The sequence below is a fragment of the Rhodococcus sp. 21391 genome (genome assembly GCF_016772255.1).
Classification (GTDB): Bacteria; Actinomycetota; Actinomycetes; order Mycobacteriales; family Mycobacteriaceae; genus Rhodococcus_F; species Rhodococcus_F opacus.
Window position 1 is genome coordinate 1,658,690 of record NZ_CP063781.1, and the last position, 56,008, is coordinate 1,714,697.

The window sequence follows — 56,008 nt, forward strand, 5'->3', positions numbered from 1 at the left end:
CGCACCTGATCCAGGCCCGCGGCCTCGTGGACGTCGTCATTCCCCGCGGCGGCGCCGGCCTGATCAGCGCCGTGGTGCGCGACGCGACAGTCCCGACCATCGAGACGGGCGTCGGCAATTGCCACGTCTACGTCCACTCGGCGGCCGACCTGGAGATGGCCGAGCGAATCCTGCTCAATTCCAAGACGCGACGACCGAGTGTCTGCAACACCGCGGAGACGGTGCTGATCGACGCCGCGATCGCCGAGACGGCGGTGCCGAAGCTGCTCCAGGCCCTGCAGACGCACAGCGTGACGGTCCACGGGGACCTGCCCGGACTGGTGCCCGCGACCGAGTCGGACTGGTCGGAGGAGTACCTCACCCTGGATGTGGCGCTCAAGGTCGTCGACGACCTGAATGCCGCGGTCGAGCACATCGACCGCTACGGAACCGGCCACACCGAGGCCATCGTGACTTCCGACCTCGCCGCCGCCCGCGAGTTCACCGCCCGGGTCGACGCCGCCGCCGTCATGGTCAACGCGTCCACCGCCTTCACCGACGGTGAGCAGTTCGGATTCGGCGCCGAGATCGGGATCTCCACGCAGAAACTGCACGCGCGCGGCCCGATGGGGCTCCCCGAACTGACCTCCACCAAGTGGATCGTCTGGGGTGACGGGCACACCCGCCCGGTCTAGACCTTCGCCCACCCTTCCCTCCAGCCCCTCTGCCCGTCACCCCTTCTGAAAGGAGCGAGCGTGGACCGCGCACTGCCCACCACGACGCCGTTCTTCGCGAGCGTCGACGACGTCATCGCTCGGCTCGCCGAAACCGGGTACCTGTCCGACAAGGGCACCGCGACCGCGGTGTTCCTCGCGGACAGGCTCGGAAAACCCCTGCTCATCGAGGGTCCCGCCGGAGTCGGTAAGACCGAACTCGCCCGCGCCGTCGCCGAGACCACCGGCGCCGAGCTGGTGCGGTTGCAGTGCTACGAGGGCGTCGACGAGGCACGCGCGCTGTACGAGTGGAACCACGCGAAGCAGATCCTGCGCATCCAGGCGGGCAGCGATCACAGCTGGGACTCCACCAAGGCGGACGTCTTCTCGGAGGAGTTCCTGCTGTCGCGGCCGCTGCTGACCGCGATCCGGCGCGAGGACCCGACGGTGCTGCTGATCGACGAGACCGACAAGGCCGACGTCGAGATCGAGGGCCTGCTCCTCGAGGTGCTCAGCGATTTCGCGGTCACCGTCCCCGAACTGGGCACCATCACGGCTACGCGGAAGCCGTTCGTCGTCCTCACCTCGAACGCCACCCGCGAATTGTCGGAGGCACTCAAGCGCCGCTGCCTGTTCCTGCATCTCGACTTCCCCGACGCCGAACTCGAGCGGCGGATCCTCGCGAGCCGGGTGCCGGAGCTGCCCGAGGCAGTGGCCGAGCAGCTGGTCAGGACCATCCGCGTGCTGCGCGGCATGCAGCTGAAGAAGCTGCCGTCGGTCGCCGAAACCATCGACTGGGGTCGCACACTCCTGGCGCTCGGGCTCGACACCCTCGACGACGACGCCGTCCGCGCCACGATGGGTGTCGTCCTCAAACACCAATCCGACCAGCTACGGGCCGCTGCCGAGCTGCGACTGAACTGAAGGACTCCCCATGGCTGCTGGTGGTCCACTCGCGTCCCGGTCGAAGCCGGGCGGTCCCGCGGCGCCGCACGGGCTGCCGGGGCATCTCGTCGACTTCGTCGAGGCGTTGCGGCGGCGCGGCATCATGGTCGGACCGTCCGAGACTGTCGACGCCGGTCGCGTGATGTCGGTCCTCGACCTGCTCGACCGCGAATCACTGCGCGAGGGTCTCGCGTGCGCGCTGCTGCGGCGACCCACCCACCGGCCCACGTTCGACGCGCTGTTCGAACTCTGGTTCCCGGCGGCTGTCGGAAGCCGGGCGGACGGGGCCATCGACACGAGTCTGCCGCGGAACGCCAAGGGTGAGATCGACTACGATGCGCTGCGCGAGCTGATCGTCGAACTCCTCACCGACGGCTCGCCGGAGGCGATCGAGCTCACCGAACTCCTGACCGCGCAGATGGTCGAGGAACTCGGGCAGTACCAGTCGGCGAACGGCCCGTCGTTCTCCGCGTACCAGGCGCTGCGGGACGTCGCACCGGAAACCCTGCTGAAGAAGATCCTCGACGGACTCCTGGGCAATCAGCAGGACGGCGAAGCCCGAACGACGGAAAGCTACGAATCCGAGGTGGCCAAGCGCACCGCCGCCCAGCGGATCGCCGACTTCCGGAAGATGATCGAGACGGAGACGCGGCGACGGTCGGCCGAGAACCTCGGCAAGGAACGGGTGGCGTCGTACGGCGTGCCCCGGCTGGCCGAGGAAGTCGACTTCCTGCGCGCGTCCGACGCCGAACTGACGGCACTGAAACGCAACGTCACCCCGCTGGCCCGGTTGCTCGCCAGTCGGCTGGCCGTGCGGCGCAGCCGCAACCGGGCCGGTTCGATCGACTTGCGCCGGACCCTGCGCAAGTCGATGTCCACCGGCGGTGTGCCCATCGACCTCGTCCAGCGCAAGCCCCGGCGGGCGCGCCCCGAACTGGTCGTCATGTGCGACGTGTCGGGTTCGGTCGCGGGTTTCAGCCACTTCACCCTGCTGCTCGTCCACGCGCTGCGCGAGCAGTTCTCCCGGGTGCGGGTGTTCGCGTTCATCGACACCACCGACGAGGTCACCCGCTTCTTCGACGCGGGAGCCGACCTCGGCAGCGCCATGTCGCGGATGATCCGGGAAGCCGACCTGGTCGGCTACGACGGGCACTCCGACTACGGCAACGCGTTCGGGGTGTTCGCCGAACGGTTCACCCAGAGCATCACGTCGCGGACGTCGCTGCTGGTGCTCGGCGACGGCCGCAACAACTACCGCGACCCGAATCTGGAGGCCCTTGCCCGGCTCGTGTCGGTGGCGAAGCACGCGCACTGGCTCAACCCGGAGCCCCGCGGTCAGTGGGGAACGGGCGACTCGGCGGCGAAGGTGTACAACGAGGTCATCAGCATGCACGAATGCCGATCCGCTCAGCAGCTGGCGTCGGTGGTCGCCGGGTTGCTGCCGGTGTGAACACGTAAGCTCGTCACTCGTGGAACAGGGAGCAGCGGGCGCGCGTCGGCGCCGCCTGGGAGTCATGGGCGGCACCTTCGACCCCATTCATCACGGTCACCTCGTGGCAGCCAGTGAGGTGGCAGATCGATTCAGCCTCGACGAGGTCGTCTTCGTGCCCACCGGCCGGCCCTGGCAGAAACAGGGCAAGGGCGTCAGCCCGGCCGAGGACCGGTACCTGATGACGGTCATCGCCACCGCGTCGAATCCGCGTTTCTCCGTCAGCCGGGTGGACGTCGACCGGGAGAAGGTCACCTACACCGTCGACACTCTGCGTGATCTGCGCAGCTACCACCCGGACGCCGAGCTGTACTTCATTACCGGTGCGGACGCCCTGGCGAGTATCCTGTCCTGGCAGGACTGGGAGGAACTGTTCTCGCTGGCGAAGTTCGTCGGGGTGTCGCGCCCGGGATTCGATCTCAACACCGAACATCTGGCCGGTCACCTGGACGCGTTGCCGGAGGACGCGGTCACGCTGATCGAGATCCCGGCTCTGGCGATCTCCTCGACGGAATGTCGGCGGCGTGCCAGTCGACACCGTCCTGTGTGGTACCTCGTGCCGGACGGTGTGGTCCAGTACATCTCCAAACGGAACCTGTACCGGCCACCGGACTCCGAGCGCCTCGACGGCGCAACGACGATGTCCGAACCGGCCCCGGACAAGACCAAGAGTTAGTCAGCACTTTTCGAACCGAACTGGGAGAACATCGCGTGAGCGCAACGACCGAAGCCATCGAGATGGCACGCATCGCGGCAGTGGCTGCCGACGAGAAGCTGGCCTCCGATGTGGTGGTGCTCGATGTTTCCGAGCAGCTGGTCATCACCGACTGCTTCGTCATCGCCTCCGCCCCCAACGAGCGACAGGTCAACGCGATCGTCGAGAACATCGAAGATCGACTGCGTGAGGCAGGTCACAAGCCGGTGCGGCGCGAGGGCACCCGCGAAGGCCGTTGGGCACTGCTCGATTTCGTGGACGTCGTGATCCACGTCCAGCACAACGAGGAGCGCAACTTCTACGCACTCGACCGGCTGTGGAAGGACTGCCCGACCGTGCCCGTCGAGGGTCTCGGGCTGCACGGCCCGGCCGACGCGAACGGTGCGGGCACCGCCGCCGAGGCGGAGGAGTCCGAGCTGTGACGGATGCCCCCCGCGCCCCGCGACGTCTGATCCTGCTTCGACACGGGCAGACCGAGTACAACGCCGACAATCGCATGCAGGGTCAGCTCGACACCGAACTGTCGGAGCTGGGGCGGTCGCAGGCCCGCGCCGCCGCCACCGCGCTCGTCGGTCGCAGACCGATCTCCATCGTGTCCTCCGATCTGCGGCGGGCCTACGACACCGCGGTGGAGGTCGGCGACAACGCCGGTCTGCCGGTCCAGATCGACGAGCGCCTCCGCGAGACGCATCTCGGTGACTGGCAGGGGCTCACGCACCTCGACGTCGACGCCCGCGCACCCGGCGCCCGCGCCACGTGGCGCGGCGACGCGACGTGGGCACCGCCCGGCGGGGAGAGTCGCATCGACGTCGCCCGCCGCAGCAAGCCGGTGGTCGCCGAACTCGTCGAGAAGCACGAGGACTGGGCGGAGAAGCCGGTGGTCCTGGTTGCGCACGGCGGTGTGATCGCCGCGCTGACCGCCGCCCTGCTGGATCTGCCCGTCGACCGCTGGCCGGTGCTGGGCGGGCTGGGCAACACCAGCTGGGTGCAGCTGAGTGCGTACGGAAACCCCGATTCGCTCAACTGGCGCCTCGACGTGTGGAACGCTTCTGCGAGTGTGGCCAGTGACGTCCTCTGACGTGGATGCCGGCTCGGGGGAACGCCCCGTCCTGCTCGTGCTCGCCGATTCGCTGTCGTACTACGGACCCAAGGGCGGTCTCCCGTCCGACCACCCCGACATCTGGCCCAATATCGTTGCACGTCAACTCGGTTGGGATGTCGAGTTGGTGGCGCGGATCGGCTGGACCAGCCGCGACGTGTGGTGGGCGCTGACCCAGGACCCACGCGTGTGGTCGGCGGTTCCCCGCGCCGGTGCCGTCGTGTTCGCGGTCGGCGGCATGGACTCCCTTCCGTCCCCGCTCCCGACGGCGCTGCGGGAACAGTTGCGTTACGTCCGCCCGCCCGCGCTGCGCCGCGTCGTGCGGGCCGGCTACCAGTGGCTTCAGCCCAGGCTGTCCCCGCTGGGATGGCCGGTGGCGTTGCCCCCGCGGCTGAGTGTCGAATATCTGGAGAGCTCACGGGCGGCGCTCGAGTACATGCGCCCCGAGTTGCCCGTCATCGGGACCCTGCCGTCCGTGCATCGCAGCGAGGCCTACGGCAAGGTGCATGCGGGCCGCCCCGGTGCCGTTGCCGCCATCACCGCGTGGTCGGAGGAGAAGAACGTGCCCCTCGTCGACCTGGCGGAGGCGGTGCGCGCCAACGTCTTCAGCGATCAGGGTAATCCGGACGGCATCCACTGGGGCTGGGACGGACACACCGAGGTGGCCGCGGCGATGCTGACCGCGCTCCGCGCGGCGGGAGTCGTTCCCGACTCCGCCGAGGGTGCGGTTCCGGCCGACCCGGTGTCGAGCGGAGCCGAGTAGTCCGATGCCCGTCGTCGTCGTCACCGATTCCTCGGCCTCGATCCTGCCCGAACTCGTCGAGCAGTACGGGATCCAGGTGGTCCCACTCCATGTCCTCAGCGGCGGCCAGGATTTCCGGGAGGGAATCGACGCGCTCCCCGAGGATCTTGCCGGCGTCACCACGTCGGGCGCGTCGCCGAGCGAGCTGTCCGAGGCGTACGCGACAGCGCTGGAGCTGAGTGAGGGCGCAGGCGTTCTCGCGGTGCACATCTCCCGGCAGCTGTCCGGAACGTGGGAGGCAGGTCGTCAGGCGGCACAGGAATTCGACGGCCGGGTGCGGATCGTCGACTCCCAGTCCGCCGGAATGGGATTGGGCTACCCGGTCCTCGAGGCCGCGCGGGCCGCGAAGGACGGTGCGAACCTCGAGACGGCGTACCGGCGGGCGGTCGACGTCGCGAGCCGCGGGCGTTGCCTGATCGTCGTGGACAGGCTCGATCAGTTGCGACGCGGAGGACGCATCGGAACCGCCGCCGCACTGCTCGGTACCGCACTGGCGATGAAGCCGGTGCTGCATCTCGTGGACGGCCGGCTAGTTCTGAAGGAGAAGACGCGCACGTCGACCAAGGCGATGGCCAGGATGGTCGACGCCGCGGTGGAGCTGGCAGGTCTGGACAGGACGGCCGTCGCTGTGCATCACATGCACGCCCGGCAGCGCGCCGAAGCGGTGGCGCAGCAGCTGAAGGACCGAATTCCGCAGGTCAGTGACCTCGTCGTCACCGATTTCAGCTCGGTGATCGGCGCCCACGTGGGCGTGGGCGCCATCGGCATCGTGCTGTGCCCGGAACCCGCCCTGCACCACGAAGACCGCGATTCATCCACAACTTCGCACTGATCCACAGGCCGATTCGGAAAGCCTGGTCGTCGCGGCAATTCTGTGGGCGGCGCCCTTTACCGTCGCCTCCATGGGCATCAGGGAAGAACGTTCGAGGGGCCGGACCCGGCTCGCGTTCCTGACGTCGGGGGAACGCGATGCGGTGCCGCCCGACACACCGGCGGCGCCGGAGTGGCTGGCCGAGCCGAGCGGAACCGTCCTCGACGGCGACACGACGTGGTCCGCCGACCGCCGACGGGGCGGATTCTCGCTGCCGGACCGGTGGCGGGACGCACGATTCGATCCCGGGCGGACCGGGGCGTTGGTGCTGATCGTGGTGGGAATCGTCGTCGCGACGGCCACCGTGCTCGGCGTGCGCAGCGATCGTCCGGAGACGCAGGCCGTTCCGTCGTTACCCGCAGCCGGAGTGCATTCCCTGACTCCGGCACCGGCGACGACGACTCCCGCCGCGGCGGCGTCGGCACCCGCCCCGGCGGAGGAGATCGTCGTCAGCGTCGTGGGACTGGTGGCCTCGGCCGGTCTCGTCCGGCTGCCACCGGGCTCCCGGGTCGCGGACGCTCTCGCCGCTGCCGGGGGAGTGCGCGACGGCGGTGACACCCTCGGATTGAATCTGGCTCAACGACTTTCGGACGGCGATCAGGTGCTCGTAGGTGCCGCGACCACCCAGGCGCCACCGAGCGCGGTGGGCGGTGCCTCCGCAGGATCGCCGGGGCCCGCCGGCGCACCGGCCGCCACGGGCGGAGGGCTCGTGAACCTCAACACGGCGACGGAGACGGAACTCGATGCACTTCCCGGTGTCGGACCCGTCACGGCGGCGGCGATCGTCGCGTGGCGCACGACCAACGGCAAATTCACCGACATCTCGCAACTGGGGGAGGTGGACGGGATCGGGCCGGTGCGGCTGGAGAAACTGCGCGGCCAGGTCACCCTGTGATGCGAAACAACGAACCGCGGCTCCTCGACCTGCGGCTTCTTCCGTTCGCCGGGATGTGCTGGGCAGCAACGCTGATCGGTATCCTCGGAGGCTCCCGGGCGGCGTGGGTCCTCGTGGCGATCCTGTCGGGAGCGGCGGTTCTCCTCGCCGCGGGATGCGCCCTGCGGGGGCCGGGACGGTGGACGGCCGGGACGTTGGCGGTACTGCTGTTCGGGTCCTGCTGCGCTGCAGGGGTGGCCTGGCGGGTTCAGGCCGCGGAACGGCACCCGATGACCGAACTCGCCCGGAACGAGACGTGGGTGACGCTCGTCGTCACCCTTGCCGACGATCCCCGGGAGATCGCCGGCTTCGGACGACACGTCCTCGTGAACGCGAACGTCGTCGAGATCCGCCGGGCCACCGAGACGATCCACTCGGGCGGTGCGGTGGTCGTCCTCGCCCCGGCGGACGGGTGGCTCGGACTGCTGCCGGGACAGGCTGTGATCCTGCGCGGGCAGGTGAGCCCTCCGCGGCACCGGGACCTGAGCCTGGCCGCGGTCCGGGTGTCCGGACCGCCCGCGGACGTCGGTCCCGCGCCACCGCATCAGCGGTGGGCAGGCGCCCTGCGTGCGCGGTTCGCCGCTGCCGCCGCCGTCCTGCCTGCCGACGAGGCACGACTGTTGCCGGGGCTGGTGGTCGGAGACACCTCGGCGCTGCCCCGGGAGGTGAAGGACGATTTCACCGCGACCGGACTGACCCATCTCACGGCGGTGTCCGGGGCGAACGTCATCCTGCTGGGCGCGGTGCTGCTCGTGGTCCGAGCGGTGGGACTCGGTCCCCGCGCGGGTGCGGCGCTGGCTGCCGCGGCGCTGATCGCATTCGTGGTGATCGCGCGACCGTCACCCAGCGTGCTGCGCGCCGCGGCGATGGGCTCGGTCGCCCTGCTGGCGCTCGTGACCGGACGGCGGAAACAGGCGATGCCCGCGCTGGCAGCGGGTGTCATCGCCCTGCTGGCGTGGTCACCGGGGTTGGCGGTGGACTTCGGCTTCGTTCTCTCGGCAACCGCCACTGCAGGGCTGATCGTGATCGCGCCGGTGGGGGTCGACGTGCTGGTGGGCCGCGGCTGGCCGCGGGCGGTGGCCGAGACGGTGGCGGTGTCCGTCGCCGCCTTCGCCGTCACCGCTCCGATCGTGGCCGCGATGGCGGGGACGGTGAGCCTGGTGTCCATCTGCGCGAACATCCTGGTCGCCCCCGTGGTCGGCGTGATCACCGTGGCCGGAGCGGTCACCGCGCTGATCGCAGGGGTCAGTGTTCCCGTCGCGGAAGTGGTGGTGCGCGTGACCCAGTGGCCGCTGTGGTGGCTCGTCACCGTGGCCGAGCGGGGCGCGCGGATTCCGGGTGCCTCGATTCCGGTGCCCTCCGGGCCCGCCGGTGCGGCGATCGTCCTCGGTGCCGTGGTGGCGCTCGGTGTCACGCTGCGCAGACGCGGACCCCGGCTGGTGCTGGCGGGAATCGCGATCGGCGTGCTGGTGCTGTGGGCGCCGGTCTGGCCGTCGTCGCTGGGTCGCCTTGTGTGAGCGCGCCCGAATCCGGGAAACCTTCGCAGAACTCGAGGAAAGGGACGACGACATGCAGGTGGGGTTCAAGTTGATGGCCGAGACGTTCGATCCGCGGGAGATCGTGCGGCAGGCGGTGGAAGCCGAACGGGCCGGCTTCGACTTCGTCGAGGTGAGCGATCACTATCACCCCTGGCTCTACAGTCACGGACATTCGGGATTCGTGTGGTCGATGCTCGCGGCCGCCGCGGCACGGACCGACCGGATCGGTCTGGCGACCGGTGTCACCTGCCCGTTCGTCCGATATCACCCCGCGATCATCGCGCAGGCCGCGGCCACGACCGCCGTCCTCAGCGAGGGCCGGTTCACCCTGGGACTCGGTTCGGGGGAACGGCTGAACGAGCATGTCGTCGGTGGCGGCTGGCCGTCGGTGACCACCCGGCACCAGATGCTTCGTGAGGCGATCGACATCATCCGCCTGCTGTGGTCGGGCGGCTACCACTCGTACGAGGGCAAGCACCTCACCCTCGACGACGCACGCGTCTTCGATCTGCCCGACGTGCCGCCCACGATCGCGGTCGCTGCGGGCGGCACGGAGGCAGTCGGGATCGCCGCGGAACTCGGCGACGGCCTGTTCGCCACCGAAGCGGATCCGGACCTCGTGAAGGCCTATGCCGGGGCCGGTGGGTCGGGGCCGAAGTACGGGGAGGTGCCCCTAGCGTGGGCGCGTGACGAGGAATCCGCGGTCGAGTCGGCGCATCGGTTGTTCCGGTTCGGGTTGACCGGATGGAAGGTTCAAGCGGAACTGCCGAATCCGATCAACTTCGAGGCGGCGGCGTCGTCGATCCGCACCGAGGACGTCCGCGACGCCATGGCGTGCGGTCCGGACGTCCGGCGGCACCTCGAGGTGGCAGGCACTTTCGTCGATGCCGGGTTCGATCATCTGGCGCTGATCAACGCGGGGCCGGACGTCGACGGCTTCTTCGAATTCTTCGCCAACGAGTTGAGTGAGCCGCTGCGAGCGCTGGCAACATCCTGATATATGTTGTGCCGCTGTCACTTTCGTCTCCGGAGTGTGCCGCTCGGCACGCTCGGTGCGACGGCGGCGGAACGACGTCTGTATCGTTTCGACTTCGATTCCCGATGTGCGTATGCGACACCGAAACACCGACTACCATCCGGTGGCAGATGTTGAGGTGAACGGTCTTGGAACGCACCCGCATTGGAGGGCGAATGTCGGAATCGGAGCGGACAGATCTCGATGTGGACGACGAGCTCGACGCCGGGCAGGTGTGGAGGGCGCAGCGGGTCGTTGCTGCCCAGTCACTCGACGCCGAAGACTGCCGCATGCTCCTGTCCATGCTCGGCATCGCGGGTAACCCCGATACGCCGGAGGTGGACTGACTGACAGCGGTCAGGTCACCTTCCGGTGATGGTGAGCGACGATTTCCTGCGCCACCTTCGCCAGTTTGAGATTCATGTCCTGCGAGGTGGTGCGGAGAATCTCCATCGCCTGAGTCTCGGGAATGTTGTGGAACGCCATCAGCAGACCCACGGCCTTCCCGATTTCACGGTTGCTGGCCAGGCCGGCCCGCAGTGTCTCGGCCTCGGCGTGCTCGTGGACGGCCGCCAGCGCCACCGCCGCGAACGATGCGAGCATGATGCCCTGCTCGACGGACGTGGTGTTGAGGGCTCCCGCCGTGTCGGAGAACAGATTGAGGGCGCCGACCTTGCGCCCGAGGATGACCATGCGAAATCCGGCCGCACCGCGCACCGGCGTGTGGGCCAGCACCCGCGCCGACAGCCGCGGCCACTGCGACGTGGTGGAGAGGTCCGTCTCGAACTGGGGCGTGTCGCTGACGATGGCATCGACGCACGGTCCCTCGTTCTCGTCGCGCTCGTACTCGTCGACGCGGGCGGCCACGTCGTCGCTGGACGCGGCCGTCACGTAGCGGGATCCCTCCCGGAGCATCAGGCTCGCGTGGTCACAGCCCTCGACGAGTAGTGGCGCGGCGTCGCAGATGGCTTGGTGGACGTGCCCGAAATCCTGACCCGCGTAGAGAAGATCGGCGAGGGTCGCGAACGTCGCGGCCGACCTGCCGACAGCCTGCGAGCGCGTCGTATCGGGCACTGTGTCTCGCATCGGTTCCTCCAGCGTGCGGGCATGCGCCCGGCTCACTGATTCAGTCTGCCAGAGAGGGCGGTCGCTGCAGGTCCGGGCCGGAGGAATTCCCGATCGGACTCCGGGGGCGGTCGTCCCGGGCGAAGATGACGGCATGGTTTCGCGCACCGAGGACCCACAGGTGATCATCGGCCAGGGGACGCTGCGGGGTGTCCGCCTCGACGGCGTCCGGTCATGGAAAGGCATTCCCTACGCCGCGCCGCCGGTCGGCGAGTGGCGGCTCCGCGCCCCGCGCGCGCCCGAACCGTTCACCGGGGTGCGCGACTGTTCCCGGTTCGGTTCGATCGCGCCGCAGAACGAGCACGGCCCGCTGCCCATCGACCCCGGACTGACCATCGACGAGGACTGCCTGACCCTGAACGTCTTCGCCCCCGCGACGGACACGGAGCGACCGTGGCCGGTGATGGTGTGGATCCACGGCGGGGCGTATTACCTCGGTTCGTCCGGACAGCGCATGTTCGATCCGACTCGTCTGGTCGAACGCGGCGACGTCGTGGTCGTCACGTTCAACTACCGGCTCGGTGCGCTGGGATTCCTGGACTTCTCCTCGTTCTCGACCGAGAAGCATCCGTTCGACACGAACCTGGGCCTACGCGATCAGATCGCGGCACTGACCTGGGTCCGCGACAACATCGCGGCATTCGGCGGCGACCCGGGTGACGTGACGCTGTTCGGGGAGTCCGCCGGTGGCGGCGCGGTCACCACGCTGATGACGTCCCCACCGGCGGAGGGACTGTTCCACCGTGCGATCGCCGAGAGTTCGCCCGCGACGTCCGTGTACGGCAGTGACCGCGCCGCGAGCATCGCCGAATCGTTCCTCGAGCTGCTCGACATCGCGCCCGCCGACGCGAGCCGACTCCGCGACCTGCCCGTCGACGTGCTGACCAAGGCCTGCGTCGAACTCGTCCAGCAGGTGCCCGCACGGGTCCCCGGCACCCTGGCGGTTGCCCCGACCGTCGACGGCGACGTGCTCCCGCACTACCCTGTCGCGGCATTCCGCACAGGCCTCGCACACCGGATTCCGCTGCTGATCGGGACGAACAAGGACGAGGCGTCGATGTTCCGGCTCATGAAGTCGCCCCTGATGCCCATCACCCCGGACGCCGTGCATCAGATGTTCGTGGCGATCGCCGCCGATCACCCCGACCTCCAGGCAGACGAGGAGCACGAGGTGGCGGCCGCATATCCCGACTATCCGAAGAAACGCTCGGCCATGGAGATCTCGCGGGACGCCGCGTTCCGAATGCCGACACTGTGGATCGCGGAAGCGCACAGCCGCGTCGCCCCGACCTGGCTGTACCGCTTCGACTACGCGACACCGTTCCTGCGCGCCGCGCGGATCGGCGCCACCCACGGCACCGAGGTGCCGTACGTCTTCGGGAACTTCGGTGTGGTCCCGCACGACCCCACGTTCAAGCTCGGTGGGCACCGAACCGCCGGTCACGTGTCGGAGCGGATCCAGCGACGGTGGCTGTCGTTCGCCACCGAGGGCACCCCGGACGGAACGGGAGAGGAGGTCGGCTGGCCGCGGTACGACGAGGCGGATCGCACGACCCTGCTGATCGGCAAGAACGACGCGGTCGTCGCCGATCCCGACCGGGAACTCCGCCGGGCCTGGGGTGAGGAAGTCATCGGTTTCACCTGAGCGGCGGCCCCGGTTTCGTATCCGCGGAACGGGGGATACCTCCTGAATGAGCGCTGCAGCAACGGAATCGGGTCGCGACCTCAGTGTGGGAGTCGAGGAGGAGTTCTTCCTCGTCGACGAGTCCGGTCACCTCTCCGCCGCGGGACCCGACGTGGTGACCGAGGCCGGCCACGACATTCACGGGCTTCAGCGTGAACTCGCCCGATGCCAGATCGAGACGGCGACGGGTGTGTGCCACACGGGGGAGGAATTGCACGAGGAGCTGCGCAGCCTGCGCCGCCGGCTGGCGAAGGCCGCCGCGGGCCGCGACCTGTTGCTGCTGCCCAGCGGGACGTCCCTGGTCGTCGAGGGATTGCCCCCGGCGATCACCCCGAGCCCGCGGTACGAGGAGATGGCCCGCCACTTCGGGTCGATCGTGGACACGGTGACCACGTGCGGCTGCCACGTGCACGTGGGGATCCCGAGCCGCGACGTCGGTGTGCAGGTGAGCAACCTGGTCCGCAGTTGGCTGCCCGTGCTGCTCGCGCTCGCCGCGAACTCCCCGTTTCACAGTGGGCACGACACGGCCTATCACAGTTGGCGGCACATCATGTGGTCGCGGTGGCCGTCGGCGGGACCGCCGCCGCATTTCGACTCCGCGGACGAGTACGAGGCGACGGTCGGCGCCATGATCGGAACCGGTGCCGCCATGGACCGGGGAATGATCTACTGGCACGTCCGGCTCGCCGACAAGCAGCCGACCATCGAGGTCCGGATCGCGGACGTCGCCATGACCGCGGCGCACGCGGCGCTCTACGCGGTGGTCGTGAAGGGGCTCGTCGGGTGGGCGCTCCAATCGCTGGACGACGGCCTCACCGTGCCGTGGCTGCGCGCGGAGCTGCTGAGGGCGCAGTTGTGGCGCGCGGCCCGTGACGGACTCGACGGGGAATGCACGAGCCCGGCCGCGGATCGGGCCCTGCCGATCCGCCGGCAACTGGAGTTGCTGAACGACTGCGTGGCCCCGGGGCTCGGCGCGAGTGATCGGGCGTTCCTCGAGTCGGGGCTCGACACCGTGTTGCGCGAGGGAACGGGCGCCGAGCGGCAACGGGCCGAGTTCACGCGGGTGGGCACGCTGGCGGCGGTGGTCGACCTCCTGACGCGCGAAGTGGTCAGCTGACCGGGGGTGGCGGAGGCAACTCGGTGACGCCGGCGGTGGTGGAGCCGATGTAGCCGGGATGCAGCAGTCCGGCGGATCCGATGCCCGTGAGCAGGGCACCTGCGCTGGTGTCCGGTCCGGTGCGCAGCGGACCGGGGTCGTCGATCAACGCCTCCACGGTCGCGGTGTCGACCAGGGTGAGGTCGATGCGCTGCCCGACGGGTTGGTAGACGGCGAGGACGACCGGATCGGGGTAGTGGGCGGCGGTGCGGCGCATGACGTGGAACGCGGGGTCGGTGCCCAGGGCGAGCACGGTGACCTCGGCGAACGACGCGAGCCGGTCGGCGAGCGCGCGGCCGGCGGCGTTGCGCCACGTACGCCCGTACAGGGTGAGCGCGTCGGACAGGTGACGCTGCTCGTTCTCACCTCGCGGGCTGCCGCCCGCCGGGTCGAGCAGGGCCCGCCACCGGTGTTCGTAGAAGTCGCACGCCGTGTCGAAGTCGCCGTCGGAGCCGGCCGCCGCAAGGTCGCGGTACGAGGGCGATGCGGGTTCGAGGACGGATCGACCACCCGCGAACAGTGTCTCGGCGTGCCCGGAGGCCGAGCAGCGGGTCACCAGTTGCACCGACCATCGGCGGAGCAGCCCGTCGCGGCAGGTGTACCGGAAACTCAGTTCGTACCGGTGCCCTGCCGCGCGATCGTCGTCGAGGTCGATCATGTGCGCGTAGTCCTCGCGGGTGACGCCGTCCACCTCGGTTTCCGCGGTCATATGATCGAGTGTCCACCGCCGACGCGACCGCTGCGTGGCGATCGCCCGTGTTCGGCCTGCTCGGTCCCGGTTCCGGGGTGTCGGCGACCGTGTCCGCCCCACGTGGCACGATCTTCGCGTGAGCACTCCAACTCAGCTCGAACAGCTCCATCTGGTCCTCGGTGACGAGGAATTCCTCGTCGAACGCGCGGTGGCGCAGGTCATCGGCCACGTCCGCGCGAACGCGGACGTGGCCGCGGGCGCGGAGCTTCCCGTCAACCGGTTGCGGGCGGGTGATGCCGGGGCGGCCGAACTCGCCGAACTGCTCAGCCCCTCGCTGTTCGCCGAAGATCGCGTGGTGGTGCTGGAGGCCGCGGCGGAGGCGGGCAAGGACGCCGTGGCACTGATCCTGGACGCGGCCGGCGACCCGCCACCGGGCGTCGTCCTGGTGGTCCTGCACTCGGGCGGCGGACGTGCGAAAGCGATGACCGGGGCGCTGGAGAAGCTCGGTGCCGTCGTGCACCCCTGCGCCAAACTGAAGTCGGGCGACCTGATCGGGTTCATTCGCGGCGAGTTCCGCACCCTCGGGGTGCGGGTGTCGCCGGAAGTGGTGCAGAGCGTGTTCGAAGGAGTCGGCTCGAATCTGCGCGAACTGGCCGCCGCGTGCTCGCAACTCACGGCCGACACCGGCGGAAAGATCGACGTCGCCGCCGTCCAGCGGTACTACTCGGGCAAGGCCGAGGTGAGCGGATTCGACGTCGCGGACAAGGCCGTCGCCGGCGACACCGCGGGCGCGATCGAGGCGCTGCGCTGGGCGATGCTGCGTGGCGTGCCGCACGTGCTACTGGCGGACGCGCTGGCCGATGCGGTGCACTCGATCGCCCGGGTGGCCCCGGCGGGGCGGGGAGACCCGTTCCGGATGGCGTCGGAACTCGGTATGCCGCCCTGGAAGATCAAGAAGGCGCAGGCCCTCGCGAAGGGCTGGACACCGACGTCGGTGGGGGAGGCGCTGCGCATCGTGGCCGCCCTGAACGCCGACGTCAAGGGCGCGTCGGCCGACGCAGACTACGCCGTCGAGAGTGCCGTGGGCCGCGTCTCCCGACTACGACAGGTCTGACGGAGACACGACAACAGCCGCTCGGTCCGAGGATCGAGCGGCTGTTGGAGAGCCTACGACGGAAGAACCGTCAGATCTTGTTGATCGCCTGCGCGAGAGCAGACTTCTTGTTGGCAGCCTGGTTGGCATGAATGACGCCCTTGCTGGCTGCCTTGTCGAGCTTGCGGCTGGTGGCGACGAGGAGCTCGTTGGCCTTGTCCTTGTCACCGGCCGCCGCAGCCTCGCGGAACGAGCGGATCGCCGTGCGCAGCGAGGACTTCACCGACTGGTTACGGAGTCGGGCCGCCTCGTTGGTACGGATCCGCTTCACCTGGGACTTGATGTTGGCCACGCGTAAAATCCTGTCGTCTTAAGCTGGTTACGGTCGAGAAAGCTCTGGGCGCACACATATGCACCGACAGGCGAGATTACCAGTGATCGGTGTCCGATCTCAAACCGGCGCCGGACGCGCCGACAAATCCTGCGGCTGTGCTGCTGAAGGGGTGTACATGTAGCAGCATGTCTGGGATGACGCCCCCAGCATCGAAGTCGTCAACAGTAACGAAATCGTCGGCAACCTCGAAAGCCCCCGTCCGAAAATCGGGGGGAAGCACGCAGGCGGGTGCGAAGGCATCGGGAACCCAGCCGCGGACGCGGGTGACCGCCCGGCCGCGGGGGCCCGCAGAACCCGCCCACGTGTTCGACGGGTACACCGACATCGGGCGCTACGGGCTGGCGTTCGACGAGATGTTCGACCGCGACGGCACCGTCCGCCCGCCCTACAAAGGCGTCTTCAAGGCGCTCGAGCCCGCGGACCGAGCCGATCTCGCCGCCCGATCCGACGCCCTCGGCAGGGCGTTCATCGACCAGGGCGTGACGTTCTCGCTGTCCGGTCAGGAGCGACCCTTCCCGCTCGATCTGGTTCCTCGGGTCATCGCCGCTGCCGAGTGGACGCGTCTCGAGAAAGGCATCAAGCAGCGCGTGCAGGCGCTCGAGATGTTCCTCGACGACGTGTACGGGGAACAGCGCATCCTGCGTGACCACGTGCTGCCGAAGCGGTTGGTCACCTCGTGCGAGCACTTCCACCGGGCGGCCTCCGGGATCGTCCCGCCGAACGGGGTGCGGATCCACGTCGCCGGAATCGACCTCGTCCGCGACGAGAACGGGGTGTTCCGCGTACTGGAGGACAACCTGCGTTCGCCGTCGGGAGTGTCGTACGTCATGGAGAATCGCCGCACGATGGCGCGGGTGTTCCCCGACCTGTTCATGTCACACCGTGTGCGGTCCGTCGGCGACTACGCCTCCCATCTGTTGCGGGCGCTGCGCGCTTCCGCCGCCCTCAACGAGGCCGACCCGACCGTCGTGGTGCTGACGCCCGGGGTCGCGAACTCCGCGTACTTCGAGCATTCGCTGCTCGCGCGCCAGATGGGTGTCGAACTGGTCGAGGGCCGCGACCTGTTCTGCCGCGACAACATGGTCTACATGCGCACGACCGAGGGCGAACGCCAGGTCGACGTCATCTACCGCCGCATCGACGACGACTACCTCGACCCCATGCACTTCCGCCCGGATTCCGTGCTCGGGGTGGCCGGCGTGCTGAACGCGGCCCGGGCGGGCAACGTCGTCATCTCAAGTGCCGTCGGCAACGGGGTAGGTGACGACAAGCTCGTCTACACCTACGTCCCGCAGATCATCGACTACTACCTCGGTGAGAAGCCGTTGCTCGCGAACGTCGACACATTCCGGTGCTGGCTCGACGAGGAGTGCGAACAGGTCCTGGACCGGGTCGACGAACTGGTGATCAAACCGGTGGAGGGTTCCGGCGGCTACGGCATCGTCTTCGGCCCCGACGCGTCACCCAAGGAACTGAACACGATCGCCCGGAAGATCAAGGCGGACCCGCGCGGGTGGATCGCGCAGCCCGTCGTCCAGCTGTCCACGGTGCCCACCAAGGTCGGGGACGAACTGGTTCCCCGGCACGTCGATCTGCGGCCCTTCGCGGTCAACGACGGTGACGACGTGTGGGTGCTGCCGGGCGGGCTCACCCGCGTGGCCCTGCCCGAGGGGTCCCTCGTCGTGAACTCCAGCCAGGGCGGCGGCAGCAAGGACACGTGGGTGCTCGCGAGCAGGAGCTCCGACGAGGAGCGGGAACTCGCAGGTGAGGAGCTCGTGGCCGAGCCTGCGCAGTCTGCCGAGGCCGAGCAGGGACCCGAACTCAGCACGACTCAACTGCAGCAACAACAGCAACAGCAGCAACAACAGGGCCAGGGAGGTGATCGCTGATGCTCGCGAGGAACGCGGAATCGCTGTACTGGATCGGCCGGTACGTCGAGCGGGCCGACGACATGGCCCGCATTCTCGACGTCGCCGTGCATCAACTGCTCGACGACGCCTCGGTGGACCCGGACCGCACGTCCCGGTTGCTGCTGCGGGTGCTCGGCATCGAAGCGCCCGACACCGAACTCGACGTCCGGTCGGTGACGGAACTGGTGGCGTTCAGCCGCAACCAGGTGGGCTCGATCATCGACTCCCTCGCCAGCGCCCGCGAGAACGCGCGGGGTGCCCGGGAGGTCACGTCCAGCGAGATGTGGGAGTGCCTCAACACCACGTACAACGGCCTCGCCGAACGGGAGCGGGCGTCCAAGCGTCTCGGGCCGCACGAGTTCTTCCGGTACGTGGAGGAACGCGCGGCGATGTTCGCGGGTCTGGCCGATTCGACGATGAGCCGCGACGACGGATACCGCTTCCTGCTGCTCGGCCGCTCGATCGAACGCGTCGACATGCTCGCGCGGATGCTGTTGTCCCGTGCGGGCGACCGCCCGTCCTCGCCGGCGTGGGTGACGGTGCTGCGCTCCGCGGGAGCCCACGACACCTACCTGCGCACATACCGGGGCGCGCTGGACGCCAACCGGGTGGTCGAGTTCATCCTGCTGGACCGGCTGTTTCCGCGGTCGGTGTTCCACGCCATCCGGCAGGCGGAGTTGTGCCTCGCCGAACTCGACCACCAGCCCGACAGCCGCGTCGGACCCAGGGCCGAGGCGCAGCGTCTCCTCGGCAGGGCCCGCAGCGAACTCGAGTTCCTGCCGCCCGGCGTGCTCCTCGAGGATCTCCAGGATCGGCTCGCGGGGTTGCAGGAAACCTGCCGCGAGCTCGGAGAAGCCATCGCGCTGCAGTATTTTCACGCCGCGCCGTGGGTGGCGTGGACCGATGCACGGGCCGTCGGCGGCGAAGCCGTCGTGGAGGGAGAGCTGTGAGCTGGCGTATGAGAGTCGTGCACACCACCGGGTATGCCTACGACGCACCGGTCACGTCCTCGTACAACGAGGCGCGACTCACCCCTCGCGGTGACAGCAGGCAGACGGTGATCCTGAACCGGGTCGAAACGACGCCGGCGACACGGTCGTACCGCTACACCGACTACTGGGGCACCGCCGTCACCGCGTTCGATCTCCATGCGCCGCACAAGGAACTCGAGGTCACCGGGCTGTCCGTGGTCGAGACCGAACCGTTCTGGGAGCCGGAGGAGAAGGTGGACTGGGACGAGCTGGCCAGCGCTCCGCTCACCGACCGGTTCAACGAACAGCTGAGCAACACGACGTTCGTGCCGCGCAGCCGCAAGCTCGACACGATCGCCCGGGACCTCCGCAAGGGCCGCACTCCCGACGAAGCCGTTGTCGCGGCGGCGGACTGGGTGCATCGGGAGATGGATTACGTTCCGGGCACGACAGGCGTCCACACGTCCGCGGTCGACGCCTGGGCCGAGCGGCAGGGCGTGTGCCAGGACTACGCGCACCTGACGCTGGTCCTTCTGCGCAGTATGGGAATTCCGAGTCGCTACGTGTCCGGCTATCTGCACCCGAAACCCGATGCGGCGGTGGACGACACGGTGGCGGGGGAGAGTCACGCGTGGGTCGAGGCGTGGACCGGTGCGTGGTGGGGATACGACCCCACCAACGCCGTCGCGGTGAACGAACAGCACGTGTCGGTGGGTATCGGACGGGACTACGCGGACGTTCCGCCGCTCAAGGGCATCTTCTCCGGTGGCCGGGCGACAGATCTCGAAGTCGTCGTGGAGATCACACGCCTGGCGTAAAGTGCCAGCCAGATCTCTCTGTGGAAAGCAGGACTAACGATCCATTTCGACGAAGGTGGGTTCAATGTCTCCAACCGCACAGGAATACGTAGAAGTCGAACCGATCTCGGATCTCAAGAAATACGTAGCAGAGGCGGTCGGTACGTTCGTACTGGTCTTCGCGGCGGTGGGTACGGCGGTCTTCGCCGGAGCCAAGGTCGGAAACCTCGGTGTGGCACTGGCATTCGGACTGACGCTCCTCTTCCTCGTCTACGCCATCGGCCCGATCTCGGGCTGCCACGTCAACCCGGCCGTCACCGTCGGACACCTCGCGCTCGGCCGGTTGTCCGTCGCGAAGGCGGGGTTGTACGTCGTGGCACAGGTCATCGGCGGTCTCGTCGCCGGAGTGGTGGTGTACGCGATCGCGCAGAGCCTGCCCTCGTACAACCGGGCCGCCGACGGTCTCGGCGCCAACGGCTGGGGAGCCCACAGCCCGTCCGCCATCAAGGGGCCGCTCGGCGGGGTCATCGAGAACGGGTACGGCATCGGTGCGGCGATGATCATCGAAGTCCTGCTCACCGCGCTGCTCGTGTTCGTGGTCCTCGCATCCACCGACCAGATCTCCGACGTCCCCCTCGCCGGTGTCTCCATCGGATTCACGCTCGCCGTGATCCACCTCGTGTCGATCCCGATCGACAACACGTCCGTCAACCCCGCCCGCAGTCTCGCCGTCGCGCCGTACCAGAACGGCGCGCTCGCTCAGGTCTGGCTGTTCATCGTGTTCCCGTTGATCGGTGGCGCGGTGGGAGCGCTGGTGTACCGGTCGCTGTTCGGCCGGTACGACCGACTGCAAAGCTGAGCACCCACCGACCCGTCCCGGACCGGCGCGCCCTGCGAGCCGCAATCCTCACGTGCGTCGTTCTCGCGCTCACCGGGGCGGTCCCGGCGACCGCGACCGCCGAGGACGCGCCGCGGCGGGGACCGACATACGTGGCACTCGGCGATTCCCGGGCGGCCGGGCCGCTCATCGAGTTCTCCGAGCACCGCGACCTGTGCCTGCGATCACCGGACCTGAACTACCCGGCGAAGCTGGCGCGGCTGATCGGCGCGGCCACCGTCATCGACGTCACCTGTTCCGCCGCGAAACCCGCCCACGTGATCAGCACGCCGCAGTTCGTGGGGACAGGATTCGCCCCGCCGCAGATCGACGCGCTCCGCCCGGACACCGACGTCGTGACGCTCAGCATCGGCGGGGGCGGTTCCAATCACCTGCCCGTGTCGGTGCGCTGCGTCGCCGTCGTTCCCGGCGCAGATGCCGGTTGCCGCAACAACCCACAGGCGGAGCAGCTCACGGTCGAGGGGATCGCGCAGATGGCGCCCCAGGTCGACGCCGTGGTGGCTGCGATCGTCGCGAAGGCGCCGAACGCCGAGGTCTACCTGATCGGGCACGGCGGCTCCGTCGGACGACGCGGCTGCTGGCCGAACCTGCCCGTGTCCGACGCGGACGCGGTCTGGCTCGAGCGATACTTCGCACGGTTCAACCAGATCTACGCCCAGGCCGCGGCCAGGTACGGCGTGCACTACGTCGACATTGCGACGGCCGCCGTGGACGGTGGGCACGACGCCTGCGCGCCGGCGGGACAGCGATGGTTCGAGGGCATCCTGCCGCAGTCACCCGCCGAACCGGCACACCCCAACGCGCTCGCGATGACTGCGATCGCCGAGATGATCGCCGAAGATCTAGGCCGGTGACCGCGTCACTGCCAGCTGAAGTCCGCCCGCAGACGGCGTGCCACGATCTCGAACGTGTCCCGGGCCATCACGGCACCCTCCCGGCGGATCCCCGCCTCCGGCACGTCCAGCACCCGGTTCAGGCGGATCCAGCTCGGACGGCCCTCCGCATCCCACGCCCCCGCGCCGACCCCGATCCAGTCCCGGTCGCCGTCGTGCTTGCTCTGCGAGGACAGCATCAACCCCAGCAGGGTGTCGCCGTCGCGTCCGACGACGAGCACCGGGCGGTCCTTGCCCTGGCTCGGATCCTCCTCGTACGCCACCCACGTCCAGACGATCTCGCCGGGATCCGCGCGACCGTCCAGGTCGGGGGAGTACTCCACCCTCCGTGCCCGATGGGCTGTCGGGGCGGAGTTCGCGGTGACCGGACGACCCGGGGCCGGCTTCGGCGCGGCGGCCGTCGACCCGGTCAGGACACCGGCCGCGCGGTCCAGCGCGCCGGACTTCTGCAGCTGCTGGAGAAGCTGCGGGCCCTTGTCCCGTGCAAGTCGGCCCAACGTCTTCCCGATGCTGCTCCACGTGCTCGCCATGGCCGCCGAGCTTAGTGCGTGTATGCCGCGGCAGCCGCAACGCGGTGGCTTGGATATCCTGACAGGTGACAGTGGTCCGGAACCGGGCCGGTGCCGGTCCAGGTAAGGGGTCCCCCATCAGCAGTTTCGCCGACAAGACGTTCACGGATCCTGCCCGGATCCGGAATTTCTGCATCATCGCGCACATCGATCACGGCAAGTCGACGCTGGCCGACCGCATGCTGCAGCTCACCGGTGTGGTCGAGGAGCGGCAGATGCGTGCCCAGTACCTCGACCGCATGGACATCGAACGCGAGCGTGGCATCACGATCAAGGCGCAGAACGTGCGGCTCCCGTGGAAGGTGGGCGACGAGGAGTTCGTCATCCACCTCATCGACACCCCCGGGCACGTCGACTTCACGTACGAGGTCTCGCGCGCACTCGAGGCCTGCGAAGGTGCGGTCCTGCTGGTGGATGCCGCGCAGGGTATCGAGGCCCAGACTCTCGCCAACCTGTACCTGGCGATGGAGAAGGACCTCACCATCATCCCGGTGCTCAACAAGATCGACCTGCCCGCCGCCGACCCAGACCGGTACGCCGAGGAGATCGCGCACATCACCGGGTGCGAACCGGGTGACGTGCTGCGCGTGTCCGGCAAGACCGGCGTGGGTGTGAAGGAACTGCTCGACGAGGTCGTGCGGCAGATCCCCGCCCCCGTCGGCGACCCCGACGGTCCGGCGCGCGCCATGATCTTCGACTCCGTGTACGACGCCTACCGCGGAGTCGTCACCTACGTGCGCGTCGTCGACGGCCGGATCTCGCCGCGCGAGAAGATCACCATGATGTCGACGGGCACCACCCACGATCTGATCGAGGTCGGCATCATCTCGCCCGAACCGAAGGCCAGTATCGGCCTCGGCGTCGGCGAGGTGGGTTACCTCATCACCGGTGTGAAGGACGTCCGGCAGTCGCGGGTCGGCGACACGGTCACCGCCGCGCGCGGCGGTGCGACGGAACCCCTCGTGGGGTACCGCGACCCCAAGCCGATGGTCTACTCCGGCCTCTATCCGCTCGACGGTTCGGATTATCCGGTGCTGCGCGACGCCCTGGACAAGTTGCGGCTCAACGACGCCGCCCTGGCCTACGAGCCGGAGACGTCGGTGGCGCTCGGGTTCGGTTTCCGTTGCGGATTCCTCGGACTGCTGCACATGGAGATCACCCGCGACCGCCTCGAGCGCGAATTCGGGCTCGAACTGATCTCCACCTCGCCGAACGTGGTGTACCGGGTGGTGATGGAGGACGGCTCCGAGCACGTCGTCACCAACCCGTCGTACTGGCCGGAGGGCAAGATCCGCGAGGTCTACGAGCCGATGGTGAAGTGCACCGTCATCGCGCCGAGCGAGTTCATCGGCGCGATCATGGAGCTCTGCCAGAACCGGCGCGGTGAACTCGGCGGCATGGACTACCTGTCCGAGACCCGGGTCGAGCTTCGCTACGAGATGCCCATGGGCGAGATCATGTTCGACTTCTTCGACGCCCTGAAGTCGCGGACCAAGGGGTACGCCAGCCTCGACTACGAGGAGGCCGGCGAGCAGCAGGCCGACCTGGTGAAGGTGGACATCCTGCTGCAGGGTGAGGCGGTCGACGCGTTCTCGTCGATCGTGCACCGCTCCGCGGCCGGCGCGTACGGCGGACGGATGACGTCGAAGCTGCGTGAGCTGATTCCCCGGCAGCAGTTCGAGGTGCCGATCCAGGCGGCGATCGGCTCGAAGATCATCTCGCGTGAGAACATCCGCGCGATCCGCAAGGACGTGCTCGCCAAGTGCTACGGCGGCGACATCAGCCGTAAGCGCAAGCTGCTCGAGAAGCAGAAGGAAGGCAAGAAGCGGATGAAGACCATCGGCCGGGTCGAGGTTCCGCAGGAGGCCTTCGTGGCCGCGTTGTCGTCCGAATCGGTCGGGGACAAGCCGAAGAAGTAGCGCGATCGCTCGGTTGGTTCTCCTCCGTCGACGTCTGATCGAAAGTAGGTGCGGCACGTGGCCCTCGAAACCTGGCTCACCCGGACACTGGGAATCGAGGTACCGATCTTCGGCGCCCCGATGGGCGGACGGGCCGGCGGGGCCCTCGTCGGCGAGGTGTCGAAGGCGGGTGGGCTCGGCCTGCTCGGCGCGGCGCGCTACGCCACCCCGGAGTGGGTGGCGAAGGAGACGGCGGTCGCGCGGAGCATCGGCGGCGACGCCTTCGGTATCGGGTTGATGACCTGGGCGCTCGACGACGACGACGCTCTGCTCGACGCCGCGCTGGCGGAGAACCCGCGGGTCGTGTCGCTGTCGTTCGGTGATCCCGCGCCCTACGTGGAGCGGGTGCACGCCACCGGGGCGCTCGTGATGTCGCAGGTGAACACGGTCGACGATCTGCGGGTCGTAGAGGCGGCGGGCGTCGACTTCGTCATCGCCCAGGGCGCCGAGGCGGGCGGCCACACCGGCCGGATCGGGACGTTGCCGCTGCTGCAGGAGATCCTGGACGCCACCGCGCTGCCCGTGCTCGCGGCCGGCGGCATCGCGACCGGCCGCGGTCTCGCCGCTGTTCTCGCCGCAGGCGCGGAAGGCGCGATGATCGGGACCGCGTTGCTGGCCAGCCCCGAAACCATCGGACCGGAGTACGCCCGCGACAAGCTGATCGCGGCGGGCAGCGCCGACACCGTGTACACGTCGGTGTTCGACCAGGCGCGCAGCCAGCCGTGGCCGGCCCGATGGGGTGGGCGGGCCCTGAGCAACGAGTTCACGTCCCGCTGGCACGGCGCACACGCCCCCGACACCGAACTCGCCGCCGCCTACGACCCCGCGAATCCCGACCTCGGTGTCGTGTACGCCGGGGAGGCGGCTGGTCTCGTCACGTCGGAGCGGCCGGCCGGTGTCGTGGTGCGGCAGATCGCGGCCGACGCGGAGCGGTTGCTACACCGTTTCGCGGAGTAACCGCAGTCGCAGGTCCTCGGCCTGATCACACCGCGTAGTGGGCAGGGTGGAAGCCGCTCGCCGCGGCCTCCTCGGCGCGGATGACGTGAACGACCGCGTTGATCAACGCCAGATGGGTGAACGCCTGCGGGAAATTGCCCAGGTGCCGTCCCGACCCGGGATCGATCTCCTCCGCGTACAACTCGAGGGGGCTGGCGAACCCGAGGAGCCGCTCGCACAGGCGCTTCGCGCGGTCGAGCTCACCGATCTCCACGAGCGCCGACACGAGCCAGAACGAACAGATCGTGAACGTGCCCTCCTTGCCCGTCAGCCCGTCGTCCGTGGTCTCCACCCGGTAGCGCAGCACCAGCCCGCCCTCGGTCAGCTCGTCCGCGATGGCGAGCACGGTCGCGCGGATACGCGGGTCGTCGGCGGGCAGGAACCGCAGGAGCGGAGCGAGGAGGAGTGAGGCGTCGAGTTCGTCGCTGCCGTACCGCTGGGTGAGGACTCCGCGTGCGTCGACGCCGTGCTCGAGAATGTCGGCCTTGATCTCGTCGGCCAGTTCGGCCCACTGGTCCGCGTAACTCGTCTCGCCCTGCTGCTCGGCGAGTTTCGCGCCCCGGTCGAGCGCCACCCAGCACATGATCTTCGACGACGTGAAGTGCTGTGGTTCGCCGCGCACCTCCCAGATGCCGCGGTCGGGGAGCTGCCAGTGCTCGATCGCCTCCTCGACCTGACGTTTGAGCATCGGCCACAGCGTTTCCGGCACCCGCTCGCGCGATCGCACGTGCAGGTACACGGAATCGAGGATCGTTCCCCAGATGTCGTGCTGATCCTGGTCGTACGCGCCGTTTCCGACCCGGACCGGACGCGCGCCGTCGTAGCCGGACAGATGCGGCAGCTCCTCCTCGACGAGGGTCCGCTCGCCGCCGACGCCGTACATCACCTGCAGCGGCCGGTACTTGCCGTCGTCGGCACTGGACACGTCGTAGAGGAACGCGAAGAAATCGTCGGCCTCCCGGTCGAGTCCGAGGCTGTACAGACCCCACAGCGCGAACGTCGAATCGCGGACCCACGCGTAGCGGTAGTCCCAGTTCCGTTCACCCCCGGGGGTTTCCGGAAGCGACGTGGTCGACGCGGCGAGCAGCGCGCCGGTGGGGGCGTACGTCAACCCCTTCAGGGCCAGGGCGCTGCGCTGCAGGTAGCCACGCCACTTGTGGTCGGGGAAGCGGCCGGTCGTGATCCATTCCCGCCAGAACTTCGCCGTCTGCCACATCTTCTCGGCAGCCTCGTCGTACGTCTGCGGCGCAGGCAGGTGCGACCAGGACAGTGCCACGAACACGTTGTCGTCCTCGACCATCCGGGTCCGGGCGCGGGCCTCGCGCCCTTCCAGCCCGAGCTTCATGTTGCTGGTCAGCCGGAGTGTCGGGTGGTCGCCCGGACCGCTCGACGTGCAGGTGGCGGTGGCTTCCTCGTAGACCTTGCCGGTGTACTCCCACACTGCGTCGCCGCGGTGGTAGTCGAACGCGGGCTCGCAGCTCATCTCGAGGTCCACGGTGCCGTTCACGCATTTGACGGTCCGCAGCAGGATGTGTTCGGCATCCCAGTCCGTGGGGGTGCGGCGGCGGGAGCGAGACCGCTGCTCCACGTTGTGCCACGGGCCGAGCACGAGTGCGTCGCGGACGATGAGCCACCCTGTCGGGGTCTGCCACGTCGTCTCGACGATCAGTCCCCCGGGCAGGTAGCGGCGGGCGGCGGGCACGTTCTGCCCGTACGGTGCGATCCGGAAGTGGCCGGCGCTGCGGTCGAGGACGGCGCCGAAGACGCTGGGGGAGTCGGGCCGGGGGATACACATCCACTCGACCGCGCCGTTCCGTGCGATCAGGCACGTGTTCTCGCAGTCCGACAGGAATGCGTAATCGTCGATCGGCGGAAACGCGCGACGGTGACGATGCGCGGCGGAGCGGGGCTGGTCGTCCGAGTGCGCATCGAGAGACACCATCTGCCTATCATCGGCTGTCGTCGGCGCGGCGTCCACCTGTGCGCCGACTCGGTGCCGGCGAACGATAGGGTGGCACCGTGGACCGGATGGCGAGTTGGTGGGACGGCTTCGAGCTGTGGATCGCCGGGCTCCCGTTCGTTCCGCAGGTCGCTCTCGTGCTGCTGGTGATGGTGCCGGTGTGCCGAGGACTGGCGTGGCTGCTCGATCGTGGCCTGGCCGCAGTCTTCGTCCTGCTCAGGCGGGACGTCTCGAAGGTGGAGGAACCCTGATGCCGCGCTCACGCGTCACACTCGCGCTGCTCGCGCTGCTCGTCCTCGTCGTCGTCGCATGGCTGGTCACCCGGTAGATCCCGTTCGATGTGGGCGGTTGGTTCAGCCTCTGCTACAGTCCACGGCGTGTCTGAAGCCGCTGTACACCAGGTCCGCCATGAATTGGCGTTGATCGCTGTCGGCATGCTCGCAGTCGCCGACATCGACTGTTGTTGATTTCTCCTCGCACACAGCAATGCGTACGGGTGACACGGCACCCGTTCGATCGGTCTCGCGCTGCTGATTTTCGTTCGCATTCCTGATGCCCGCTCGGGCGATCCCTGCGTTCCTCCTCTCGAACCCCCTCCCACGTTTGTGCACCACCCCTCTGTGACAGATCCCCAGGAAGGTTTCTCCCATGAAACGCCGTTCTCGTAGTCTTCTCACGGCCCTCGTGACGCTCGGAGCTGTGGCGCTGACCGCGTGCAGCGGCGGCGCCAGCGACACCGTCGGCAGCGACTCGGCCGGTGCCGACGGCAGTGCGGGCACCATCAACCTGTACGCGTACGCCGTGCCGAAGCCGGGCTTCGACAAGCTGATCCCCGCGTTCAACGCCACCGACGAGGGCAAGGGCGTGGCCTTCCAGCCGTCGTACGGTGCCTCCGGTGACCAGTCCCGCAAGGTCAAGGACGGCGCCGAGGCCGACTTCGTCAACTTCTCCGTCGAACCCGACATCACCCGCCTCGTCGACGCCGGCCTGGTGGACAAGAGCTGGAACCAGGACGCCTACAACGGAATTCCCTTCGGGTCGGTCGTCACCATCGTCGTGCGTGAGGGCAACCCGAAGAACATCCGCGACTGGGACGACCTGTTGCGTCCCGACGTCGAGGTCGTGACCCCCAACCCGTTCAGCTCCGGATCCGCGAAGTGGAACCTGCTCGCACCGTACGCGGCGAAGAGCAACGGCGGTCAGGACCCGGAGGCGGGTCTGGCCTACATCACCTCGCTGGTGAACGACCACGTGAAGATTCAGCCGAAGTCGGGCCGCGAGGCGTCGGAGGCGTTCCTGCAGGGCACCGGCGACGTGCTGCTCAGCTACGAGAACGAGGCGCTGTTCATCGAGGGCAACGGCGACCCCGTCGAGCACGTGACCCCGCCGACCACGTTCAAGATCGAGAACCCGGTCGCGGTGCTGTCGAACAGCAAGAACCTGGAGAAGGCCAACGCGTTCAAGGACTTCCTCTACACCCCCGAGGGGCAGAAGCTGTGGGGCGAGGCCGGATTCCGCCCGGTCGATCCCGCGGTGGCCACGGAGTTCGCCGACAAGTTCCCGGAGCCGGCCAAGCTGTGGACCATCGCCGATCTCGGCGGCTGGTCCAAGGTCGACTCCGAGGTGTTCGCCAAGGACACCGGGTCCATCGCAGTGATCTACGACAACGCAACCAAGTAAGACCGACATGAGCGACACGACGACGGCGACGGGCGGACGCGGCACCACGGTGCCGTCTCCGCCCGTTCCGCCTACGCGCAAGAAGGTCGCCCGGGTCACCGGTGCGGTGGGACCCCTCGGCATCGGCATCGCGACGCTCTGGCTGAGCATCATCGTGGTCCTGCCCCTCGCCGCGCTCACCGTCGCCTCGTTCGGCGACGGAATCGGCGGCTTCGTGGACGCGATCACCTCGCCCGTGGCGGTGGCGTCCCTGCGCGTCACCGTCGTGGTGTCGGTGGTGGTGGCCGTGATCAACGTGATCATGGGCACGCTCATCGCATGGGTTCTGGTGCGCGACGAGTTTCCCGGCAAGCGGGCCGTCAACGCGCTGATCGACCTGCCGTTCGCGCTGCCGACCATCGTGGCCAGCATCGTGCTGCTGTCGCTGTACGGCCCGGAGAGCCCGATCGGCGTCCACCTCAACGCGACGCAGCCCGGTCTGATCGTGGCACTGGCGTTCGTGACGCTGCCGTTCGTCGTCCGCTCGGTGCAGCCGGTGCTCATCGAGGTGGACCGGGAAGTCGAGGAGGCCGCGGCCTCACTCGGCGCGGACAACGTGACGATCTTCCGGAGAGTCGTGCTGCCCACCCTGACCCCGGCGATCATCAGCGGCGCGGGGCTCGCGTTCGCCCGCGCGATCGGCGAGTACGGATCCGTCGTCCTGATCGGCGGAAACATTCCCCGAGAGACACAGGTCGCTTCCCAGTACATTCAACAGCAGATCGAAATCGATCGGCCGGCCGCCGCGGCGGCCGTGTCGGTGGCTCTCCTGGCCATCGCGTTCGTGACGTTGTTCGCCCTCCGGGTCTTCGCCAGCCGGGGGCAGCGTCGTGAGGAGCAGGCGGAATGAAGCTCTCTGGGTCCACCCGGATCACCTTGCGCGCAGTCGCGCTGCTCTACCTGTTCGGCCTGCTGGTGGTGCCGATCGTCATCATCCTGTTCCGCACGTTCGAGAACGGGATCGGTGCCTTCATCCAGTCGATCAGCACCCCCGCCGCGATCTCCGCGCTCAACCTGTCCCTGCTGATCGTAGCCATCGTCGTCCCGGTCAACGTGGTGTTCGGGATCGTCACGGCACTCGCGCTGGTGAGGGGCCGCTTCCCCGGCCGCGGCCTGGTGCAGGCGGTGGTCGACCTGCCGTTCGCCGTCTCACCCATCGTGGTCGGTGTGTCGCTGATCCTGCTGTGGGGTGCCAACGGCTGGTTCGGCGGGCTCGAATCGCTGGGGTTCAAGGTGATCTTCGGGCTTCCCGGCATGGTCATCGCCACCCTCTTCGTGACACTGCCGTTCGTGGTGCGGGAGGTGGAACCCGTCCTGCACGAGATCGGCGAGGAACAGGAACAGGCCGCCGCGACGCTCGGCGCGAGCCGCTGGCAGACGTTCTGGCTGATCACACTGCCCGCCATCCGCTGGGGCCTGACCTACGGTGTGGTCCTCACCGTCGCCCGCTCGCTGGGCGAGTTCGGTGCGGTGATCATGGTGTCCTCGGGCTTCCCCGGGGTGTCGCAGACCCTGACCCTGCTCGTGCATTCGCGCTACATCGACGACCACAACACGTTCGGTGCGTACTCCGCAGCCACCCTGCTGATGGGCATTGCGCTGATCACCCTGCTTCTGATGACTCTGCTCGACCGCAAGAGGAGCACCACATGATTACCGTGACCGGCGCCCGGAAGAACTACGGGTCCTTTGCTGCTCTCGACGACGTCACCATCGACATCCCCTCGGGTTCGCTGACCGCGCTCCTCGGGCCCAGTGGTTCGGGCAAGTCGACGCTGCTCCGGTCCATCGCCGGACTGGAGTCCCTCGACTCCGGCACCGTCGTGATCGGCGGGAACGACGTCACCGACGTCTCCCCGCAGAAGCGGGACATCGGCTTCGTGTTCCAGCACTACGCGGCGTTCAAGCACATGACGGTGCGCGACAACGTCGCGTTCGGTCTGAAGATCCGCAAGCGGCCCAAGCCGGAGATCGACAGGAAGGTCAACGAGCTTCTCGAGATCGTCGGCCTCGACGGGTTCCAGCACCGCTATCCGGCGCAACTGTCGGGCGGTCAGCGTCAGCGGATGGCGCTCGCGCGGGCCCTGGCCGTGGACCCGAAGGTGCTTCTCCTCGACGAGCCGTTCGGCGCACTCGACGCGAAGGTCCGCGCGGACCTTCGCACGTGGCTGCGCCGGTTGCACGACGAGGTGCACGTGACCACCGTGCTGGTCACCCACGACCAGGAGGAGGCGCTCGACGTCGCCGACCGGATCGCGGTCCTCAACAAGGGCCGGATCGAGCAGATCGGCGAACCGGAGGACCTCTACGACCGTCCGCGCAACGACTTCGTGATGTCGTTCCTCGGGTCGGTGGCCAAGCTCAACGGTCAGCTGGTCCGACCGCACGACATCCGTCTCGGCCGCGATCCCGACCTGGCCCTCGCGCAGGAGGCCGGCACGGCCGAATCGCTCGGCGTCACCCGGGCCACCGTCGAGCGCGTGGTGCACCTGGGATTCGAGGTGCGGGTGGATCTGCGTAACGAGGCGACCGGTGAACCGTTCTCCGCGCAGGTGACTCGCGGCGACAGCGCGGCGCTCGGCTTGCAGGAAGGCGAGACCGTGTACGCGCGGGCGACGCGGGCACCCGAACTCCCGGAGGCCGAAGTTCCGGTCTCCCTGTAACTCCCCGCCGATGTAGGAGGCGACTGTGGCGACCCCGGTGAATCCCGTCCGTGACAACGTTCTGATCGTGCATTGGCACGACCTGGGCCGTCACCTCGGGTGTTACGGCGCGTCGGGGGTGCGGAGTCCGAACCTGGACCGGCTCGCCGCGGAGGGTGTGCTGCTGACGGACGCGCATGCGGCGGCGCCGCTGTGCTCGCCTTCGCGTGGCGCCCTGTTCTCGGGCCGGTACCCGCACAGCAACGGTCTGATCGGCCTCGCACACCACGGCTGGCAGTACCACGACGACGTCCGAACGCTGCCGTCCCTGCTGGCGGAGGCGGGCTGGTACACGGCTCTGATCGGGATGCAGCACGAGACCGCGTACCCCAAGCGGCTCGGCTTCCACGAGTACGACGTGACGAACTCGTACTGCGAATACGTCACCGATCGGGCGTCGCAGTGGCTGGCGCGGTTCCCTCCGCAACCGTTCCTGCTGACCGCGGGTTTCTTCGAGACCCACCGCCCGTACCCGGTCGACCGGTATGTCCCCGCCGATCCCGAGGGTTTCGACGTTCCGTCGTACCTGCCCGACCGGCCGGAGGTCCGTGCGGATCTGGCCGGATTCCACGGGTCGATCGAGGTGGCCGACGCGGCCGTCGGCAGGTTGTTGCAGACGCTGGACGACGAGGGGCTCGACGACAGCACGTGGGTCGTGTTCCTTACCGACCACGGCGAGGCGTTCCCCGGTGCGAAGTCGACACTGTATGCGCCGGGCACGGGAATTGCGACGATCATCCGGCCACCGCGAAGGCTGCGGGCGGCGCCCCGCGTCTACGACGACCTGTTCAGCGGGGTGGATCTGGTTCCCACCCTCCTCGATCTGCTCGGGATCCCGATCCCCGCGGCGGTGGAGGGCGTCTCCCACGCCGGGCAGTTGCTGGGCCGGTCGGAGTCGACGGCGCGCGACGTCCTGTTCACGGAGAAGACCTTCCACGACAGCTTCGATCCCATTCGCGCGGTGCGCACCAAGCAGTTCAGCTACATCGAGAACTACGCACCCCGGCCCAAGCTCGATCTGCCCCTCGACATTGAGAACAGTCTGTCCGGTGCGGCGCTGGGCACCGAGCATCTCGGGCCACGTCCGAGCCGGGAACTTTACGACCTGGTCGCCGATCCCGGCGAGCGCGACAACCTGGCCGACACCGAGGACCTCGCCGGGACACAGGCCGAGTTGGCGCTGGAACTCGCGACGTGGCGGCGGGCGACGGGCGACTCGATTCCGAGCGAGGCGGAGGGAACGGCCTACGCCCGGAAGGCGATGGAGGAATACCTCGCCACACTCGGCCGGGTGCCGGACGTGCGTTCGGCCTACAGTTCGGCACGCGGAATCCTCGACGAGCCGCGGAGCGACGTAACCGCCGGTTAGCGGCCGGATGATGCGGTTCCGTCACCGCGACCTGAACGGCAGTGGTGCACTGGAAGCGTGAGCGTCGACTGCCCGCGGTGTACCCCGCCGAAGCTGCTGCGCGAGATGGTGCGCCGCCTCGGCCGCTCGGCGACGCTCCGCGGGTCCGGCGAGGCAGCGGTGACGGGTATCAGCCAGGACTCTCGGCTCGTCCGGGCCGGCGACGTGTATGCGGCGCTGCCGGGGCGGCACCGGCACGGGATCGAGTTCGCGGTCGAGGCCGCGGCGCGCGGTGCTGTCGCGATGCTCAGCGACCGCGGGTCGGACGTCCTGCCGACGGCTCGCGGTGTGGACCTCGACTCGGCGGTCGGCGGGCTCGAGAACCTCGACACGGTGCCCGGACGCCTGGAGGCGGTGGACGCGGGCCAGCCGTTCTCGCGTTCGTCGACTACATGCACAACACGGCCGGTCAGCGACGTCTGTTTCCGTACCTCCGCTCCCTGACACGGGGCCGGGTCATCGCCGTCGTCGGGGCAACCGGTGAGCGCGATCCCGGCAAGTGGGTCCCGCTCGGTGCGACCGCAGCCCGTTTCGCCGACACGGTCATCGTCACCGACGAGAGTCCGTACTCCGACGACGCGCAGCGCCTGCGCGAGGACGTGGCGCGAGGAGCACGCAGTGGTGGCGGCGCCGACGTGCTCGTCCTAGCCGACCGCGCCGAGGCGATCGTCGCCGCCATCACTCTCGCCGCGCCGGGCGACGTCGTGGTGGTCGCAGGCCGTGGGCACGATCGGGTTCAGGCGTACGGACCGCGCCGGCGTGTGTTCGACGACCGGATTGCGCTCCACGAGGCACTCCTCCGGCTCGTCGCAGGCTAGGTCGGCAGCGTCTCGTGCCGGGCGAGTTCGGCGAGAATCCGCGCGACGAGGTCGTCGAGATCGGCGCCGGTGGTGTCGAACGCGAGATCCGGGTTCTCGGGGGCCTCGTACGGCGCGTCGATCCCGGTGAGGCCGCGGAGTTCGCCTGCCCGCGCCCGGGCGTAGAGCCCCTTGGGGTCACGCCGTTCGCACTCGTGGACCGGCGTGCTCACGTGGATCTCGAGAAACGGCAGTCCCGCGGCCTCGTTGAGCGCCCGCGCGATCGCGCGGTCCGAGCGCAGCGGCGACACCATGGACGCGATGGCGACCATCCCGGCGTCCGCGAACAACCGGGTGAGGTGACCGACGCGGCGGATATTCTCGGCCCGGTCGCCGGGGGAGAACCCGAGGTCGTCCGAGATGCCGTGCCGCACGTTGTCGCCGTCGAGCAGGTAGGCGGTGCGTCCGGCGTCGACGAGGGTCCGTTCGAGCGCGACCGCCACCGTCGACTTCCCGGACGCAGGCAGCCCGGTGAGCCAGATGGTGGCGCCCCGCTGCCCGGTCGCGGACCAGCGCCGATCCCGCTCCAACGACGACGGGTGCCACTTGATGTCGTGCCGGGTCTGCTCGCCGGGCACGACTTCCCGGGCTTCGCTGACGGTGCCGGCGCCGACGGTGTCGTTGCTCTGCTCGTCGATGAGGATGAAAGCGCCGGCGTCGCGATTGGTGGCGTAGGGGTCGGGGAGAACCACCGTGCTCGTCCGGAGCGTGATCCGGCCGATGTCGTTGAGGGCGAGTTCGCTGGGGGAGTCGTGTTCTTCGAGGGTTTCCGGATCGAGCCGGGTGTGCAATTCCTGAACCGTGGCGCGCACGGTGCGGCTGGTGTGCTTGAGCGCCACCCGGTCACCTGCCCGCAGCGATGTCTCGCTCAGCCAGCACACCGTCGCGTCGATCTCGCGGGCCGGGGCGGGGGCGGTCGCGTCGGCGGCAGCGCTCACGACGAGGTCGCCGCGGGCGACGTCGAGGTCGTCCGCGAGTTCGAACGACACCGACAGCGGGGCCACTGCGACGGACCGGTTCGGATCGAGGGTGTCGAGGGCGGTGACCGTGCTGCGGGAACCCCCAGGCAGGACCACCACCTCGTCCCCGACGGACAGGGTGCCCGCGGACAGCCGGCCGGTGTAGCGGCGTCGCCGGTCGTCCGTGGGACGCGCCACCCACTGGATCGGCAGTCGCAGCTCGGACGCGACCGCGGACGCGCGGCGAGTTCCACCGCCTCGAGATACTCGAGGATCGTGGGCCCGTCGTACCAGGGTGTCGAATCCGACCGCGTGACGACGTTGTCGCCGCGGGTGGCGGACACCGGGATCACCGTGAGGTCGCGGCCGCCGAGGCGGTGTGCGAGCAGACCGAGTTCGGATTCGACTTCCTTGAACCGGGTTTCGTCGAAGTCGACGAGGTCGATCTTGTTGACCACGGCAACCAGGTGCGGCACACCGAGAAGGTCGGCGATCCGGGCGTGGCGGCGGGTCTGCCGGAGCACCCCGGCGCGGGCGTCCACGAGCAGCACGGCCACGTGGGCGTTCGACGCACCGGTGAACATGTTGCGGGTGTACCGTTCGTGCCCCGGCGTGTCCGCGAGCACGAAACTGCGGGTCGGTGTGGAGAAGAACCGGTACGCCACATCGATGGTGATGCCCTGTTCGCGTTCGGCGCGCAGCCCGTCGGACAGGGCGGCGAGGTCCGCCTCGCCGTCGGCGTTCGTCACCGCCTCGAGGTGGTCGGTGGGCAGACTGCCGGTGTCGTGGAGGAGTCGTCCGATCAGGGTGCTCTTGCCGTCGTCGACGCTGCCCGCGGTGGCGAGCCGCAGCAACTGGCGGGGCCGGCTGGTGGTGGTCATCAGAAGTACCCCTCGCGCTTGCGGTCTTCCATCGCGGCAACGGAAGTTCTGTCGTCGGCCCGGGTCGCGCCGCGTTCGGAGACCGTGGCCGCGGCGATCTCCTCGATCACGCCGGCGACGTCGCCGGCGTCGGAACGCACCGCGCCGGTGATGGTCAGGTCCCCGACCGTGCGGTACCGCACCCGGAGCCGTTGCACCAATTCGTCTTTGGTGGGCAGCGTGTACTCGGACAACCCCAGTAGGATGCCGTCGCGCTCGAACACCTGACGCTCGTGGGCGAAGTAGATCGACGGCAGCGCCAGGTTCTCGAGTTCGATGTAGCGCCAGATGTCGAGTTCGGTCCAATTGCTGAGCGGGAACACTCGGACCTGCTCACCGCGGCGAATCCGCCCGTTGTACAGAGACCACGGCTCGGGCCGCTGCGAACGCGGATCCCACTGCCCGAATTCATCGCGGAAGCTGAGTACCCGCTCCTTCGCGCGGGCCCGTTCCTCGTCGCGGCGCGCGCCGCCGAACGCGGCGTCGAAGCGGTGCTCCTCCAGGGCGTCGAGCAGGGTGCGGGTCTGCAGCCGGTTCCGGGACGTGCCGGGGCCGCCCGATTCGGTGACGCGGCCCCTGTCGATCGACTCCTGCACCGACGCGACGATCAACCGGTGACCGTCCTCCGCGAGCCGGCGATCGCGGAACTCGATCACCTCGGGGAAGTTGTGCCCGGTGTCGACGTGCAGGACGGGGAACGGCAACGGGGACGGCCGGAACGCCTTCTCCGCCAGCCGCAGCAACACGATCGAGTCCTTGCCCGCCGAGAACAGTAGAACCGGCCGCTCGAGTTCCGCGACCACCTCGCGGATGATGTGCACGGCCTCCGCCTCCAGCGCGCGGAGTTCGTCCACCCGTGCCGTGGCGGTGTCGGTGGCACTGTCGCGCGGCGCCGCGGCGCCAAGGGCGGTCACAGCGGAAGTCCGTTCGCGGCGGCCTCGGACCGGTAGCGCTCGACCCACTCCTTGGAGCGGCCGTCGCTCTGCCGCTTCAGCGGCGGCGGTGGCGCGAGATCGGCGTCGAGTCCCAGTTCGACGAGCACTTTCGCCGCCGTCGCCTGCGGCGCCGCGACGAGATCGTCGAAACCGATGTCGATGTGGTCGAGTCCCTCGGCCTCGAACCAGGCGCGCCACTGCTCATCTTGATCGCGCAGAATGCGGACGAGGTGCGCGATGCCGCCCGCGTGGTACTCGGCGCCGTCGTGCGGGGCGGGCGGCGTGGCGTCGTCGCGCCACACCTGAGTCTGCACCGCCCGCCACATCGACACCGCCTGCGCGACGACGTCACGCCGGTAGACATGGATGAAGGCGAGGTCGCGGCCCAGGATGTCGTCGAGGGCGGACCGCAGGTCGTCGCCGGACCGGTCCGTCAGTCCGGCGGCGCGGTCGAGGACGAGCGGCACCTGGTTCCACATCAGCTTTCCGCCCCACACCCCGTTGGGCGTGCGACCGAGGCTGAGCAGTTGATCGCGCCACTGCTCCGCGGTGCGGGTGTCGGCGGTCCCCGGTTCGAGCGGGGCGAGCAGTGCGAGCACCGTCTCGTCGGTGACGCCCTCGAACCACTGCCGCGGCTGCGGTGATCGGCTGGTGGACGGCAGGTACTGGAAGAACTCCTCGGGGTTGCCGGCCACGGTCGTGGCGCGAAGGGATTCGACGAGCAGAGTGCTGCCGCTGCGCTGTGACGCGCACACGAGATATGGGCGTGGCTCCGACATGCCGGAAACTATAAACGCGAAACTCGGTGCCGAAATCTGGAGAAAATCGAATTGGTGTGATTGCAACACTTGGCATTTTCTGCTGCGTGTGAGTGTCCGATATCAACGCCGTGACGTTCTGCATTTCAGCAGGTCAGGGCAGTGTTCTGGCACAGAAATTCGGGTCGCGCCCCGCCGGGGAAATGGCGCCGCGAAGCGTGAATATGAATCAGGCTGATCGAAAAGGGGAGAAACGGATCCTGCCGGTGTTCAGCCTTTTCGGCAGATGAGCACCGGGCACCGGGCGTGGTGGATGAGGCTCTGGCTCGTCGAGCCCACGATCGACGCGGTGAACGGATTTCGCCCGTGACTGCCGACCGCGATCAACTGTGCACCGAACGAGTACTCGAGGAGTACCTTCATCGGCCCACCGCGCTCGAGGCAGCGCGTGACCTCGACATCGGGATATTTCTCGCGCCACCCGGCGAGGCTCTCGGCGAGCCACGCCTCCTCGTGCTGGACCAGATCGGACCAGTCGGTGAAGCGTCTTTCCTCCGAGTACCACGCACCAAGGGTGGAGTGCTCGGCCCAGGTGTGCACCGCGACGAGGGGAGCGCCGAAGAACGCCGCGAACTCGAACGCGTGGGCCACCGCCAGGTCGCTCAGTTCGCTGCCGTCCACCCCCACCACGACGGGCCGGGTTTCGCTGACCTCGTGGCCTTGGATGCCGCGCCAGACGACGACCGGGCATTCGGCTCGATTCGACACCCGCACGACATCGGAACCGGCAACCACCGATTTCATCTCGCTCGTGGCCGCGGGCCCGAGAACCAGCATCCGGGCCGTCTTGGACAGTTCCACCAACGCGTGGGCGGGCGGGCCGGGGTGGGTACTGCGCTCCACGTCCAGGTCCCGCTGCCCGTCCAGGACGGTGCGTTCGGCGGCGTCGAGGAACTCGTCCCCTTCGGGGTGACCGTCCGCGGAATTCGGATGCTTGGGTAACACGTGGACTAGGCGCAGCGGCTCCTCGAAGCGCCTCGCCGCGGATGCCGCCCACGCCGCCGCCTCCAGCGCGCCGTCCGATCCGTCGATGCCTGCCACGATGCCGCGTCGAATCCGTGCTGTGCTCATGGGGCTGCTCCTCACCTCCATTCCAGTTTGGTCCAGGACGGCGTCGACGCGCCAGAGGCAAATCGGTCGGTAGCCGATCCCGGCACGATGTGCGATGGATACTCGAGTGACGGCGAGTGACGACAGCCAGAAGGAGAGCGACGGTCCACCATGAAGAAGCGGACGAGCGGCTCGGACGAGGGAGGCGGAGGCGACTCTCCCTCGCAGTTGATAGATGCGCGCATCGAGGAGCTGGGTGACTGGCGGGGCGAGGCGCTCGCCCGGATCCGCGCCCTCGTCACGAAGGCCGACCCCGACGTCGTCGAGGAGTGGAAGTGGCGAGGAGTTCCGGTGTGGTCGCACGCCGGAATGATCTGCACCGGTGAGACGTACAAGAATGCGGTGAAGGTGACGTTCGCCAAGGGTGCTTCGCTGGACGACCCGTCCGGACTCTTCAACTCCAGCCTCGAAGGCAACACCCGGCGTGCCATCGATTTCCACGAGGGCGACACGATCGACGAGGAGGCGTTCCAGGCGCTCGTCCACGCCGCCGTGGCACTGAACACCTCCTAATCTACGGGCCAAGGGTTTTCGGCCGCTGCGATCCGGCTCACTTGGGGTTTCCCTGTGTTTCGGTGGCGCGGTGAACCGGAGGCGCGGTTGAACCGTGTGTACTGCTGGGAGGTGGTGACCGATGCCGGATGCCCAGACCGAGCTGATGCACGCCCTGTACGAGGAGCACGCCCCCGCAGTGTGGCGATATGCCCTACGGCTGACCGGCGACCGCGCCCGCGCCGAGGACATCGTGCAGGAGGTACTGCTGCGAGCCTGGAAGCATCCGAACGTGCTCGACCAGTCGGAGTCGTCGGCTCGGGCGTGGTTGTTCACGGTCGCCCGCAACCTCGTGTTCGACGAGCACCGCAGCGCCCGCTCCCAGCGTGAGATCGGGATGAGCTCCACACCCGAACGCGCCGCCCCGGACAGCTCGGACGGCGCTCTCGACGCCTGGATGATGGGTGATGCGCTGGCCCGGCTCAGCGCCGACCATCGTGCGGTCCTCGTGCTCGGCTACTACCGGGGAATGTCGACCAACCAGATCGCCGACGAACTCGGAATACCGGAGGGAACGGTGAAATCCCGCATGCATTACGGATTGCGGGCCCTTCGATTGGCTCTGCAGGAAATGGGGGTGACCCGATGACGTTCGACGACTTCGAGTCGCACGAGGATCCCTACGTCCGCTGGGACGCCGCATACGTGCTCGGCGCGATGTCCCCGAGCGATCGGCGCGAATACGAGGCCCACCTCGCCCACTGCGCACAGTGCTCGCAGGCCGTGTCCGAACTGGCGGGCATGCCCGGGTTGCTGGCCCTGATCACACCGGACGAGGCGTTCGGCACGTTGCCCGGGAACGCTGCGCCCGAGGACGAGGAGTCGCCCGCACCGCGTGTGCTGACCCAGTTGGTGGGCACGGTGCAGCGGCGCAGACGCTACCGGCGAGCGGCGACGGCCCTCGCAGCGGCGGCCGCCGTGGTCGCCGTCGCCGTCCCCGTCGGGGTGCTGGTGACGCAGGACCACCGACCGGCCGCCCCGGTGACGGCCATGCCCGTCCCGGACCGCGCGAACACCATCGAGACGGTGTTCACGCCCGTGGTCCCGACGACGATCACCGCGAGCGCATCCGTCGCGTCGACGTCCTGGGGCACGGTCATCTTCGTCGAGTGCTCCTACGAGGACACGTGGCCCGGCGACGGTCGCTACGGCGCCGACACCGAGGGGTACGCGCTGACCGTCACCGACCGCTCCGGAGTGGTCACCACACTGGCCACCTGGACCGGTGAGGCGGGCAGGACGGTGCGGCCCACAGCCACCACCAGCCTGCCCGTCGACGCGATCGCGAGCATCGACGTCCGATCCGACGACGACCATCAGGTATTGCTGACCACGGCGTTGTGAGCGGGCCGCCAGGGAGTCGGGTCGGTTTTCATACCTCCTGCTCGCTCCACCGCCGTGTTTCGTTCATCACGAACGTTTTCCGGAAAAATGTTCTGCCACCGGTGAACCCGACCCTTTCGTGGTTCGTGTGTACATCCAGTGGGTGACCGCAGGTCGCCCCGTCCGATCCACGACACGGGGGTCTGCCGATGAATCTCACGGATCACGAGCCACGGAACACCGGTCGCACCATGCGCGTCGCCGACTACATCGTCGCGGTGCTGGCCGCGGAGGGGGTCGAGCACGTCTTCGGTGTGGGAGGCGCGAACATCGAGGACCTGTACGACGCGCTGCATCGCTCCCGCGACGTCGAGGGCGTCGTCGCCAAACACGAGTTCTCGGCGACGACGATGGCCGACGGGTATGCCCGGACCTCGAACCGGATCGGGGTGGTCGCGGCGACGTCGGGCGGGGGCGCGCTCAATGTGATCGCCGGACTCGGTGAGGCATTCGCGTCCCATATACCGCTTCTGGCGTTGGTCGGGCAACCGCCGACGACGCTCGAAGGGATGGGCGCATTCCAGGACACGAGTGGACTGGCGGGGTCGATCGATGCGACCCGGTTGTTCGGCGAGGTGTCCGTGTACTGTGCGCGTGTCGAGTCGCCGCTCGACCTCGAACGCCAGCTCGCCGAGGCGCTGGCCGCCGCGCGCCGCGGCGGACCGGCGGTTCTCCTGCTGCCGAAGGACATTCAGCAGGCGATCGGCGAGTTCCCGGAACCGCCTCGAACGGTCTCGACGGCACCCCGCACCACCACGACGGACGTCACGCGGCTCGCCGAAGCCCTGCGCGACGACTACGGCCGAATCACCGTCATCGCCGGCGACGAGGTCGCGCGAGCCGGCGCGCGAACGGAACTCGCGGAACTAGCGCACGTGCTCGGTGCCCGGGTCGCCGTCACGCCCGACGCGAGGGACGTGCTCGATCCCGGGGCGCCCGGGCGGCTCGGGATCACCGGCGCGATGGGGAATCCGGATGTGGTCGATGCACTGCAGGATTCCGACGTCTGCCTGCTCATCGGCACACGACTGCCGGTGATGGCACGGGGAGGTCTGGATGCCGTGCTCGAGAAGACGCTGGTCTACAGCGTCGGCTCGGCGAAGCCGTATCTGCAGGCCTGTCACGTGCCGACGCGGGATCTGCGGGCGACACTGCGTGGGCTCGTCACCGAAATCGGACCGGCGGCCTCGCGCGCGCCTGTCGCCCAGGGCGATCCGACCCCGATCGACGTGCCTTCGTCCGGCACGTCGGGCCTGCGCTACACGGACGCGGTGAAGGCGCTCTCCGCGGTGATGCCTGTCGGTGCCGACGTGTTCGCGGACGCCGGAAACACGGGTGCCGCCGTCGTGCATCACCTTCCGGTTACTGCCGGAGGCCGGTTCGTGGTGGCGCTGGGAATGGGCGGGATGGGCTACACGTTCGGCGCCGCGATCGGTTCCGCGTTCTCGCGCGGCCGCCGCACGTTCGTGATCGCCGGCGACGGTGCGTTCTACGCGCACGGGCTCGAGATCCACACGGCGGTCGAGTACGACGTGCCGGTGACGTTCGTCGTGTTCAACAACAACGCCCACGCGATGTGCCTGACCCGCGAGCAGGTGTACTTCGAGGGCGCTTACACCTACAGCCGGTTTCGTCCCGCCCACATCGCGGCGGGAGTCGGCGCACTGTTCCCCGGCTTGCCGTCCCACACGGTCGACACGCACGCCGGCCTGGCCGACTCTCTCCGCGCCACGACCGACTCGGCGGGGCCCGCTGTCATCGAAGTCGCCTGCGACGCCGACGAGTTGCCGCCGTTCCTGCCGTTCCTGCCCGCCCGACGCCCGACCGAGAGATCCGAATCCCGAGAAGGAGCCCGCCGATGACCGCCCGAGAGATTGCCCCGCTGCCCGACCTTCCCGCCGACCTGCCCGGCCTCGTCCGCATCGAGACCTCCGACCGTCAGGCGACGACACCGATCATCATGGACATGCTGAGGTCGGTGTATCCGCACGACCAGGTGTTCGGAAAGTACTGCACTGTCAACGAATACATCGACTGCCCGCCGGACGAGGTGTTCCGCTACCTCTCCCACACCCGCAGCCTCGAGGAATGGACGTACAGCCTCCGGGGATTCACCCCGGCCGGGGAACCCGGGCTGTGGCTCGCGTACGACCGCCTGGGCGACACCACCGAGATCTACACGCGCACCGTGGCACACCCGGCCGCGATGACCGTCGACTATCACTGCGCCTGGGACCAGGGCAAACACCTGTGGATGGTGTATCTGATGCGGGTGGTGGACGCGCGCACGGTCCTGGACGTCGACGGATCCGTCGTGTTGTGGACCAACTGCCACCATCCGTTCTACGACGACAATCCCTACCCCGAGACCGCCCCCGCGGACCGGGTTCCGTGGGTGGGCGACTTCTGGGACATGTTCGCCGCCGGACACCAACTGGAGATGAGCAATCTCAAGGCGATCTGCGAATACCGGTGGGCGAACGACCTGCCCGTGACCCCGACCTGGATGAGTGAGTGAGACATGGACACCGTCAGCCTGATCGACATTGCCGGCTACCTACCCGAGAACCGGGTGGGAGCAGACTATTTCGCCCAGTTCGCCGCCTCCGACCGGCTCGCCGAGATCATCATGTTCCGGGCGCCGAAATTCCGCCACCACATCGCGAGCGACGAGAACGCCGTCGACATGGCGGAACGTGCGATCGCCCCGCTGGTCGAGCGGAACGGCTCCGAACTCGTCGCCAACGTGGACATTCTCATCACCCACACCCAGCTGCCCGACGTCCCGATCCTGGGCACCGGCGGAGAACTCGCGCGCCGGATGGGAATCACCCCGGACTGGGTGGTGGACCTGCACAACGGCGGCTGCGCGTCGTTCGTGTACATGATCAAACTGGCACGTCAGATCATGCAGACCGGCAACGCGTCGACCGCCCTGATCGTGTCGGTGCAGAACAGCGCCGGCCAGATCTTCACGCAATCGGACGTGCGCGCGCTGGCACAGTCGGCGGTGCCCGGTGACGGCGCGGGCGCATGCCTGCTGGTGAAGTCGGAGGCCGCGCCGGTGCTCGGGCTCGAGTGCCGGACCTACCCCGAGTTCGCCGGGGACATGACGGCCGCCGTCGATCCGCCCCGCAAGTACTGGGAGGCGGGCACCGGCCAACTGCACATCGGGTTCACCGAATCGAGGATCGCGAAGGTCTTCGCCCGCGGGAACCGGCTCGTCCCCGAGGTGGCGCTCGCGGTGTGCAAGCGGATCGGCATCACCCCGGACGCGATCGACACCCTGGTCACCAACCAGCCCAACCGGCTGTTCCTCCGCAACTGGCGGGACGCACTCGAGCTACCGGCGGAACGACACCCCGACACGTTCGACGAATGCGGGAACCTGTTCGGCGCCGCGATCCCCGTCACCCTCGACATCGAGAACCGGGCAGGCCGCATCCCCAACGGTTCGCTGGTGATGATGTCCGCGTTCGCGCACGCGGGCGACTTCGCCGGGGCCGGGGCGATTCGATGGGGCGCCGCCCCGGCGGGGGTGTGAGATGACGACGCCGACCATCGCGGGACCCGGTGTGAGATTTGATCTCGCGCTGAGCGAGAACCCGTTCGCCCCGTTGCCCTCGGTGCTCGACGCGCTCGACGGTGTGATGCGCCGGGCGCATCGGTATCCGGAGTTCCTGCCCGAGCGGCTGATCGAGGTCATCGCGGATCACGAAGGGCTCGACGCCGATCAGGTGGTGGTGGGCGCCGGTGCCACCGGCGTCGCACTGCAGATCATGCGCTCGGTCGCCGGGCCGGGGGAGCGGATCGTGTTCACCGCCCCGACGTTCGACGGGTACCCGATCATGGCGCGCATCGCGGCACTCGACGCGGTGCCGGTACCGATTCTCCCGGATGGCGGGCAGGATCTGGCCGCGATGGCGGCCGCGATCGACGACCGCACCCGGCTCGTCGTCGTCTGCCGTCCGCACAACCCCACCGGGACGCTCGTCGACACCGCCGAGCTGGCGGAATTCCTCCGTCGTGTGCCGGACCGGGTGATAGTCGTCCTCGACGAGGCCTACGTGGAGTTCGTCGACAGCCGACTGGTCCTGGACGTGCATCGCATCATCGCCGAACATCAGAACGTCGTGTTCCTGCGAACGTTCTCCAAGGCGTACGGTCTGGCGGGGTTGCGTATCGGATTCGGCTTCGCGAATGCGGCTCTGGCGCGGACGATTCGAACGCTGCAATTGCCGTTCGGGATGGGCAGCGCCGCCGTTCCCGCGGTCACGGCGTCGTACGCCGCCGAGCACGAGCTCCGTGCCCGGGTGGCTGCCATCGTCGCCGAACGGGAGGAACTGTGGCGCACGGTGCGGGCGATGGGAATTCCCGTCCCGCGCAGTCGGGCCAACTTCCTGTACATCCCCGGAGAGGAAGTCGGTGACGCTCTCGCCCGTGCCGGCATCCACGCGCGCACCTACCCCAATGGCGACGCGCGGATAGCGGTCGGGAGCCGGGGCGCCGGGCGTGCGGTGATCGACGCGCTCAGGCCGACAGTGCCCGGTACCGCTGCAGCTCCGTGTGTGTCTGCGAGTACCGGTCGAGCATGACGTCGAGCAGTCGGGGGTGCGGTCCGATGGTGGCCGCGTAGGTGATGCCCGGTCCGCAGGATTCCGCCGCACGGCTCAACCGGTCCGTGAGCAGTCCCGGAGCAAGGAACCACGGAGCGATCACGATGCGCGCGGCACCGGCCTGCCGCAGCGTCGAGATCGCCTGCTGCACCGTCGGTTCCGCCGACGTCGCGAAACACGTCACCGCCCCCGACCATCGGGTGCCCGCGGCGACCGATTCGGCCAGCTCGCGGGTTCGGTCGTTCGCGGCCGGGTCGGACGAACCGACTGCGGCGAGGACGATCCCGAGACCGGACTCGTCGACGGAACCGCCGGCCTCGCCGATGCGATGACGGACCGCCTCGACCAGCCGCGCATCGTGCCCGAGAACGTCCGCCTGCCGGACGTGCAGGTGGGGGTGACGGAGGCGGGCGGCGTCGAGGAGCGCCGGAAGGTCGACGCGTGCGTGGAACGCGCTACCCAGAAGCATCGGCACGACCACGGCGGAGGAATGCCCCTCGGCGGCGACCGCGTCGAGCACCTGGTCCACGGACGGCGCGTTGAGGTCGAGGAAGCACAACCGCACGTCGAGGTCCGGTCGCACCGCCCGGAGCGCCGACACGGCAGCCGCCACCACCCACGCACTGCGGGGGTCGCGACTGCCGTGGGCGACAGCGATCAGCGGGGTCATCGCACTAGACGCGCTCGCCGAGCTCCACCGCTGCGATGGCATCTCCGACGAGGCCGGCCGCGAGCGTGTTGCCGCCGGCCGGGTCGATCAGCAGGAAGCTGCCGGTGTGGCGGTTCACGGTGTAGTCGTCCGCCACGATCGGCTCGGCGACCCGCACCGAGATCTTGCCGATCTCGTTGAGTTCCAACGACTCCGGGCTGGGCTCCGAGGTGAGCTCCTGCTCGTTGAAACGCTCGACGAGTGTGCCGACGATGGCCTGCGTGGTGCGGGTGCCGTGCTTGAGCAGCAGGCGCGCGCCGGGACGCAGTGGCTTCTCGGCCAGCCAGCAGACGGTCGCGTCGAACTCGCCGAGCGGTTCGGGGGCGTCGGCGGGGGAGGCAATGACGTCGCCGCGGGAGACGTCGACGTCGTCGGCCAGCACGAGAGTGACGCTGCGGCCGGCGTGGGCGCTGTCGAGTTCGCCGTCCGCGGTGTCGATGCGGGTGACCGTGGTGCGAACACCAGACGGCAGGATCACCACCTCGTCGCCCGGGGTCACCTCACCTGCGGCGACCTGCCCGGCGTACCCGCGGTAGTCCGGGAACTCCGCCGTTCGCGGACGGATCACGTACTGGACGGGGAAACGGAGACCGACCCGGTGGGGTTCGGCGTCGACGGGCACAGACTCGAGGTGCTCGATGAGCGTGGGGCCGTCGTAGTACGGGGTGTTCTCCGAACGCACCGCGACGTTGTCGCCGTGCAGAGCAGACACCGGGATCTCGACGACGTCCTCGGACGCCCAGCCGAGCGAACTGGTCAGCGAGTTGAACTCCGCCGAGATGTTCGCGAACACGGTGGCCGGATCCTCGACGAGGTCGATCTTGTTGACGGCCAGCACCAGCTTGGGGACGCCGAGCAGCGCGAGAACGGCGGCGTGCTTGCGGGTCTGCGAAATGACACCCTTGCGGGCGTCGACCAGCAGGATGACCATCTGCGCGGTGGACGCGCCCGACACCGTGTTCCGGGTGTACTGCACGTGCCCGGGAGTGTCGGCGAGGACGAACGAGCGGCGGGGTGTCGCGAAGTACCGGTACGCCACGTCGATCGTGATGCCCTGTTCACGCTCCGCGCGCAGGCCGTCGACCAGCAGGGACAGGTCGGGAGTGGACAGCCCCTTGTCGACCGACGCCCGGGTGACGGCGTCGATCTGGTCTGCGAGAACCGATTTCGTGTCGTACAGCAGACGGCCGACGAGGGTCGACTTGCCGTCGTCGACACTGCCGGCGGTGGCAAGCCGAAGCAACTGGGTGCTTCGCGGGCTACGCACGTGGAGGTCGCTCATGATCAGAAATAGCCCTCTCGCTTGCGGTCTTCCATAGCCGCTTCGGAAACTCGGTCGTCGCCGCGGGTCGCGCCGCGCTCGGTCAGCCGGGACGCTGCGACCTCGGCGAGGATCGCCTCGTTGTCGCCGGCCTCGGAAAGTACTGCGCCGGTGGTGGACCCGTCGCCGACGGTGCGGTACCGCACCGACAGCGTCTGCAGGTCCTCACCCTCGGACGGTCCGCCCCACACACCGGGCGTCATCCACATGCCGTCGCGCTGGTACACCTCGCGCTGGTGCGCGTAGTAGATGCTGGCCAGTTCGACGTTGTCACGGGCGATGTACCGCCAGATGTCGAGTTCGGTGAAGTTGCTGAGCGGGAAGACGCGGACCTGCTCACCGGGGGAGTGCTTGCCGTTGTACAGGTTCCACAGTTCGGGGCGCTGCTTCTTCGGGTCCCACTGGCCGAAACTGTTGCGCAGCGAGAAGATGCGCTCCTTGGCCCGGGCACGCTCCTCGTCGCGCCGGGCGCCACCGAAGACCGCGTCGAAACGGTTCTCGGCGATGGCGTCGAGCAGGGGAACGGTCTGGAGGGGGTTGCGAATCCCGTCAGGGCGTTCGGTGAGCCGGCCGTCGGCCAGGTAGTCCTCGACCTTCGCCACGTGCAGGCGCAGGTTGTACTTGGACACGACGTGATCGCGGAAGTCGAGGACCTCCTGCAGGTTGTGTCCGGTGTCGACGTGCAGCAGCGCGAACGGCAGCGGTGCAGGCCAGAACGCCTTGATCGCCAGGTGCAGCAGCACCGTGGAGTCCTTGCCGCCCGAGAACAGGATCACCGGGCGTTCGAACTCGCCCGCGACCTCACGGAAGATGTGGATGGCTTCCGACTCGAGCGCGTCGAGCGTGTCGAACTGCGACCCGTCCAACTGCGGCCGGACGGCGGATTCGGCGAGGGAAGTGGAGATGTCGATGGTCATGAGGCGTGCAACCCGCATTCTGTCTTGGCCTGACCGGCCCAGCGGCCGCTGCGCGGATCGCTGCCGGGGGCTGGCTTGCTGGTGCACGGAGCGCACCCGATGGACGGATATCCCTCGTCGACGAGCGGATTCACCAGAATCGAGTGCTCGTCGATGTAGGACTGCATGTCTTCGTCGGACCACGCGGCGATCGGGTTGATCTTCACCAGACCGAACGCGTCGTCGAACGAGATCAGGGGGGCGTTCGCGCGGGTGGGCGCCTCGACGCGCCGGATGCCGGTCACCCACGCCTTGTAGCCGGAGAGGGTCTTCTTCAACGGGGCGACCTTCCGCAGTGCGCAGCACCGGTTGGGTTCGCGGGCGAACAGGTCCTTGCCCTCCGCCGCATCCTGTTCGACGACACTCGCCTCGGCCCGCGCGTTGATCACGTTGACGCCGTACACCTGCTCGACGGCGTCGCGGGTGCCGATGGTCTCCGCGAAGTGGTAACCGGTGTCGAGGAACAGCACGTCCACACCGGGATGGACCTGGGCGGCGAGGTGGACCAGAACGCCGTCCTGCATGTTCGACGCGACGATGTAGCTGTTCCGGTACCCCGTCGCTTCGCTCGCCCCGGCCCCGAACGTCTCTTCGGTCCACCGCAGCAGTTCGTGCGCGGAGGCACCCTCGAGACTTGCCGCCCCCTGTGCGGCAAGGAGCCGAAGGTCGTCCTGTGTGGCTGTGGCGAGATTCAACGCAAGTCTCCTTCGTCTGCGCGCACGACCCATTCCGCGAAGCGTTCACTCTCGTTGCGGTGCTTCACGAACTGGCGGACGACGCGATCGATGTAGTCACCGAGTTCGGTGCTGGTGACCTTGTGCTGGCGAAGCTTCCGGCCGAAGGCCGAATCGAATCCGAGGCTGCCGCCGAGGTGGACCTGGAAGCCCTCCACCTGGTTGCCCTCGCCGTCGTCGACGAGCATCCCCTTGAACCCGATGTCGGCGACCTGTGAGCGGGCGCAGGAGTTCGGGCAGCCGTTGATGTTGATCGTGATCGGCACGTCGAGCTGCGCGTTGATGTCGGCGAGCCGCTGCTCGAGTTCGGGGACGAGCACCTGCGAGCGCTTCCGCGTCTCCGCGAACGACAGCTTGCAGAACTCGATGCCCGAGCACGCCATCAGGTTCTTGCGCCAGTGCGACGGACGCGCGGGCAGGCCCACCTCGTCCAGGTCGGCGATCAGCTGCTCGAGCTTGTCGTCGGCGACGTCGAGAATGATCAGCTTCTGGTACGGCGTGAAGCGGATCTTGTCGCTGCCGGCCCGCTCCGCGGCGTCCGCGACCTTGGCCAGGATCGTGCCCGACACGCGACCCGCGATGGGGGCGACGCCGACGGCGTTGAGACCGTTGCGGGTCTTCTGCACACCGACGTGGTCGATCGGCCGGGTGGGCTTCTCCGGCGCGGGGCCGTCGATGAGCTTGCGCTTCAGGTACTCGGTTTCGAGGACCTCGCGGAACCGCTCGATGCCCCAGTCCTTGACCAGGAACTTCAGGCGGGCCTTGTTCCGCAGCCGGCGGTAGCCGTAGTCGCGGAAGATCGACACGACGGCCTCCCACACGTCGGGAACCTCGTCGAGCGGCACCCAGACGCCGACCCGCTGCGCCAGCATCGGGTTGGTGGACAGCCCGCCGCCGACCCACAGGTCCAGGCCGGGACCGTGCTCGGGGTGGTTGACCCCGACGAACGCGACGTCGTTGATCTCGTGCACCACGTCCTGCTGACCGGAGATCGCGGTCTTGAACTTGCGCGGCAGATTCGAGTACTCGGGCTTGCCGATGTAGCGGCGGACGATCTCGTCGATCGCGGGAGTGGGGTCGAGGACCTCGGTCAGCGACTCGCCTGCCAGCGGTGAACCCAGGACGACGCGGGGGCAGTCACCGCACGCCTCGGTGGTCTTGAGGCCGACGGACTCGAGCCGCTTCCAGATCTCGGGGACGTTCTCGACCTCGATCCAGTGGTACTGGACGTTTTCGCGGTCCGACAGGTCGGCGGTGTCACGCGCGAACTCGGTGGATATGCCGGCGATGGTGCGCAGCTGCTCGACGTTGAGGGCGCCGGCGTCGCAGCGGACCCGCATCATGAAGTACCTGGCCTCGAGCAGGTCGATGTTCTCGTCACCGGTGAAGGTGCCGTCGTAACCCTGCTCGCGCTGGGTGTAGAGACCCCACCAGCGCATACGGCCACGCAGGTCACCCTTGTCGATGCTGTCGAAGCCCTGCTTCGAGTAGATGTTCTCGATGCGGGCCCGGACGTTGAGCGGATTGTCGTCCTTCTTGGCCTGCTCGTTGGCGTTGAGGGGCTCGCGGTAGCCGAGGGCCCACTGGCCTTCGGCGCGTCGCCGGGCCGGCTTCGCCGTGCGCGTACGCGCGGGTGCTGCCTCGACGGCAGCGGGGGAGGCGTCGGTGGTCGACGTCATGGAGCACTCCTGAATCTCAAGATGCACCGGCTGAGGCCGAGGAGGAGGGCTAGTCCTCGCTCAGGGCATTCGAATCCGGCCGGAAGTCGAGAAGAATGATGAACGGGCTGACAGGCTGAATTACTGCGCGATACAGGGCAGACAACAACAGCTGCAGACACGCTTGAGATCGACGTGACGACGCGCCACAAGTCGCACTCCGGGTCCGGTCATGCCGACCATTGTGCCACGTCAGATCGCTCACGCAGAGCCGGGCACCGATTTCCACCATTTTTGCGGGAAATATCACGAGGAGGGGCCCGCGACGGTCGGGTGGACACCGGAGGTGAGCCGACCATGGAGACTGTAAGGATGAACGGAACGAGCACTCCCACGGTCGGACGCGACGAGGCCGCGGCATTCGCGCTGCCAGGAAGTGCGCTGACGGGGGTGGGGAGCCGCCCGTTCGGGATCTACGTGCACGTGCCTTTCTGCGCCACACGCTGCGGATACTGCGATTTCAACACATACACGGCAGGCGAACTGGGGACGTCGGCGTCGCCGCAGTCGTGGATGGAGGGGTTGCGCCGCGAACTCGACCTCGCCGCGCAGATGACGGGCGCCCCGGCCGTCGACACGGTGTTCGTCGGCGGTGGCACACCGTCACTCCTCGGCGGCGACGGACTGGCGGACGTTCTCGGTGCGGTCCGCTCGAGCTTCGGCCTCGCGAAGGGCGCCGAAGTGACCACCGAGTCGAACCCGGAGTCCACGTCGCCGGAGTTCTTCGAGCGGTTGCTCGCCGGCGGATTCACGCGGATCTCGCTGGGCATGCAGTCGGCGGCGCAGCACGTGCTGAAGGTGCTCGACCGCACCCACACACCCGGACGTGCGGTGGCGGCGGCGCAGGAGGCCCGGGCCGCCGGATTCAAGCACGTCAATCTCGACCTCATCTACGGAACGCCGGGGGAGCGCGACGAGGACCTCGACCTCTCGCTGGACGCCGTGCTGTCCGCCGGGGTGGACCACGTATCCGCCTACGCGCTGATCGTCGAGGACGGCACCGCGCTGGCGAGGAAGGTGCGCCGCGGGGAACTGCCCGCGCCCGACGACGACGTCCTGGCGTCGCGGTACGAGCGCATCGACGCGCGGCTCGCCGACGCGGGCCTGACCTGGTACGAGGTGTCGAACTGGGCATCGGCTGACGCCGCGACGGGGGAATCACGCTGCCGGCACAACCTGGGGTACTGGGACGGCGGGGACTGGTGGGGCGCCGGGCCGGGCGCGCACAGCCACGTCGGCGGTGTGCGCTGGTGGAACGTCAAGCACCCGGCGCGCTACGCGGACCAGCTGGCGGCGGGAAGTCTGCCCGTCGGTGGGAGCGAACAGCTGACCACGGAGGACGTCCACGTCGAGCGGGTGATGCTCACGGCGCGGCTGCGGACGGGACTCCCGGTGGCGGAGCTGGATGCCGCGGAGCAGCGCGCGGCCGAGACCGTGGTGGCCGACGGACTGCTGGTGCGCGAGGGCGAGCACCTGGTGCTGACCGACCGTGGGCGGCTCCTCGCCGACGCCGTGGTCCGGACGGTGCTGCGCTGACGCTCAGCCCTCGACCGCTCAGCCCTCGACCGCTCAGCCCTCGACCGCTCAGCCCTCGACCGCTCACCTTCGAATCCTCAGGCCGTGACGATGCCGGGCATCTCGTCGTAGTCGAAGACGCGGGCGTGCAGCACGACGCGGTTTCGCAGTGCCGAGCGCACGGCCCGGTGCAGTCCGTCCTCGAGGTAGAGCACCCCGTGCCACTGGACCGCGTGCGGGAACAGGTCGCCGTAGAACGTCGAGTCCTCCGACAGCAGCCGGTCGAGCTCGAGAACCTTCGTCGTGGTGACGATCTCGTCCAGCCGCACCTGCCGGGGTGGGATCTTGGACCAGTCGCGCAGCGACAACCCGTGGTCCGGGTACGGCTTGCCGTCCATGACACCTTTGAAAATCATCGCCTCGTCATCCGCCCGTGGTCGTTGCCTCTGCTCGTCTCCGGTCACCACAGTAAGGCCTGAACCGGTATCGGCGGCGCGACGATTAGACTGGACCGAGCCGAGATGCACGTGCATCTGCACGTAGCTCAGGGGATGTGGCGGCCGATCCGAACGAAGGTTCGGTGACGCCGCTGCTCGTGATGATCGAGAACTGGAGGTGGACGGCGATGTCGAGTACGGACGACAGACGGTTCGAGGTTCTCCGCGCCATCGTCGCCGACTACGTCTCGACCCAGGAGCCGGTGGGATCGAAGGCGCTGGTCGAGCGGCACAATCTGGGTGTGTCCAGTGCGACGGTCCGCAACGACATGGCGTTCCTCGAGAGCGAGGGCTACATCGCCCAGCCGCACACGAGTTCCGGCCGTGTTCCCACGGACAAGGGCTACCGGCAGTTCGTCGACCGCATCGCCGACGTGAAGCCGCTGTCGACGGCGGAGCGGCGCGCGATCCTCGATTTCCTCGAGTCCGGGGTCGACCTGGACGACGTTCTCCGGCGCGGTGTGCGCCTGCTCGCGCAACTCACACGCCAGGTCGCGGTTGTGCAATATCCCACACTCTCGGCGTCGTCGGTCCGGCACCTCGAGGTGGTCGCGCTGACGCCCGCCCGCCTGCTGCTGGTGCTCATCACCGATTCGGGTCGAGTCGATCAGCGCATCGTCGAACTCGGCGACGTGCTCGACGACCAGGACCTGGCGCGGCTGCGCGGACTGCTCGGGGGCGCCCTCGACGGCAAGCGGCTGGCGGCGGCGTCCATCGCGGTCTCGGAACTCGCCGACGAGGCCCCGGAGGATCTGCGCGACGCCGTGATCCGTTCGGCCACCGTGCTGGTGGAAACGCTCGTCGAGCATCCCGAGGAGCGGCTGGTCCTCGGCGGCACCGCGAACCTGACCCGCAACGCCGCCGACTTCTCGGGAATCAGCGGGTTCCCCGGTTCGCTGCGCGCGGTCCTCGAGGCGCTGGAGGAGCAGGTGGTGGTGCTCAAACTGCTGGCCGCCACGCAGGACGCGGGCACCGTGACGGTGCGGATCGGTGAGGAAACCCAGGTGGAGCAGATGCGCGGCACCTCCGTCATCTCGACCGGCTACGGTGCGGCAGGCACCGTGCTCGGCGGAATGGGCGTGCTCGGACCCACCCGAATGGACTATCCGGGAACAATCGCGTCGGTGGCAGCCGTTGCGAGATACATCGGCCAGGTGCTCGCCGAGCGGTGACGGCCGGCCCCGGCGACAGCCCGCCGCGGGGCGAGCACAGGTACCGGTAGCGAGATAACGAAGCAGAGAAGGACGAGAGACTCAACGTGGCACGGGATTACTACGCAACGCTCGGCGTCGATCAGAAGGCGACCGATCAGGAGCTCAAGCGCGCGTACCGCAAGCTTGCGAGGGAACTGCATCCCGACGTGAACCCCGACGAGGCGGCGCAGGCCCGGTTCCGGGACATCTCGACGGCCTACGAGGTGCTGTCCGATCCGGAGAAGCGTCGCATCGTCGACCTCGGCGGCGACCCCCTCTCCTCGGGTGGCGGCGGAGGCGGTGCCGGCTTCGGCGGCGGTTTCGGTGGCGGCCTCGGCGACGTGTTCGAAGCGTTCTTCGGCGGCGGAGGCGGTGCAGGCCGCGGACCGCGCGGCCGCGTCCAGCCGGGCGCCGATTCCCTCCTGCGCACCAGGCTGACGTTGGCGGAATGCGCGACCGGCGTGAGCAAGCAGGTCACCGTCGAAACGGCGATCCTGTGCGACAGCTGCACCGGTGCGGGCACCAACGGCGATTCCAAGCCGGTGCGCTGTGAGACCTGTGGCGGCGCGGGCGAGGTCCAGTCGGTGCAGCGTTCGTTCCTCGGCCAGGTCATGACGTCGCGGCCGTGCCCCACCTGCCGCGGCGCCGGCGAGACGATCCCCGACCCCTGCCACAAGTGTGGCGGCGACGGCCGGGTGCGTGCCCGCCGCGACATCACGGTGAAGGTGCCCGCAGGCGTGGCCGGCGGAATGCGTATCCGGCTCGCCGCGCAGGGCGAGGTCGGCCCCGGCGGCGGACCCGCAGGCGACCTGTACGTCGAGGTGGTCGAGCAGGCGCACGAGGTGTTCGTGCGCGACGGCGAAGACCTGCACTGCACGGTCCGGGTACCGATGATCGACGCCGCCCTCGGCACGACCGTGACGATCGACACGATCATCGACGGACCCAAGGAGATCACCATCGAGCCGGGAACTCAGCCGGGATCGGTGACGGTCCTGCGCGGGCACGGCATGCCGAAGCTGCGTTCCGGCATCCGCGGCGACGTGCACGCCCACCTCGAGGTCGTGGTTCCGTCGCGCCTCGACCACAAGGAGACGAAGCTTCTCCGCGAACTCAAGGACCTGCGCGACCGCGACGTCGCCGAGGTGGTCTCCACGCAGTCGCAGCACAGCGGCGGATTGTTCTCACGCCTGCGTGAAGCGTTCAGCGGTCGCTGACCGTGGCGGCGACGGTCTTCTTCCTCGACCCGCTGCCCGAGGTGGGGAGCACCGCGGTTCTGGACGGCCCGGAGGGCAGGCATGCCGCGACGGTGCGCCGGATCGGTGTCGGGGAGCGGATCGTGCTGGCCGACGGCCGGGGTGGTCTCGCCGACACCGAGGTGACGGGGGCCGGTAAGGACCGGCTCGAACTCACCGTTCACGAGCGTCGTCAGGTGTCGGCGCCGTCGCCGAGTGTGACTGTGGTGCAAGCGCTTCCGAAGGCGGAGCGGTCCGAGTTGGCGGTCGAGCTGGCCACCGAGGCCGGAGTCGACGCGATCGTGCCGTGGCAGTCGTCGCGTTGCGTGGCCCGGTGGGAGGGCCCCAAGGTCGCGAAGGGTGTCGCTCGCTGGCGTAGCGCGGCTCTCGCCGCCGCCAAGCAGTCCCGGCGGGCGATCGTCCCCGAGGTGTCGGAACTGCACCGCACCGCCGGGATGCTCGCCGTCGTCCGTGAGGTGGTCGGCCGGGGCGGCGTCGTCGCCGTGCTGCACGAGGCGGCCGCCCAGGGCCTCGCCGAGCTTCCACTGCGCTCGGCGTCCGAGATCGTGCTCGTCGTCGGCCCGGAGGGCGGTATCTCCGAGGAGGAGATCGCCGCGCTGACGGACGCCGGTGCCGTCCCGGTGCTGCTCGGTCCGCACGTTCTGCGGACCTCGACCGCCGCGGCCGTCGCGCTGGGCGCCATCGGTGTCCTCACGGACCGCTGGGGCGCGGCCCCGCTAGCCTGACTGTCCGTGGACCGCATTCGCATCGCCTACGGAACCGAACCGCAGCAGTTCGGGCACTTCTACCCGCCCGAGGAGCCCGTGGCCGCCGCGGTCCCGGTGGTGATGGTCGTCCACGGCGGTTTCTGGAGCGGGAAGTACCACCTGAACCTGGGCACGAGCTTCGCGGTCGACCTCGCCCGCCACGGCGTCGCCGTCTGGAACATCGAATAC

At 68.7% G+C, this 56,008-nt stretch carries 58 protein-coding genes and 1 pseudogene (2 of these 59 cut by a window edge); 43 read left to right on the top strand and 16 right to left on the bottom strand.

What is annotated here, in order from left to right; all coding sequences use genetic code 11:
• The 12 genes from GO592_RS07815 to GO592_RS07870 form a co-directional block, all read left to right on the top strand.
• Window positions 1–674, top strand: the 3' portion of a protein-coding gene (locus tag GO592_RS07815; RefSeq protein ID WP_005261287.1) for a glutamate-5-semialdehyde dehydrogenase. 607 nt of this gene lie to the left of the window's left edge; the window shows 674 of its 1,281 coding nt (coding positions 608–1,281); the start codon falls outside the window, past its left edge; it ends in the stop codon at window positions 672–674.
• Window positions 675–734: 60 nt separating this feature from the next.
• Window positions 735–1,616 (top strand): AAA family ATPase, encoded by an 882-nt coding sequence (locus GO592_RS07820; protein ID WP_005261286.1) that lies wholly within the window; start codon window positions 735–737, stop codon window positions 1,614–1,616.
• Between the two features lie 10 nt (window positions 1,617–1,626).
• The gene (locus GO592_RS07825; RefSeq protein ID WP_007299468.1) at window positions 1,627–3,087 is read left to right on the top strand and encodes a vWA domain-containing protein; all 1,461 of its coding nucleotides are present in this window, start codon (window positions 1,627–1,629) and stop codon (window positions 3,085–3,087) included.
• Window positions 3,088–3,151: 64 nt separating this feature from the next.
• Window positions 3,152–3,802 (top strand): nicotinate-nucleotide adenylyltransferase, encoded by a 651-nt coding sequence (gene nadD, locus GO592_RS07830; protein WP_005261284.1) that lies wholly within the window; start codon window positions 3,152–3,154, stop codon window positions 3,800–3,802.
• A gap of 35 nt (window positions 3,803–3,837) precedes the next feature.
• The gene (gene rsfS, locus GO592_RS07835; RefSeq protein WP_005248044.1) at window positions 3,838–4,263 is read left to right on the top strand and encodes a ribosome silencing factor; all 426 of its coding nucleotides are present in this window, start codon (window positions 3,838–3,840) and stop codon (window positions 4,261–4,263) included.
• Window positions 4,260–4,919, top strand: coding sequence for a histidine phosphatase family protein (locus GO592_RS07840; protein WP_005261283.1), 660 nt, complete (start codon window positions 4,260–4,262; stop codon window positions 4,917–4,919). The genes rsfS and GO592_RS07840 overlap by 4 nt, the downstream gene beginning before the upstream one ends.
• On the top strand, window positions 4,906–5,703 hold the full coding sequence (octT, locus tag GO592_RS07845) for a diglucosylglycerate octanoyltransferase (protein ID WP_007299469.1): 798 nt from the start codon (window positions 4,906–4,908) through the stop codon (window positions 5,701–5,703). The genes GO592_RS07840 and octT overlap by 14 nt, the downstream gene beginning before the upstream one ends.
• Window positions 5,704–5,707: 4 nt before the next feature.
• On the top strand, window positions 5,708–6,574 hold the full coding sequence (locus GO592_RS07850; protein WP_005563505.1) for a DegV family protein: 867 nt from the start codon (window positions 5,708–5,710) through the stop codon (window positions 6,572–6,574).
• A 70-nt stretch (window positions 6,575–6,644) separates the two neighbouring features.
• Window positions 6,645–7,508, top strand: coding sequence for a ComEA family DNA-binding protein (locus GO592_RS07855; RefSeq protein WP_007299470.1), 864 nt, complete (start codon window positions 6,645–6,647; stop codon window positions 7,506–7,508).
• Window positions 7,508–9,064: a ComEC/Rec2 family competence protein gene (locus tag GO592_RS07860; protein ID WP_039952358.1), complete on the top strand. Its 1,557-nt coding sequence runs from the start codon at window positions 7,508–7,510 to the stop codon at window positions 9,062–9,064. Before GO592_RS07855 ends, GO592_RS07860 begins: the two co-directional genes overlap by 1 nt.
• A gap of 52 nt (window positions 9,065–9,116) precedes the next feature.
• A complete protein-coding gene (locus GO592_RS07865; RefSeq protein ID WP_005560615.1) occupies window positions 9,117–10,082 on the top strand; it encodes an LLM class F420-dependent oxidoreductase in 966 nt (321 codons plus the stop codon).
• A gap of 194 nt (window positions 10,083–10,276) precedes the next feature.
• Window positions 10,277–10,447 carry a hypothetical protein gene (locus GO592_RS07870; protein ID WP_007299472.1) on the top strand — a complete coding sequence of 57 codons (171 nt, stop codon included), beginning with the start codon at window positions 10,277–10,279 and terminating at the stop codon, window positions 10,445–10,447.
• 10 nt (window positions 10,448–10,457) lie between these two features.
• Here the strand turns inward: GO592_RS07870 and GO592_RS07875 are convergent, their stop codons facing one another.
• On the bottom strand, window positions 10,458–11,186 hold the full coding sequence (locus tag GO592_RS07875; RefSeq protein WP_007299473.1) for a GAF and ANTAR domain-containing protein: 729 nt from the start codon (window positions 11,184–11,186) through the stop codon (window positions 10,458–10,460).
• Window positions 11,187–11,319: 133 nt separating this feature from the next.
• On the opposite strand from GO592_RS07875, the gene GO592_RS07880 reads away from it, so the two are divergent.
• Both GO592_RS07880 and GO592_RS07885 read left to right on the top strand, forming a co-directional pair.
• Complete coding sequence (locus GO592_RS07880; protein WP_007299474.1) at window positions 11,320–12,870, top strand: carboxylesterase/lipase family protein; 1,551 nt, start codon at window positions 11,320–11,322, stop codon at window positions 12,868–12,870.
• 46 nt (window positions 12,871–12,916) lie between these two features.
• Window positions 12,917–14,026, top strand: a complete 1,110-nt coding sequence (locus GO592_RS07885; RefSeq protein ID WP_039952360.1) for a carboxylate-amine ligase — start codon at window positions 12,917–12,919, stop codon at window positions 14,024–14,026.
• Here GO592_RS07885 and GO592_RS07890 read toward each other — a convergent pair.
• Window positions 14,019–14,774, bottom strand: a complete 756-nt coding sequence (locus GO592_RS07890; RefSeq protein ID WP_007299476.1) for a hypothetical protein — start codon at window positions 14,772–14,774, stop codon at window positions 14,019–14,021. The genes GO592_RS07885 and GO592_RS07890 overlap by 8 nt on opposite strands.
• A 118-nt stretch (window positions 14,775–14,892) precedes the next feature.
• Here GO592_RS07890 and holA point away from each other — a divergent pair, with 118 nt between their 5' ends.
• Window positions 14,893–15,870 (top strand): DNA polymerase III subunit delta, encoded by a 978-nt coding sequence (gene holA, locus GO592_RS07895; protein ID WP_005261272.1) that lies wholly within the window; start codon window positions 14,893–14,895, stop codon window positions 15,868–15,870.
• A gap of 70 nt (window positions 15,871–15,940) precedes the next feature.
• On the opposite strand, the gene rpsT is transcribed toward holA, so the two are convergent.
• Window positions 15,941–16,201 carry a 30S ribosomal protein S20 gene (gene rpsT / locus GO592_RS07900; protein WP_005248015.1) on the bottom strand — a complete coding sequence of 87 codons (261 nt, stop codon included), beginning with the start codon at window positions 16,199–16,201 and terminating at the stop codon, window positions 15,941–15,943.
• A 305-nt stretch (window positions 16,202–16,506) separates the two neighbouring features.
• Between rpsT and GO592_RS07905 the strand changes: the two genes are divergently transcribed.
• The 5 genes from GO592_RS07905 to GO592_RS07925 all read left to right on the top strand — a co-directional run bounded on the left by GO592_RS07905 (window position 16,507) and on the right by GO592_RS07925 (window position 21,673).
• The gene (locus GO592_RS07905; protein WP_039952362.1) at window positions 16,507–18,132 is read left to right on the top strand and encodes a circularly permuted type 2 ATP-grasp protein; all 1,626 of its coding nucleotides are present in this window, start codon (window positions 16,507–16,509) and stop codon (window positions 18,130–18,132) included.
• The gene (locus tag GO592_RS07910) at window positions 18,132–19,103 is read left to right on the top strand and encodes an alpha-E domain-containing protein (protein WP_005248011.1); all 972 of its coding nucleotides are present in this window, start codon (window positions 18,132–18,134) and stop codon (window positions 19,101–19,103) included. Before GO592_RS07905 ends, GO592_RS07910 begins: the two co-directional genes overlap by 1 nt.
• An 8-nt stretch (window positions 19,104–19,111) precedes the next feature.
• Window positions 19,112–19,942 carry a transglutaminase family protein gene (locus GO592_RS07915; protein WP_007299477.1) on the top strand — a complete coding sequence of 277 codons (831 nt, stop codon included), beginning with the start codon at window positions 19,112–19,114 and terminating at the stop codon, window positions 19,940–19,942.
• A gap of 64 nt (window positions 19,943–20,006) precedes the next feature.
• Window positions 20,007–20,780 (top strand): aquaporin, encoded by a 774-nt coding sequence (locus GO592_RS07920; protein WP_005575140.1) that lies wholly within the window; start codon window positions 20,007–20,009, stop codon window positions 20,778–20,780.
• 131 nt (window positions 20,781–20,911) lie between these two features.
• Window positions 20,912–21,673: an SGNH/GDSL hydrolase family protein gene (locus GO592_RS07925; RefSeq protein ID WP_007299478.1), complete on the top strand. Its 762-nt coding sequence runs from the start codon at window positions 20,912–20,914 to the stop codon at window positions 21,671–21,673.
• A 5-nt stretch (window positions 21,674–21,678) separates the two neighbouring features.
• Here the strand turns inward: GO592_RS07925 and GO592_RS07930 are convergent, their stop codons facing one another.
• On the bottom strand, window positions 21,679–22,242 hold the full coding sequence (locus GO592_RS07930; protein ID WP_007299479.1) for a type II toxin-antitoxin system PemK/MazF family toxin: 564 nt from the start codon (window positions 22,240–22,242) through the stop codon (window positions 21,679–21,681).
• A 65-nt stretch (window positions 22,243–22,307) separates the two neighbouring features.
• Between GO592_RS07930 and lepA the strand changes: the two genes are divergently transcribed.
• The gene (gene lepA / locus GO592_RS07935) at window positions 22,308–24,200 is read left to right on the top strand and encodes a translation elongation factor 4 (RefSeq protein ID WP_005575144.1); all 1,893 of its coding nucleotides are present in this window, start codon (window positions 22,308–22,310) and stop codon (window positions 24,198–24,200) included.
• A gap of 57 nt (window positions 24,201–24,257) precedes the next feature.
• Window positions 24,258–25,196, top strand: a complete 939-nt coding sequence (locus GO592_RS07940; RefSeq protein ID WP_005575146.1) for an NAD(P)H-dependent flavin oxidoreductase — start codon at window positions 24,258–24,260, stop codon at window positions 25,194–25,196.
• Between the two features lie 25 nt (window positions 25,197–25,221).
• Here GO592_RS07940 and GO592_RS07945 read toward each other — a convergent pair whose 3' ends face one another.
• Window positions 25,222–27,177, bottom strand: a complete 1,956-nt coding sequence (locus GO592_RS07945) for a glycoside hydrolase family 15 protein (RefSeq protein WP_005261264.1) — start codon at window positions 27,175–27,177, stop codon at window positions 25,222–25,224.
• A gap of 86 nt (window positions 27,178–27,263) precedes the next feature.
• On the opposite strand from GO592_RS07945, the gene GO592_RS07950 reads away from it, so the two are divergent.
• The 9 genes from GO592_RS07950 (at window position 27,264) to GO592_RS44135 (ending at window position 33,842) form a co-directional block, all read left to right on the top strand.
• Entirely contained in the window at window positions 27,264–27,446 is a 183-nt protein-coding gene (locus GO592_RS07950) for a hypothetical protein (protein ID WP_005247996.1), read from the top strand.
• Between the two features lie 87 nt (window positions 27,447–27,533).
• Window positions 27,534–27,662, top strand: coding sequence for an Ms4533A family Cys-rich leader peptide (locus tag GO592_RS46475; protein ID WP_368681004.1), 129 nt, complete (start codon window positions 27,534–27,536; stop codon window positions 27,660–27,662).
• Window positions 27,663–27,843: 181 nt separating this feature from the next.
• Entirely contained in the window at window positions 27,844–28,875 is a 1,032-nt protein-coding gene (locus GO592_RS07955) for a sulfate ABC transporter substrate-binding protein (protein ID WP_005261261.1), read from the top strand.
• A gap of 7 nt (window positions 28,876–28,882) precedes the next feature.
• Window positions 28,883–29,764, top strand: coding sequence for a sulfate ABC transporter permease subunit CysT (cysT, locus tag GO592_RS07960; RefSeq protein WP_005247989.1), 882 nt, complete (start codon window positions 28,883–28,885; stop codon window positions 29,762–29,764).
• Window positions 29,761–30,567 carry a sulfate ABC transporter permease subunit CysW gene (gene cysW / locus GO592_RS07965; protein WP_005247987.1) on the top strand — a complete coding sequence of 269 codons (807 nt, stop codon included), beginning with the start codon at window positions 29,761–29,763 and terminating at the stop codon, window positions 30,565–30,567. The genes cysT and cysW overlap by 4 nt, the downstream gene beginning before the upstream one ends.
• Window positions 30,564–31,577, top strand: coding sequence for a sulfate/molybdate ABC transporter ATP-binding protein (locus GO592_RS07970; protein ID WP_007299481.1), 1,014 nt, complete (start codon window positions 30,564–30,566; stop codon window positions 31,575–31,577). The genes cysW and GO592_RS07970 overlap by 4 nt, the downstream gene beginning before the upstream one ends.
• A gap of 25 nt (window positions 31,578–31,602) precedes the next feature.
• Window positions 31,603–32,985: a sulfatase family protein gene (locus tag GO592_RS07975; protein ID WP_007299482.1), complete on the top strand. Its 1,383-nt coding sequence runs from the start codon at window positions 31,603–31,605 to the stop codon at window positions 32,983–32,985.
• Window positions 32,986–33,042: 57 nt separating this feature from the next.
• On the top strand, window positions 33,043–33,468 hold the full coding sequence (locus tag GO592_RS44130) for a Mur ligase domain-containing protein (protein ID WP_237720550.1): 426 nt from the start codon (window positions 33,043–33,045) through the stop codon (window positions 33,466–33,468).
• On the top strand, window positions 33,417–33,842 hold the full coding sequence (locus tag GO592_RS44135; RefSeq protein WP_237720551.1) for a glutamate ligase domain-containing protein: 426 nt from the start codon (window positions 33,417–33,419) through the stop codon (window positions 33,840–33,842). The genes GO592_RS44130 and GO592_RS44135 overlap by 52 nt, the downstream gene beginning before the upstream one ends.
• On the opposite strand, the pseudogene cysC reads toward GO592_RS44135, so the two are convergent.
• From cysC to GO592_RS08000, 4 genes and pseudogenes are all read right to left on the bottom strand, one after another.
• Window positions 33,839–35,721, bottom strand: a pseudogene (gene cysC, locus GO592_RS07985) (adenylyl-sulfate kinase). The gene GO592_RS44135 and the pseudogene cysC sit on opposite strands and share 4 nt — an antisense overlap.
• Window positions 35,721–36,674 (bottom strand): sulfate adenylyltransferase subunit CysD, encoded by a 954-nt coding sequence (gene cysD, locus GO592_RS07990; protein ID WP_007299483.1) that lies wholly within the window; start codon window positions 36,672–36,674, stop codon window positions 35,721–35,723. The pseudogene cysC and the gene cysD (GO592_RS07990) overlap by 1 nt, the downstream one beginning before the upstream one ends.
• Window positions 36,671–37,474, bottom strand: a complete 804-nt coding sequence (stf0, locus tag GO592_RS07995) for a trehalose 2-sulfotransferase (protein ID WP_039952364.1) — start codon at window positions 37,472–37,474, stop codon at window positions 36,671–36,673. Before stf0 ends, cysD (GO592_RS07990) begins: the two co-directional genes overlap by 4 nt.
• A gap of 249 nt (window positions 37,475–37,723) precedes the next feature.
• Entirely contained in the window at window positions 37,724–38,584 is an 861-nt protein-coding gene (locus tag GO592_RS08000) for a universal stress protein (RefSeq protein ID WP_007299485.1), read from the bottom strand.
• 150 nt (window positions 38,585–38,734) lie between these two features.
• Between GO592_RS08000 and GO592_RS08005 the strand changes: the two genes are divergently transcribed.
• The 7 genes from GO592_RS08005 (at window position 38,735) to GO592_RS08035 (ending at window position 45,153) form a co-directional block, all read left to right on the top strand.
• Entirely contained in the window at window positions 38,735–39,136 is a 402-nt protein-coding gene (locus tag GO592_RS08005; RefSeq protein ID WP_005261254.1) for a DUF1801 domain-containing protein, read from the top strand.
• Window positions 39,137–39,257: 121 nt separating this feature from the next.
• Window positions 39,258–39,764, top strand: coding sequence for a sigma-70 family RNA polymerase sigma factor (locus tag GO592_RS08010; RefSeq protein WP_005261253.1), 507 nt, complete (start codon window positions 39,258–39,260; stop codon window positions 39,762–39,764).
• Window positions 39,761–40,519 carry an anti-sigma factor family protein gene (locus GO592_RS08015; RefSeq protein ID WP_007299486.1) on the top strand — a complete coding sequence of 253 codons (759 nt, stop codon included), beginning with the start codon at window positions 39,761–39,763 and terminating at the stop codon, window positions 40,517–40,519. The genes GO592_RS08010 and GO592_RS08015 overlap by 4 nt, the downstream gene beginning before the upstream one ends.
• Window positions 40,520–40,707: 188 nt before the next feature.
• Window positions 40,708–42,420 (top strand): thiamine pyrophosphate-binding protein, encoded by a 1,713-nt coding sequence (locus tag GO592_RS08020; protein WP_007299487.1) that lies wholly within the window; start codon window positions 40,708–40,710, stop codon window positions 42,418–42,420.
• Entirely contained in the window at window positions 42,417–43,076 is a 660-nt protein-coding gene (locus tag GO592_RS08025) for a hypothetical protein (protein WP_005261250.1), read from the top strand. Before GO592_RS08020 ends, GO592_RS08025 begins: the two co-directional genes overlap by 4 nt.
• Before the next feature lie 3 nt (window positions 43,077–43,079).
• Window positions 43,080–44,102 (top strand): 3-oxoacyl-ACP synthase III family protein, encoded by a 1,023-nt coding sequence (locus tag GO592_RS08030; protein WP_007299488.1) that lies wholly within the window; start codon window positions 43,080–43,082, stop codon window positions 44,100–44,102.
• A gap of 1 nt (window position 44,103) precedes the next feature.
• Window positions 44,104–45,153 (top strand): aminotransferase class I/II-fold pyridoxal phosphate-dependent enzyme, encoded by a 1,050-nt coding sequence (locus GO592_RS08035; RefSeq protein WP_007299489.1) that lies wholly within the window; start codon window positions 44,104–44,106, stop codon window positions 45,151–45,153.
• On the opposite strand, the gene GO592_RS08040 is transcribed toward GO592_RS08035, so the two are convergent.
• The 6 genes from GO592_RS08040 to GO592_RS46480 all read right to left on the bottom strand — a co-directional run bounded on the left by GO592_RS08040 (window position 45,089) and on the right by GO592_RS46480 (window position 50,795).
• Window positions 45,089–45,844 carry a sirohydrochlorin chelatase gene (locus GO592_RS08040; RefSeq protein ID WP_007299490.1) on the bottom strand — a complete coding sequence of 252 codons (756 nt, stop codon included), beginning with the start codon at window positions 45,842–45,844 and terminating at the stop codon, window positions 45,089–45,091. The genes GO592_RS08035 and GO592_RS08040 overlap by 65 nt on opposite strands.
• A gap of 4 nt (window positions 45,845–45,848) precedes the next feature.
• Complete coding sequence (locus GO592_RS08045; RefSeq protein ID WP_007299491.1) at window positions 45,849–47,165, bottom strand: sulfate adenylyltransferase subunit 1; 1,317 nt, start codon at window positions 47,163–47,165, stop codon at window positions 45,849–45,851.
• A 2-nt stretch (window positions 47,166–47,167) separates the two neighbouring features.
• A complete protein-coding gene (gene cysD, locus GO592_RS08050; RefSeq protein ID WP_005261244.1) occupies window positions 47,168–48,121 on the bottom strand; it encodes a sulfate adenylyltransferase subunit CysD in 954 nt (317 codons plus the stop codon).
• Window positions 48,118–48,888, bottom strand: coding sequence for a phosphoadenylyl-sulfate reductase (locus GO592_RS08055; RefSeq protein WP_050998676.1), 771 nt, complete (start codon window positions 48,886–48,888; stop codon window positions 48,118–48,120). The genes cysD (GO592_RS08050) and GO592_RS08055 overlap by 4 nt, the downstream gene beginning before the upstream one ends.
• Window positions 48,852–50,573, bottom strand: coding sequence for a nitrite/sulfite reductase (locus tag GO592_RS08060; RefSeq protein ID WP_007299493.1), 1,722 nt, complete (start codon window positions 50,571–50,573; stop codon window positions 48,852–48,854). Before GO592_RS08060 ends, GO592_RS08055 begins: the two co-directional genes overlap by 37 nt.
• Window positions 50,574–50,693: 120 nt before the next feature.
• Complete coding sequence (locus GO592_RS46480) at window positions 50,694–50,795, bottom strand: Ms4527A family Cys-rich leader peptide (RefSeq protein WP_368681006.1); 102 nt, start codon at window positions 50,793–50,795, stop codon at window positions 50,694–50,696.
• Between the two features lie 129 nt (window positions 50,796–50,924).
• On the opposite strand from GO592_RS46480, the gene hemW reads away from it, so the two are divergent.
• Window positions 50,925–52,148, top strand: coding sequence for a radical SAM family heme chaperone HemW (gene hemW / locus GO592_RS08065; RefSeq protein ID WP_007299494.1), 1,224 nt, complete (start codon window positions 50,925–50,927; stop codon window positions 52,146–52,148).
• A 77-nt stretch (window positions 52,149–52,225) separates the two neighbouring features.
• Here the strand turns inward: hemW and GO592_RS08070 are convergent, their stop codons facing one another.
• Window positions 52,226–52,543, bottom strand: coding sequence for a type II toxin-antitoxin system VapB family antitoxin (locus GO592_RS08070; protein WP_005261240.1), 318 nt, complete (start codon window positions 52,541–52,543; stop codon window positions 52,226–52,228).
• Window positions 52,544–52,752: 209 nt separating this feature from the next.
• Here GO592_RS08070 and hrcA point away from each other — a divergent pair, with 209 nt between their 5' ends.
• From hrcA to GO592_RS08090, 4 genes are all read left to right on the top strand, one after another.
• Window positions 52,753–53,796: a heat-inducible transcriptional repressor HrcA gene (gene hrcA / locus GO592_RS08075; protein WP_005247940.1), complete on the top strand. Its 1,044-nt coding sequence runs from the start codon at window positions 52,753–52,755 to the stop codon at window positions 53,794–53,796.
• 86 nt (window positions 53,797–53,882) lie between these two features.
• Window positions 53,883–55,034 carry a molecular chaperone DnaJ gene (gene dnaJ / locus GO592_RS08080; protein WP_007299495.1) on the top strand — a complete coding sequence of 384 codons (1,152 nt, stop codon included), beginning with the start codon at window positions 53,883–53,885 and terminating at the stop codon, window positions 55,032–55,034.
• Between the two features lie 2 nt (window positions 55,035–55,036).
• Window positions 55,037–55,798, top strand: coding sequence for a 16S rRNA (uracil(1498)-N(3))-methyltransferase (locus tag GO592_RS08085; RefSeq protein WP_007299496.1), 762 nt, complete (start codon window positions 55,037–55,039; stop codon window positions 55,796–55,798).
• A 6-nt stretch (window positions 55,799–55,804) separates the two neighbouring features.
• Window positions 55,805–56,008, top strand: partial view of an alpha/beta hydrolase family protein gene (locus GO592_RS08090; RefSeq protein WP_005261235.1) — the 5' end (the start) only. It continues 564 nt past the right edge of the window; only the first 204 of its 768 coding nucleotides appear in the window; it begins with the start codon at window positions 55,805–55,807; its stop codon lies off the right edge, out of view.

Coding starts and splice junctions, on each gene's coding strand:
- GO592_RS07920 (WP_005575140.1), top strand. CDS start 20,007: ATGTCTCCAACCGCACAGGAATACGTAGAAGTCGAACCGATCTCGGAT.
- GO592_RS08025 (WP_005261250.1), top strand. CDS start 42,417: ATGACCGCCCGAGAGATTGCCCCGCTGCCCGACCTTCCCGCCGACCTG.
- GO592_RS07880 (WP_007299474.1), top strand. CDS start 11,320: ATGGTTTCGCGCACCGAGGACCCACAGGTGATCATCGGCCAGGGGACG.
- cysD (WP_005261244.1), bottom strand. CDS start 48,121: ATGACCATCGACATCTCCACTTCCCTCGCCGAATCCGCCGTCCGGCCG.
- GO592_RS46475 (WP_368681004.1), top strand. CDS start 27,534: ATGTGGGCGGTTGGTTCAGCCTCTGCTACAGTCCACGGCGTGTCTGAA.
- cysW (WP_005247987.1), top strand. CDS start 29,761: ATGAAGCTCTCTGGGTCCACCCGGATCACCTTGCGCGCAGTCGCGCTG.
- GO592_RS07915 (WP_007299477.1), top strand. CDS start 19,112: ATGAGAGTCGTGCACACCACCGGGTATGCCTACGACGCACCGGTCACG.
- GO592_RS07850 (WP_005563505.1), top strand. CDS start 5,708: ATGCCCGTCGTCGTCGTCACCGATTCCTCGGCCTCGATCCTGCCCGAA.
- GO592_RS08010 (WP_005261253.1), top strand. CDS start 39,258: ATGCCGGATGCCCAGACCGAGCTGATGCACGCCCTGTACGAGGAGCAC.
- GO592_RS08070 (WP_005261240.1), bottom strand. CDS start 52,543: ATGATTTTCAAAGGTGTCATGGACGGCAAGCCGTACCCGGACCACGGG.
- GO592_RS08005 (WP_005261254.1), top strand. CDS start 38,735: ATGAAGAAGCGGACGAGCGGCTCGGACGAGGGAGGCGGAGGCGACTCT.
- GO592_RS07970 (WP_007299481.1), top strand. CDS start 30,564: ATGATTACCGTGACCGGCGCCCGGAAGAACTACGGGTCCTTTGCTGCT.
- GO592_RS44135 (WP_237720551.1), top strand. CDS start 33,417: ATGCACAACACGGCCGGTCAGCGACGTCTGTTTCCGTACCTCCGCTCC.
- GO592_RS07825 (WP_007299468.1), top strand. CDS start 1,627: ATGGCTGCTGGTGGTCCACTCGCGTCCCGGTCGAAGCCGGGCGGTCCC.
- GO592_RS07955 (WP_005261261.1), top strand. CDS start 27,844: ATGAAACGCCGTTCTCGTAGTCTTCTCACGGCCCTCGTGACGCTCGGA.
- GO592_RS46480 (WP_368681006.1), bottom strand. CDS start 50,795: ATGGTCGGCATGACCGGACCCGGAGTGCGACTTGTGGCGCGTCGTCAC.
- hemW (WP_007299494.1), top strand. CDS start 50,925: ATGAACGGAACGAGCACTCCCACGGTCGGACGCGACGAGGCCGCGGCA.
- GO592_RS08040 (WP_007299490.1), bottom strand. CDS start 45,844: ATGACCCCGCTGATCGCTGTCGCCCACGGCAGTCGCGACCCCCGCAGT.
- cysT (WP_005247989.1), top strand. CDS start 28,883: ATGAGCGACACGACGACGGCGACGGGCGGACGCGGCACCACGGTGCCG.
- GO592_RS07865 (WP_005560615.1), top strand. CDS start 9,117: ATGCAGGTGGGGTTCAAGTTGATGGCCGAGACGTTCGATCCGCGGGAG.
- GO592_RS07860 (WP_039952358.1), top strand. CDS start 7,508: ATGCGAAACAACGAACCGCGGCTCCTCGACCTGCGGCTTCTTCCGTTC.
- GO592_RS08015 (WP_007299486.1), top strand. CDS start 39,761: ATGACGTTCGACGACTTCGAGTCGCACGAGGATCCCTACGTCCGCTGG.
- GO592_RS08055 (WP_050998676.1), bottom strand. CDS start 48,888: ATGGGTCGTGCGCGCAGACGAAGGAGACTTGCGTTGAATCTCGCCACA.
- GO592_RS07945 (WP_005261264.1), bottom strand. CDS start 27,177: ATGGTGTCTCTCGATGCGCACTCGGACGACCAGCCCCGCTCCGCCGCG.
- GO592_RS07870 (WP_007299472.1), top strand. CDS start 10,277: ATGTCGGAATCGGAGCGGACAGATCTCGATGTGGACGACGAGCTCGAC.
- GO592_RS08045 (WP_007299491.1), bottom strand. CDS start 47,165: ATGAGCGACCTCCACGTGCGTAGCCCGCGAAGCACCCAGTTGCTTCGG.
- GO592_RS08000 (WP_007299485.1), bottom strand. CDS start 38,584: ATGAGCACAGCACGGATTCGACGCGGCATCGTGGCAGGCATCGACGGA.
- GO592_RS07855 (WP_007299470.1), top strand. CDS start 6,645: ATGGGCATCAGGGAAGAACGTTCGAGGGGCCGGACCCGGCTCGCGTTC.
- stf0 (WP_039952364.1), bottom strand. CDS start 37,474: ATGTCGGAGCCACGCCCATATCTCGTGTGCGCGTCACAGCGCAGCGGC.
- hrcA (WP_005247940.1), top strand. CDS start 52,753: ATGTCGAGTACGGACGACAGACGGTTCGAGGTTCTCCGCGCCATCGTC.
- GO592_RS08020 (WP_007299487.1), top strand. CDS start 40,708: ATGAATCTCACGGATCACGAGCCACGGAACACCGGTCGCACCATGCGC.
- GO592_RS07885 (WP_039952360.1), top strand. CDS start 12,917: ATGAGCGCTGCAGCAACGGAATCGGGTCGCGACCTCAGTGTGGGAGTC.
- GO592_RS07910 (WP_005248011.1), top strand. CDS start 18,132: ATGCTCGCGAGGAACGCGGAATCGCTGTACTGGATCGGCCGGTACGTC.
- GO592_RS07950 (WP_005247996.1), top strand. CDS start 27,264: ATGGCGAGTTGGTGGGACGGCTTCGAGCTGTGGATCGCCGGGCTCCCG.
- GO592_RS08060 (WP_007299493.1), bottom strand. CDS start 50,573: ATGACGTCGACCACCGACGCCTCCCCCGCTGCCGTCGAGGCAGCACCC.
- GO592_RS07930 (WP_007299479.1), bottom strand. CDS start 22,242: ATGGCGAGCACGTGGAGCAGCATCGGGAAGACGTTGGGCCGACTTGCA.
- GO592_RS07890 (WP_007299476.1), bottom strand. CDS start 14,774: ATGACCGCGGAAACCGAGGTGGACGGCGTCACCCGCGAGGACTACGCG.
- nadD (WP_005261284.1), top strand. CDS start 3,152: ATGGGCGGCACCTTCGACCCCATTCATCACGGTCACCTCGTGGCAGCC.
- GO592_RS08030 (WP_007299488.1), top strand. CDS start 43,080: ATGGACACCGTCAGCCTGATCGACATTGCCGGCTACCTACCCGAGAAC.
- GO592_RS08035 (WP_007299489.1), top strand. CDS start 44,104: ATGACGACGCCGACCATCGCGGGACCCGGTGTGAGATTTGATCTCGCG.
- GO592_RS07875 (WP_007299473.1), bottom strand. CDS start 11,186: ATGCGAGACACAGTGCCCGATACGACGCGCTCGCAGGCTGTCGGCAGG.